This window comes from Flavobacterium sp. J372 (assembly GCF_024699965.1).
In the GTDB taxonomy this organism is placed as follows: Bacteria; Bacteroidota; Bacteroidia; order Flavobacteriales; family Flavobacteriaceae; genus Flavobacterium.
Map to the genome: position 1 here is coordinate 576,712 of NZ_JAJOMZ010000004.1, position 56,168 is coordinate 632,879.

At 39.9% G+C, this 56,168-nt stretch carries 63 protein-coding genes and 5 pseudogenes (2 of these 68 only partly in view); 39 read left to right on the forward strand and 29 right to left on the reverse strand.

Annotation, left to right across the window (positions count from 1 at the left end; all coding sequences use genetic code 11):
- The 4 genes from LRS05_RS02995 to rfbD all read left to right on the forward strand — a co-directional run.
- Positions 1-166: the end of a hypothetical protein gene (locus tag LRS05_RS02995; RefSeq protein ID WP_257866961.1), read on the forward strand. It extends 788 nt beyond the left edge of the window; 166 of the gene's 954 nt are visible here — the last part of the coding sequence; its start codon lies off the left edge, out of view; the stop codon is at positions 164-166.
- 98 nt (positions 167-264) lie between these two features.
- The gene (gene rfbA / locus LRS05_RS03000) at positions 265-1,131 is read left to right on the forward strand and encodes a glucose-1-phosphate thymidylyltransferase RfbA (RefSeq protein ID WP_257866962.1); all 867 of its coding nucleotides are present in this window, start codon (positions 265-267) and stop codon (positions 1,129-1,131) included.
- Positions 1,131-1,682, forward strand: a complete 552-nt coding sequence (rfbC, locus tag LRS05_RS03005) for a dTDP-4-dehydrorhamnose 3,5-epimerase (RefSeq protein ID WP_257866963.1) — start codon at positions 1,131-1,133, stop codon at positions 1,680-1,682. The genes rfbA and rfbC overlap by 1 nt, the downstream gene beginning before the upstream one ends.
- Positions 1,683-1,842: 160 nt before the next feature.
- Positions 1,843-2,511 carry a dTDP-4-dehydrorhamnose reductase gene (gene rfbD, locus LRS05_RS03010; protein WP_308224960.1) on the forward strand — a complete coding sequence of 223 codons (669 nt, stop codon included), beginning with the start codon at positions 1,843-1,845 and terminating at the stop codon, positions 2,509-2,511.
- Here the strand turns inward: rfbD and LRS05_RS03015 are convergent.
- From LRS05_RS03015 to LRS05_RS03025, 3 genes are all read right to left on the reverse strand, one after another.
- Entirely contained in the window at positions 2,508-2,768 is a 261-nt protein-coding gene (locus LRS05_RS03015) for a glycosyltransferase (protein WP_257866964.1), read from the reverse strand. The two genes, rfbD and LRS05_RS03015, sit on opposite strands and share 4 nt — an antisense overlap.
- Before the next feature lie 38 nt (positions 2,769-2,806).
- Positions 2,807-3,172 carry a glycosyltransferase gene (locus LRS05_RS03020; protein WP_257866965.1) on the reverse strand — a complete coding sequence of 122 codons (366 nt, stop codon included), beginning with the start codon at positions 3,170-3,172 and terminating at the stop codon, positions 2,807-2,809.
- Positions 3,173-3,303: 131 nt separating this feature from the next.
- Entirely contained in the window at positions 3,304-3,735 is a 432-nt protein-coding gene (locus LRS05_RS03025) for a hypothetical protein (RefSeq protein WP_257866966.1), read from the reverse strand.
- A gap of 339 nt (positions 3,736-4,074) precedes the next feature.
- On the opposite strand from LRS05_RS03025, the gene LRS05_RS03030 reads away from it, so the two are divergent.
- A complete protein-coding gene (locus LRS05_RS03030; RefSeq protein WP_257869222.1) occupies positions 4,075-4,851 on the forward strand; it encodes a glycosyltransferase family 1 protein in 777 nt (258 codons plus the stop codon).
- Between the two features lie 207 nt (positions 4,852-5,058).
- On the opposite strand, the gene LRS05_RS03035 is transcribed toward LRS05_RS03030, so the two are convergent.
- The 7 genes and pseudogenes from LRS05_RS03035 to gmd all read right to left on the reverse strand — a co-directional run bounded on the left by LRS05_RS03035 (position 5,059) and on the right by gmd (position 12,390).
- The gene (locus LRS05_RS03035) at positions 5,059-6,045 is read right to left on the reverse strand and encodes an O-antigen ligase family protein (protein ID WP_257866967.1); all 987 of its coding nucleotides are present in this window, start codon (positions 6,043-6,045) and stop codon (positions 5,059-5,061) included.
- A 306-nt stretch (positions 6,046-6,351) separates the two neighbouring features.
- Complete coding sequence (locus tag LRS05_RS03040) at positions 6,352-6,633, reverse strand: hypothetical protein (RefSeq protein WP_257866968.1); 282 nt, start codon at positions 6,631-6,633, stop codon at positions 6,352-6,354.
- An 839-nt stretch (positions 6,634-7,472) separates the two neighbouring features.
- Positions 7,473-8,018, reverse strand: a complete 546-nt coding sequence (locus tag LRS05_RS03045; protein WP_257866969.1) for a hypothetical protein — start codon at positions 8,016-8,018, stop codon at positions 7,473-7,475.
- A 10-nt stretch (positions 8,019-8,028) separates the two neighbouring features.
- Positions 8,029-8,769, reverse strand: a complete 741-nt coding sequence (locus LRS05_RS03050) for an FkbM family methyltransferase (protein ID WP_257866970.1) — start codon at positions 8,767-8,769, stop codon at positions 8,029-8,031.
- A gap of 867 nt (positions 8,770-9,636) precedes the next feature.
- Positions 9,637-10,278, reverse strand: a complete 642-nt coding sequence (locus LRS05_RS03055; protein ID WP_257866971.1) for a hypothetical protein — start codon at positions 10,276-10,278, stop codon at positions 9,637-9,639.
- A 3-nt stretch (positions 10,279-10,281) separates the two neighbouring features.
- A complete protein-coding gene (locus tag LRS05_RS03060) occupies positions 10,282-11,325 on the reverse strand; it encodes a GDP-L-fucose synthase (protein ID WP_257866972.1) in 1,044 nt (347 codons plus the stop codon).
- Positions 11,325-12,390, reverse strand: a pseudogene (gene gmd / locus LRS05_RS03065) (GDP-mannose 4,6-dehydratase). Before gmd ends, LRS05_RS03060 begins: the two are co-directional and overlap by 1 nt.
- 136 nt (positions 12,391-12,526) lie before the next feature.
- On the opposite strand from gmd, the pseudogene LRS05_RS03070 reads away from it, so the two are divergent.
- The 3 genes and pseudogenes from LRS05_RS03070 (at position 12,527) to purD (ending at position 16,155) form a co-directional block, all read left to right on the forward strand.
- A pseudogene (locus tag LRS05_RS03070) lies at positions 12,527-13,511 on the forward strand (UDP-glucuronic acid decarboxylase family protein).
- Positions 13,512-14,858 (forward strand): exopolysaccharide biosynthesis polyprenyl glycosylphosphotransferase, encoded by a 1,347-nt coding sequence (locus LRS05_RS03075; RefSeq protein WP_257866973.1) that lies wholly within the window; start codon positions 13,512-13,514, stop codon positions 14,856-14,858.
- 25 nt (positions 14,859-14,883) lie between these two features.
- Positions 14,884-16,155, forward strand: coding sequence for a phosphoribosylamine--glycine ligase (gene purD / locus LRS05_RS03080; protein WP_257866974.1), 1,272 nt, complete (start codon positions 14,884-14,886; stop codon positions 16,153-16,155).
- On the opposite strand, the gene LRS05_RS03085 is transcribed toward purD, so the two are convergent.
- A complete protein-coding gene (locus LRS05_RS03085; protein WP_257866975.1) occupies positions 16,150-16,380 on the reverse strand; it encodes a uracil phosphoribosyltransferase in 231 nt (76 codons plus the stop codon). The two genes, purD and LRS05_RS03085, sit on opposite strands and share 6 nt — an antisense overlap.
- A 48-nt stretch (positions 16,381-16,428) precedes the next feature.
- Here LRS05_RS03085 and LRS05_RS03090 point away from each other — a divergent pair, with 48 nt between their 5' ends.
- Together LRS05_RS03090 and LRS05_RS03095 are read left to right on the forward strand one after the other, a co-directional pair.
- On the forward strand, positions 16,429-17,010 hold the full coding sequence (locus LRS05_RS03090) for a hypothetical protein (RefSeq protein WP_257866976.1): 582 nt from the start codon (positions 16,429-16,431) through the stop codon (positions 17,008-17,010).
- The gene (locus tag LRS05_RS03095) at positions 16,995-17,357 is read left to right on the forward strand and encodes a DUF6427 family protein (protein ID WP_257866977.1); all 363 of its coding nucleotides are present in this window, start codon (positions 16,995-16,997) and stop codon (positions 17,355-17,357) included. Before LRS05_RS03090 ends, LRS05_RS03095 begins: the two co-directional genes overlap by 16 nt.
- Here the strand turns inward: LRS05_RS03095 and upp are convergent.
- Complete coding sequence (upp, locus tag LRS05_RS03100; protein WP_257866978.1) at positions 17,352-18,005, reverse strand: uracil phosphoribosyltransferase; 654 nt, start codon at positions 18,003-18,005, stop codon at positions 17,352-17,354. The genes LRS05_RS03095 and upp overlap by 6 nt on opposite strands.
- 61 nt (positions 18,006-18,066) lie before the next feature.
- Here upp and LRS05_RS03105 point away from each other — a divergent pair, with 61 nt between their 5' ends.
- Both LRS05_RS03105 and LRS05_RS03110 read left to right on the forward strand, forming a co-directional pair.
- A complete protein-coding gene (locus LRS05_RS03105) occupies positions 18,067-18,672 on the forward strand; it encodes a DUF4254 domain-containing protein (protein WP_257866979.1) in 606 nt (201 codons plus the stop codon).
- 5 nt (positions 18,673-18,677) lie between these two features.
- Positions 18,678-19,716 (forward strand): annotated as a pseudogene (locus tag LRS05_RS03110) (glycosyltransferase family 9 protein).
- A 687-nt stretch (positions 19,717-20,403) separates the two neighbouring features.
- Here LRS05_RS03110 and LRS05_RS03115 read toward each other — a convergent pair.
- From LRS05_RS03115 to LRS05_RS03140, 6 genes and pseudogenes are all read right to left on the reverse strand, one after another.
- Positions 20,404-21,312, reverse strand: a complete 909-nt coding sequence (locus LRS05_RS03115; RefSeq protein ID WP_257866980.1) for an AraC family transcriptional regulator — start codon at positions 21,310-21,312, stop codon at positions 20,404-20,406.
- A gap of 8 nt (positions 21,313-21,320) precedes the next feature.
- Positions 21,321-21,671 (reverse strand): hypothetical protein, encoded by a 351-nt coding sequence (locus LRS05_RS03120; RefSeq protein WP_257866981.1) that lies wholly within the window; start codon positions 21,669-21,671, stop codon positions 21,321-21,323.
- A 1-nt stretch (position 21,672) separates the two neighbouring features.
- Positions 21,673-21,870, reverse strand: coding sequence for a hypothetical protein (locus LRS05_RS03125; protein WP_257866982.1), 198 nt, complete (start codon positions 21,868-21,870; stop codon positions 21,673-21,675).
- Between the two features lie 10 nt (positions 21,871-21,880).
- Positions 21,881-22,294: a DUF2147 domain-containing protein gene (locus LRS05_RS03130; protein ID WP_257866983.1), complete on the reverse strand. Its 414-nt coding sequence runs from the start codon at positions 22,292-22,294 to the stop codon at positions 21,881-21,883.
- A 21-nt stretch (positions 22,295-22,315) separates the two neighbouring features.
- Entirely contained in the window at positions 22,316-23,113 is a 798-nt protein-coding gene (locus tag LRS05_RS03135; RefSeq protein WP_257866984.1) for an SDR family oxidoreductase, read from the reverse strand.
- Between the two features lie 150 nt (positions 23,114-23,263).
- Positions 23,264-24,317 (reverse strand): annotated as a pseudogene (locus tag LRS05_RS03140) (2Fe-2S iron-sulfur cluster-binding protein).
- Positions 24,318-24,429: 112 nt separating this feature from the next.
- On the opposite strand from LRS05_RS03140, the gene LRS05_RS03145 reads away from it, so the two are divergent.
- The 25 genes from LRS05_RS03145 to LRS05_RS03265 all read left to right on the forward strand — a co-directional run bounded on the left by LRS05_RS03145 (position 24,430) and on the right by LRS05_RS03265 (position 45,776).
- Positions 24,430-24,777 (forward strand): PadR family transcriptional regulator, encoded by a 348-nt coding sequence (locus LRS05_RS03145; protein ID WP_257866985.1) that lies wholly within the window; start codon positions 24,430-24,432, stop codon positions 24,775-24,777.
- Positions 24,778-24,780: 3 nt separating this feature from the next.
- Complete coding sequence (locus LRS05_RS03150; protein ID WP_257866986.1) at positions 24,781-25,407, forward strand: hypothetical protein; 627 nt, start codon at positions 24,781-24,783, stop codon at positions 25,405-25,407.
- Positions 25,376-26,086 carry a hypothetical protein gene (locus LRS05_RS03155; protein WP_257866987.1) on the forward strand — a complete coding sequence of 237 codons (711 nt, stop codon included), beginning with the start codon at positions 25,376-25,378 and terminating at the stop codon, positions 26,084-26,086. The genes LRS05_RS03150 and LRS05_RS03155 overlap by 32 nt, the downstream gene beginning before the upstream one ends.
- Positions 26,087-26,118: 32 nt before the next feature.
- The gene (locus tag LRS05_RS03160; protein ID WP_257866988.1) at positions 26,119-26,517 is read left to right on the forward strand and encodes a hypothetical protein; all 399 of its coding nucleotides are present in this window, start codon (positions 26,119-26,121) and stop codon (positions 26,515-26,517) included.
- Between the two features lie 69 nt (positions 26,518-26,586).
- Entirely contained in the window at positions 26,587-28,062 is a 1,476-nt protein-coding gene (locus LRS05_RS03165) for a DUF5687 family protein (RefSeq protein WP_257866989.1), read from the forward strand.
- A 75-nt stretch (positions 28,063-28,137) separates the two neighbouring features.
- Positions 28,138-28,833, forward strand: a complete 696-nt coding sequence (locus LRS05_RS03170; RefSeq protein WP_257866990.1) for an ABC transporter ATP-binding protein — start codon at positions 28,138-28,140, stop codon at positions 28,831-28,833.
- Positions 28,834-28,862: 29 nt separating this feature from the next.
- Positions 28,863-29,102, forward strand: coding sequence for a hypothetical protein (locus LRS05_RS03175; protein WP_257866991.1), 240 nt, complete (start codon positions 28,863-28,865; stop codon positions 29,100-29,102).
- 174 nt (positions 29,103-29,276) lie between these two features.
- Positions 29,277-30,887, forward strand: a complete 1,611-nt coding sequence (locus tag LRS05_RS03180; RefSeq protein ID WP_257866992.1) for a hypothetical protein — start codon at positions 29,277-29,279, stop codon at positions 30,885-30,887.
- Positions 30,844-31,947 (forward strand): tol-pal system YbgF family protein, encoded by a 1,104-nt coding sequence (locus LRS05_RS03185; RefSeq protein WP_257866993.1) that lies wholly within the window; start codon positions 30,844-30,846, stop codon positions 31,945-31,947. Before LRS05_RS03180 ends, LRS05_RS03185 begins: the two co-directional genes overlap by 44 nt.
- A gap of 5 nt (positions 31,948-31,952) precedes the next feature.
- Positions 31,953-32,348: a polymer-forming cytoskeletal protein gene (locus tag LRS05_RS03190; RefSeq protein WP_257866994.1), complete on the forward strand. Its 396-nt coding sequence runs from the start codon at positions 31,953-31,955 to the stop codon at positions 32,346-32,348.
- Entirely contained in the window at positions 32,326-32,553 is a 228-nt protein-coding gene (locus tag LRS05_RS03195) for an AtpZ/AtpI family protein (protein WP_257866995.1), read from the forward strand. Before LRS05_RS03190 ends, LRS05_RS03195 begins: the two co-directional genes overlap by 23 nt.
- Complete coding sequence (locus tag LRS05_RS03200; RefSeq protein WP_257866996.1) at positions 32,553-32,945, forward strand: hypothetical protein; 393 nt, start codon at positions 32,553-32,555, stop codon at positions 32,943-32,945. The genes LRS05_RS03195 and LRS05_RS03200 overlap by 1 nt, the downstream gene beginning before the upstream one ends.
- A 111-nt stretch (positions 32,946-33,056) precedes the next feature.
- Positions 33,057-34,229, forward strand: a complete 1,173-nt coding sequence (gene atpB / locus LRS05_RS03205) for a F0F1 ATP synthase subunit A (protein WP_257866997.1) — start codon at positions 33,057-33,059, stop codon at positions 34,227-34,229.
- Between the two features lie 30 nt (positions 34,230-34,259).
- Entirely contained in the window at positions 34,260-34,451 is a 192-nt protein-coding gene (gene atpE, locus LRS05_RS03210) for an ATP synthase F0 subunit C (RefSeq protein WP_008255642.1), read from the forward strand.
- A gap of 81 nt (positions 34,452-34,532) precedes the next feature.
- Entirely contained in the window at positions 34,533-35,033 is a 501-nt protein-coding gene (locus tag LRS05_RS03215; RefSeq protein ID WP_257866998.1) for a F0F1 ATP synthase subunit B, read from the forward strand.
- A gap of 7 nt (positions 35,034-35,040) precedes the next feature.
- Positions 35,041-35,574, forward strand: coding sequence for an ATP synthase F1 subunit delta (gene atpH / locus LRS05_RS03220; protein ID WP_257866999.1), 534 nt, complete (start codon positions 35,041-35,043; stop codon positions 35,572-35,574).
- A gap of 36 nt (positions 35,575-35,610) precedes the next feature.
- Positions 35,611-37,185, forward strand: a complete 1,575-nt coding sequence (atpA, locus tag LRS05_RS03225; RefSeq protein ID WP_257867000.1) for a F0F1 ATP synthase subunit alpha — start codon at positions 35,611-35,613, stop codon at positions 37,183-37,185.
- A gap of 74 nt (positions 37,186-37,259) precedes the next feature.
- Positions 37,260-38,123: an ATP synthase F1 subunit gamma gene (atpG, locus tag LRS05_RS03230; protein ID WP_257867001.1), complete on the forward strand. Its 864-nt coding sequence runs from the start codon at positions 37,260-37,262 to the stop codon at positions 38,121-38,123.
- A 102-nt stretch (positions 38,124-38,225) separates the two neighbouring features.
- Positions 38,226-39,290 (forward strand): GTP pyrophosphokinase family protein, encoded by a 1,065-nt coding sequence (locus LRS05_RS03235; RefSeq protein ID WP_257867002.1) that lies wholly within the window; start codon positions 38,226-38,228, stop codon positions 39,288-39,290.
- A gap of 98 nt (positions 39,291-39,388) precedes the next feature.
- Positions 39,389-40,846 (forward strand): lipopolysaccharide biosynthesis protein, encoded by a 1,458-nt coding sequence (locus LRS05_RS03240; RefSeq protein ID WP_257867003.1) that lies wholly within the window; start codon positions 39,389-39,391, stop codon positions 40,844-40,846.
- Positions 40,847-40,905: 59 nt separating this feature from the next.
- A complete protein-coding gene (gene dut, locus LRS05_RS03245; RefSeq protein WP_257867004.1) occupies positions 40,906-41,340 on the forward strand; it encodes a dUTP diphosphatase in 435 nt (144 codons plus the stop codon).
- 36 nt (positions 41,341-41,376) lie between these two features.
- Positions 41,377-42,387, forward strand: coding sequence for a sugar phosphate nucleotidyltransferase (locus tag LRS05_RS03250; RefSeq protein ID WP_257867005.1), 1,011 nt, complete (start codon positions 41,377-41,379; stop codon positions 42,385-42,387).
- A 6-nt stretch (positions 42,388-42,393) separates the two neighbouring features.
- Positions 42,394-43,761, forward strand: a complete 1,368-nt coding sequence (locus tag LRS05_RS03255) for a lipopolysaccharide assembly protein LapB (RefSeq protein ID WP_257867006.1) — start codon at positions 42,394-42,396, stop codon at positions 43,759-43,761.
- Complete coding sequence (locus tag LRS05_RS03260) at positions 43,758-44,528, forward strand: DUF4292 domain-containing protein (RefSeq protein WP_257867007.1); 771 nt, start codon at positions 43,758-43,760, stop codon at positions 44,526-44,528. Before LRS05_RS03255 ends, LRS05_RS03260 begins: the two co-directional genes overlap by 4 nt.
- A 6-nt stretch (positions 44,529-44,534) precedes the next feature.
- On the forward strand, positions 44,535-45,776 hold the full coding sequence (locus LRS05_RS03265) for a murein hydrolase activator EnvC (protein WP_257867008.1): 1,242 nt from the start codon (positions 44,535-44,537) through the stop codon (positions 45,774-45,776).
- Between the two features lie 29 nt (positions 45,777-45,805).
- Here LRS05_RS03265 and LRS05_RS03270 read toward each other — a convergent pair whose 3' ends face one another.
- Entirely contained in the window at positions 45,806-46,318 is a 513-nt protein-coding gene (locus LRS05_RS03270) for an acyl-CoA thioesterase (protein ID WP_257867009.1), read from the reverse strand.
- A gap of 62 nt (positions 46,319-46,380) precedes the next feature.
- Entirely contained in the window at positions 46,381-47,325 is a 945-nt protein-coding gene (locus LRS05_RS03275; RefSeq protein WP_257867010.1) for an SPOR domain-containing protein, read from the reverse strand.
- A 97-nt stretch (positions 47,326-47,422) separates the two neighbouring features.
- Between LRS05_RS03275 and dprA the strand changes: the two are divergent.
- Positions 47,423-48,530 (forward strand): annotated as a pseudogene (gene dprA, locus LRS05_RS03280) (DNA-processing protein DprA).
- A gap of 68 nt (positions 48,531-48,598) precedes the next feature.
- On the opposite strand, the gene trpS reads toward dprA, so the two are convergent.
- A complete protein-coding gene (trpS, locus tag LRS05_RS03285; protein ID WP_257867011.1) occupies positions 48,599-49,570 on the reverse strand; it encodes a tryptophan--tRNA ligase in 972 nt (323 codons plus the stop codon).
- A gap of 65 nt (positions 49,571-49,635) precedes the next feature.
- On the opposite strand from trpS, the gene LRS05_RS03290 reads away from it, so the two are divergent.
- Positions 49,636-50,379 (forward strand): 1-acyl-sn-glycerol-3-phosphate acyltransferase, encoded by a 744-nt coding sequence (locus LRS05_RS03290; RefSeq protein WP_257867012.1) that lies wholly within the window; start codon positions 49,636-49,638, stop codon positions 50,377-50,379.
- A gap of 58 nt (positions 50,380-50,437) precedes the next feature.
- Here LRS05_RS03290 and LRS05_RS03295 read toward each other — a convergent pair whose 3' ends face one another.
- The 8 genes from LRS05_RS03295 to LRS05_RS03330 form a co-directional block, all read right to left on the reverse strand.
- Complete coding sequence (locus LRS05_RS03295) at positions 50,438-52,144, reverse strand: outer membrane beta-barrel protein (protein WP_257867013.1); 1,707 nt, start codon at positions 52,142-52,144, stop codon at positions 50,438-50,440.
- Positions 52,137-52,721: a sigma-70 family RNA polymerase sigma factor gene (locus tag LRS05_RS03300; protein ID WP_308224962.1), complete on the reverse strand. Its 585-nt coding sequence runs from the start codon at positions 52,719-52,721 to the stop codon at positions 52,137-52,139. The genes LRS05_RS03295 and LRS05_RS03300 overlap by 8 nt, the downstream gene beginning before the upstream one ends.
- On the reverse strand, positions 52,688-53,113 hold the full coding sequence (locus LRS05_RS03305) for a hypothetical protein (protein WP_257867014.1): 426 nt from the start codon (positions 53,111-53,113) through the stop codon (positions 52,688-52,690). Before LRS05_RS03305 ends, LRS05_RS03300 begins: the two co-directional genes overlap by 34 nt.
- A 168-nt stretch (positions 53,114-53,281) precedes the next feature.
- Positions 53,282-53,932, reverse strand: coding sequence for an HD domain-containing protein (locus tag LRS05_RS03310; RefSeq protein WP_257867015.1), 651 nt, complete (start codon positions 53,930-53,932; stop codon positions 53,282-53,284).
- Between the two features lie 4 nt (positions 53,933-53,936).
- Positions 53,937-54,476, reverse strand: a complete 540-nt coding sequence (locus tag LRS05_RS03315) for a DUF6688 family protein (protein WP_257867016.1) — start codon at positions 54,474-54,476, stop codon at positions 53,937-53,939.
- Between the two features lie 37 nt (positions 54,477-54,513).
- Positions 54,514-55,020, reverse strand: coding sequence for a DUF6688 family protein (locus LRS05_RS03320; RefSeq protein ID WP_257867017.1), 507 nt, complete (start codon positions 55,018-55,020; stop codon positions 54,514-54,516).
- A gap of 58 nt (positions 55,021-55,078) precedes the next feature.
- On the reverse strand, positions 55,079-56,077 hold the full coding sequence (locus LRS05_RS03325) for an acyl-ACP desaturase (protein ID WP_257867018.1): 999 nt from the start codon (positions 56,075-56,077) through the stop codon (positions 55,079-55,081).
- Positions 56,078-56,086: 9 nt separating this feature from the next.
- Positions 56,087-56,168, reverse strand: the 3' portion of a protein-coding gene (locus LRS05_RS03330; protein WP_257867019.1) for a 1-acyl-sn-glycerol-3-phosphate acyltransferase. Its footprint extends 653 nt past the window's final position; only the last 82 of its 735 coding nucleotides appear in the window; its start codon lies beyond the right edge, outside the window; its stop codon occupies positions 56,087-56,089.

Sequence of the window (56,168 nt, forward strand, 5' to 3'; positions counted from 1 at the left end):
CCGTATTAACTTTACAAAAGTTGTGAGAGAAAACAGTATTATTTTAAATCGTAAAGACATAAGTATAGTTGATTCTTATCTCTTCATAATACTGCCTATATTTTTAATTATAATTTATGCCTTAACTATAGTTACATTAAATATTATAAAGAAAGCGCAAAATTAAATACCAGTATTTAAGTAATAGAATATATAAAGTTATCATAAAATGTCGCTAATTAGAATTACAGCATTTGACATCTACCAATATTTTAAGTTAAACATATGAAAGGTATAATACTTGCAGGAGGTTCAGGTACGAGACTTCATCCGCTGACATTAGCGGTTAGTAAACAATTGATGCCAATATATGACAAGCCAATGATATACTACCCTTTATCCACATTAATTTGGTCGGGTATAAAGGAGATATTAATAATATCAACGCCGCATGACCTGCCACTATTCCGGCATTTGTTAGGTGATGGAAGCAATCTTGGCTGCAGATTTGTGTATGCTGTACAAGATCAGCCAAATGGACTTGCTGAGGCGTTTATTATTGGTAAAGAATTTATTGGCAATGATAAAGTAGCACTTATACTTGGTGATAATATATTTTATGGGACAGGTCTTTCATCACTTTTACAGGCAAATAATAATCCTGACGGAGGAATAATTTATGCATACCATGTTCATGACCCTGAAAGATACGGAGTTGTTGATTTTGATGAACAGGGAAATGTACTTTCTATTGAAGAAAAACCTGAAAGCCCAAAATCGAACTATGCAGTACCGGGTATCTATTTTTATGATAATGATGTAGTGGAAATTGCTGCCAACATAAAGCCGAGCAGAAGGGGTGAACTTGAGATCACAGACGTAAACAAAGAATATCTAAACCGCGGAAAACTTAAAGTTTCTATACTTGACAGGGGCACGGCATGGCTTGATACAGGCACATTTAGCTCCCTTATGCAGGCCACCCAGTTTGTTCAGGTTATAGAAGAGAGACAGGGCCTTAAAATTGGAGCTCCTGAAGAGGCCGCTTACAAAATGGGTTTTATAGATGAAAAGCAATTATTGAGCGTGGCCGAGCCTTTATTAAAAAGTGGATACGGCAAACACTTGGTAAGTCTCATAAATGAAAAATAATGAATGTAATTGCTACAGAACTTGAAGGTTGCCTCATAATCGAGCCGAAAGTGTTTTATGATGAGCGCGGCTATTTTATGGAAACTTTTAACGAAAGTGCTTTTGAAGCTAATACAGGGATAAAAGCACACTTTGTACAAGATAATCAGTCCAAATCTACACGAGGCGTTTTAAGAGGCTTACATTACCAGACAGGAGCATATGCGCAAGCTAAATTAGTTCGCGTGATTGAGGGCGAAGTGCTGGATGTTGTCGTTGACATACGACCAGAATCAAAAACCTATGGCCAGCATATAAGTGTTTTGCTTTCATCTGAAAATAATAAGCAATTTTTCATACCTCGAGGATTTGCACATGGGTTTGTTGTTTTAAGTGATACAGCAACCTTTTTTTATAAATGTGATAACATTTACAATAAGGACTCTGAAGGCGGTATTGCTTATAATGATGATAGTTTGAAAATTGACTGGCAGCTTGAAGACGAGATATTAATTATTTCAGAAAAAGATAAATATCTGCCAGAATTGCAAAATTCACTTAAGATATGGTAATTTTAGTTACAGGCGGATCAGGCCAATTAGGGCAAGCATTACAATATATAGCACCCGAATATCCTGAACTAAAATTTATTTTTGCATCATCTTCAAAAGCCGACATTACTAATAAGCATAATCTGCAAGAATTTTCAGGATTCATCAGCCAGATTTTTGTATTAATGCTGCGGCCTACACAGCGGTTGATAAAGCTGAAAACGAACTTGAAAAAGCCCATAGTGTAAACGTTACTGGGGCAAAAAATATTGCCGAAGTATGTAATGAATATAATGTTGTGTTGGTGCATATTTCTACTGATTTTGTTTTTGATGGAAGTAAAAACATTCCATATACCGAAGATGATGTGCCAAACCCAAAAAGCGTTTATGGTAAAACTAAGCTTGAAGGTGAAAATGAAATAAGGAATATAGCCGAAAAATATTTTATCATCAGGACATCATGGGTTTATTCTCAATTTGGGAATAACTTTATGAAAACAATGATACGTTTGGGTAACGAGCGTAATTCATTATCTGTTGTGAATGACCAAAAAGGCACGCCCACACATGCTGTAGACCTTGCTAATGTATTAATTATAATTATTCTCAGCCGCAATACTAATTATGGTATTTATAATTACAGCAATGAGGGGAGCTGTACGTGGTATGAATTTGCAAAAGAAATTTTTAGAATTAATAAAATTAATGTAACTATACACCCAATAACAACATCGGCATACCCGACACCAGCTTTAAGGCCAAAGTACAGTGTGCTTGATAAAGATAAGATAAAAAAAATTTTTGATTTAAAAATACCTCTCTGGAAAGACAGTTTAGGAAAAAATTAATTTAATAATATATTTATTTTGGATAATATTTCATCAAGTATATTATTTTCAGAAAAATTATCAGTTACAAATTTTCGTGCATTTCTACCCATTTCAAATGCAGAAGTACTGTCATTTTTTAAATCAAGTAGATTTCTATAAATAATATTTTCATCATTAGTTGAAATATATAATCCGCCAGCTGATTTATCAAAAATTTGTTTTATTTCAGAACTCTCATTACCTGTTACAATAGAAGGTTTGGCACTAGCCATCATACCTAATAGCTTTGAAGGCATTACAGTGTCAACAACATCTATTTTTGGAAAAGGAAGTGAGCACTAGGCGAACATAGAAGTGATCCCAGTTCGGAATAATCTACTAATGGATAAAATTTTACAAAAGTAAAATCTGAGCATCTTTGTTTTAATTTATTTGCATATGCACCATCACCGACAATTATAATTTCAATATCAGGATCTTTAATAATTCTACAAAGTCTGATAAAAAAATCCCAATTTTGTTTCTCCCCTATATTTCCGGAGTAAAGAAGGCTAAACTTTGTTTTGTCAATATAATTGTGGTTTACAGGTTGATTAAGATTTAATGTATCAACATTTATCCAATTGGGAAAATAAACGCAATTATGATTTTTGTTTTTGCTATTAATCTTTGCAATCATACTATAGCTTATACTACTAATTATATCTGGCTTATTAAGTAGATAACGCTCTGTACGAAAAAGTAAATCTCTTATGAAACCCGACAACAATCTGTTATTAAACACACCAGACTCAATTGCTAAGTCAAACTCTAAATCCTGTATATGAACCCATAATTTTGCATTAGTTTTTTTGCTAATTTAGCTGCAGGGATAATTGAAGTAGTAAAAGGTACAATGCAAAATACAAGATTAGTATTTTTGATTTTATATGTATTTATGATTGTTCCATATAATATACTTAACATAAGTTTGACCCGACCATAAAAGTTTATTTTAGACGGAATTGATTGTTTATATCTAAAAATTTTTATTCCATCTATTGACTCTACTATATAAGTATCTTTATTCTTATATTCTTCAGATATTTTCCATGCAGGATAGTATGGAAAACCAGTAATAACATTAACTTTGAAACCATTTTCGCTAAGGAATTTTGCAAATTTTGTTGTATAAAGACCGATAGCTGTATCTTCAGGATAGAAATTACCGGTAATTATAGTTATAGTTTTGTCTGAAGGCATAAATTTTTTTTGCAAATGTATTATTTTACCATAATATGAATGTTTATCTTGATAACATTATTTTTAGCCATGTAAGAAATGGCGGTGTCTCAAATTATTGGTTCAACTTAATTAAATATATAAATAATCAGCCAGATGCTAATGTAATATTTTTTGAAAGCCAGGATGCAAAATTAAATTTCCACAGACAGCAATTAGACATTAATAGCAGCAAAATTATTCCGACAGAATCAAGTTTGCTGCATAGAGTTTTGCCCTATTAACAGTTCCATAAAAGATGAACATGCTATCTATCATTCAAGCTATTACAGAAAAATAAAATCAAATTCTGGAAATGAGATTACAACAGTTCATGATTTTACACATAATTTTTTTGCACCCGGGCATAAAAGAATTATGCACAATCTAATTAAATATAATTCAATTAAGAGAGCTAACGGAATTATATGTATATCAAACAGTACATATAAAGATCTTAAACAATTTTGCCCTGCAAAAAAACATCAAAAAGTAGAAGTTATATATAATGGTGTGAGTGAAGCTTATAAGGTGTTAGATAAATCTCACCCACAATTTAAGAAAGCAGAGGATGACTACAATTTAAATGAAAAATATATTTTGTTTGTAGGAGGCAGAATGCCATATAAAAACTTTTACTTGGCTATAGATATAATAAAATCTTTAGCCGATTACAAGCTGTATGTTATTGGAGATGAATTATCTGTGAAAGAAAAGGAGTATATTGGTGATTCACTTAGTAAAGTACATGTTTATAACAATATTAACGATGGCACGCTTAACTTGTTCTATAATTATGCACACGCTTGCCTCTATCCGTCTTATTATGAGGGATTTGGTATACCGGTAGTAGAAGCTATGAAGGCTGGCTGCCCAGTTATTGCTTTAAACAAAACATCAATACCAGAAATTGCGGGTGGAGCTGCGTTGTTATATGATACTCCTAATGTAAATGATTTTATAAATGGTATACATTTACTTGAAAATAAAGAGTTTAGAATCGATATTATTGGCAAAGGTATTGAAAATTCTGAAAAATTTAGTTGGGAGAAGTCAGCAGCCGAAACTTATGATTTTTACAAGTACATTTCCTCCTGATTTATGTGTAAGGACTTATAATAAAAATAAGAAACAAATAAAGAATATATTATAACACCACTCTCACGTTCAAGTAAATTCTCGGTAAGGAAGTTTAGAGAAAAAATATTATTATTGCAAGATATAAGAGATTAGCTTTAATCTGAATAATTATCTTCCAAAGATAAAACAAGAATATTGCCAGTCCTGCCAAACCGGAGCATAATACTATTGATAAATATTGGTTATGGCTATTATATTTATTAGCTTCATCAATGCTTGTATTGATTTGATAACACTCATCAAGTTTTTGTTGGATGAGCCTAAACCATAGCCAAATATCGGGCTTTCTATAACTCCTTGAATAGAACACTTAAAAATATCAGCTCTTATTTGAGTTGATGATTTTGTTTCATGTGTATTAGAGATGCTTAAAAGTTCTCCAAAACGATTGAAATTTTTATATTTAGGCAATAATGTAATGGTGCCTATTATTATACTTGCCAATGCTGATATGAGAATAAAAGACCTAAAAGATTTGTTTTGAAACATCCAGACTATGCATGCCAGAAAAAAGGATATTATAGGTCCTTTTCTCATAAGAATACCCATAAACACCATATTCATTATAATTATTAGAATGATTAAAACCTTTAATCGCGCTTTATCTAATGATTTTAGTTTCTCTAAAGATAAGATTAAAGCAATACCTATATACAGTGAGAAATAAATAGGATGTATTGAAAAAAGACCTAAGCGGATATTGATAAGATTAGAGTAATGGATTATAGTCTCAGATAATGTGAATTCCTGACTCCAGAAATAAATAAATGAACACATTCCAAAAATACTTACAGACAAAATAAATGAACTGTATAATAATCTTTCAAAAATCTTAAAATTTACTCTTGTAAGTTGGAGGATTAACATTATGAGTGGGAAGGCAACTAATGCAGATAGTGTTGAGAGTTTAGAAAATCCTTTAAGTAAGTTATCCGTATACAATAAGCTAAAACAAAAAATAAGGAATGGTAAACTAAGTAAAAATAATCTTTTATAGTTAAGACATTTTAATCTTACAGTTTGTATTGAAAGCATTGCTGTAACCAAAAATAATAATACTGGGTAAGCTTTAAATTTATTTGGAATAATTAAAGTTGCGCCATTCAGGCAAATTACTAGCTTTAAAAGATTAAATAAAAATTTATTCTTCATTTATTCTTTTTTGGAGAAAAAATTTTGGAAGAAAAACAATTGCAACATAAGTAGCAGTAATATATGCTATACCATTTGTAAGGTCTCCCCGTAAAAATACATCATATATATTGCAGTGTAAAATGCAAAAAGCATATTTTAAAGGATCGTATCCATTAAGCATTTTTATCAATCGTATGAGTATAAGCGCCAGTATAATTGCAAACAAAAGGATTCCTAAAAAGCCAAAATTTATATAGCCCTCTGATATATAAGGATTAGAAAGATTATTAAAGTCAAATTTGTATTTGTCAATTAGGTAATTTCCTATTTTAAATCCAGTAGATTCAGGTTTTTCCGGCCATATTTTCCTAGGAACAAAAAATAGTATACTCCCAGTAAGTTGTTTTCCCGGTACGACATCTTTTTGTCGTAATAATCAATTGTAGCCATAAAGTTAGCATACGCATCATAATGAAGTGAATTAAATGCGTCGGATACGTGTAGGTATTCAAAATTAGAAGCGATGGTGCTAGGGCGCTCAATCATTTGTGATAATGAATATCTTGAGTGGGTAATTATAGTAAGCAGCGGGAATAATAATACCATAGAAAGAAACATAAACCTTAATACCTTAAGATTTGTGTCGAGATATCTTCTTAAAAACAAAAATATAAAAGTTATATAAATTGGGCCTAAAGCATTTCTCTTTTCAGTAAGCGGATTTTTTATAAATAAAAATACAAGTAATAATAAAATAACGACAAAAAATACCAGCTTATAATTACTTGTTTTTTTATCTTGAGTATTAAGATAATGTGACCCTAAGATAATTCCTGAGAAAGGAAGAAAAAACAAAAACTTTTGTACAAAAAGATACTCAGTTACACTCGTAACTTCAACTTCTTTATAAAATTCGTTTTGTAACTGAAATTGTATAGTACTGAAATTGATAATGACAATTATGATGGAAAATATAAGTAATAGTATTACATATACAGGAATATTTTTAAATACTGTAACGTTTTCTTTTTTTTTGAACTATTTTTCCTGATGCAAATAAATATGTAATAAAAAAAAAGAATATGAAATACTAATATATATATATTAGTCCTGATGCAGAATTCAGGATCATATGGAAAATTTTGGATAAATCTGGTTGTACCGTTTCTCTCTAAATCATCTATCTGAATCATTGGAGAAACGATAAAAAAAAGAAAATTAAATACTATATAAACACTTAAAAAAGGTGAAAATTTCTTTTCTATAAACAGATGATAAAACGTCATTAACCAAATAACAAAGAAATTGGCAATAAATGTCGCTTTTAACAAAACAGGAGATGACAGAAAAATTAAAAAGAATAAGGCATATGCCTGTATAAATACTAAAAAAATTCTTTTTTGTCGCATATGGAAAAAAGGGGGGAGATTATCCCCCCCTCTAAATTATTCTTTTATTGCAGGACGCAAATCTGCTAGTTCATCTTCAAGATTTGAATTAGATATCATTAATGGATCATGAACACCATTTACGAGCGATAAATTATAAACAAAATTAGCCGCATCATACTTCAAGGCTTCATTTGGAGTCCAATAATTTTGGAATTTTCCATTGTCACCATCAACAATTTTATCTTTATATTTTATCGAGATGTTTTTTATAGACATTACAGACTGGGAGTTATTTTCCCCTAAATCAAATCTAATTTTATATGGTATAACATCTTCAGGAAATGGGATTTCAATTTTTTGCATTTCAGCGTTTCCATAAACGAACATATCTATAACATTCTCGCCAGATAATTCGGCACCTTCTTCGTCAGTATAATAAATCTGAAATTTATCATTTAGAGAAAATTTTGCTTCTAAAATCAAAATATATGCTGATGATTTATTATCATTTAAATCTGTAGTAGGCGATGTTTGCTTATCATCTTTGCAGGATATAAATAAGATAATTGTCAGAAAGTAAATTAGTAATTGCTTGCTCATATAATAAAATTTAAGTTTTAAAGAATATTCCGTCCGCTTCAAGTTGTTTTCCGGTATTTTTATCGTAAAAGCCATTTTCAAGGGCCATTAATATAAAACCTTTACTCTCAAGTAATTTTTTTGTCTCATCAAATGTAAGTGATTTAGTATACGAAGGAAATAGCGCCATCTCTATCTGGATACCTTTTATTTTTTGTAAAGAATCAGCCGCGCCCTCAAGTACCATCTTTTCATATCCCTGGGTGTCAATTTTTAGATAAATATTGTTCTCCGAAATCCCTAGACTTTTAAAAATTGTATCAAGCCTGCGTACTTCAACAATTTCTTTGTTAACAAATGTTGCGCCTGGAGCACTTTCTGTAAGTTGTGGGAGATTCTCCAATAGCGAACTGCTTACAGAGTTCTGTGCAATATTAATATAGGTCTTTCCATCTCTTTCTCCTAACGAAATATTATGTACTTCCCAAAGCGGATCTTTTGAAGAAACTTTCGTCAATTTTAAAAATGCATCTTTTAAAGGTTCAAAAGAGATTATTTTACCACTAAAGCCCATATTTCGCATTTCAGATCCAAACTGGCCAATATTTGCACCCACATCAATTACAACATCAATGTCATGATTTTTTATTAATTGTATCCGTCTATGTAATTCTGGTGTCGGATATTTTATTATTTCAATGCCTGTAACTTTATTGAATAACCTTTTAAGTTTGAGTAACGGACTTTTATATTTGTATAGAAATTTGTGCATTTTTGCGTAATGATCTTATTTTCAACGCTTAACAACCACAGTGTTATAAGCGCGCTACAAAAATAGAATATTAACTGGATTAATGCTTAATTACGGTATAAAAATAATTAAATCATATATATTATTTGATAATAATTATTAAGGCTATTGGGATAATACCAGAATATAAGAAGATTTGGTAAAATTAAATTTTCTGGGGTTTAAGTTTTCTTACAATGCTATAGGCTTGGATAGGGTGTATTATGCTCCAAACCAAAAGGCAGATAATCGACGCTATTAAAACTGAAGAAATACCAGCATTAAGTTTAACAAAAAGATATGACAAAGGAATCTTTAGCACAACACCTACATATAAAATTATAAGATATGACTTTAAGTTGCCAGTGCCATTAAAAAAATATCCATAATAGGTTGTGATTATACGCAAGGCCGTATATATTGCCATGAGAAATAGCAAACTGTGAGAAATATTAAAGTTCACCCCAATCCAGGCATTCATAATTGGAGGTGCAACAAAAACAGCTAGTACTAGCCCTAAAAGTATAATAATGTAAAACAAGTTGAACTTTTTAAATGCTGATAAAAACCATTGTTTGTCCTTCTGTAAATAATGTTTTGTAAATAAAGACCATACAGGTGCCATGGCAGCCATAAGAATCATTAAAGGGAACTGAAAATATTTGGTGACAATTTCATAGGGTACGACCTCTTCAGGACCCAAAAAAGTAAGCAAGTATATAATTGTCAGATGAAAACAGAAACAAGGTACCAACCTGAATAGCCATATATTGTAAGCCCATATGGAAAACATCGCGAAGAAATCCGCTTTCAGTATTACAGTTTGTAAATAGTGAATATGGCTCGGTTTTAAAAAAAATAAATGGTATACGCAGTATTTACTGCCAAGCTTATAATGCCATTTGTTATTGATATGGCATAAAGCTTTTCATAAATATTTATTGAAGGTGTATAAAAGTTTATGGAAATGGCAGATAATAAAAACACAAGCTGATTTACAGCAATTGATTGTTCTGAATATTTACCACGGTGAACACTTACAAAGAGTGCCTTGTATGTATTCATTATAAAATTGAGGCAAAAGAACAGAATATTTACAATAAATAAGCGAATTATGAAGCCAGAGGGAAGCGGAATTTTGAATAATGATTTAAGATCTAGTATTATAACAAGGCAACAAAGGAATATAAATGTTGCTACAGCAATTATTGTGGTACTTAAATATGTAGATTTTATATAGGCGTTTATTTGAGAAATATTGCCATAATGCTGCAATTCCGGAATTTTGGTTTTAAGGGTGCTGGCTAGGCCGAAATCCATTAGCAAAATAAGCTGAAATAGTGTAAATATTAAAACCCACACGCCATAATTAGCATCTCCCAGATAATTGATTAGTATAGGTATTGAAACAAAGAGTGAAAACCCTGAAATGCCTTTGTAAAAGGCGCTCATTAAAAAATGATTTCCGTTAATTTTACTATAAGATAACATGGTTTACGCTTTTAACATCCAATTATATAACGTGCGTATTCCTTGGTCAAGTTCAGTTGTGTATTTCCATCCAAGGACATTTAATTTAGAACAATCGGTAAGTTTACGCATAGTGCCATCAGGCATATCTGTGTTAAATAACAATTTACCATTATAGCCAATAATGTTTTTTACAGTATATGCCAGGTCTTTTATGCTAATATCTTTACCGGTGCCTATGTTTATATGTGTATTGCGAATTTCTTCATGATCTATATAGCAATCGGCGAAGTTTCTGTTTTCCATAATAAATACACACGCATCGGCCATATCCTCACTCCACAAAAATTCACGCATGGGTTTGCCTGAACCCCATAATTCTACTTTCTCGGCTGAAATGTTGAAACGGTTAAGGATTATCTTAGCTTCATCAAATGTATCAGTCTTAAGGTTTGCCACAACTTCATCTTTTCTGCCATCGGCCAACAGTTTAGCGAGATAAATTTTACGTATAATTGCCGGCAATACATGCGAATTTTCAAGGTCAAAATTGTCATTAGGCCCATATAAATTTGTAGGCATAACAGACATGAAATTAGTTCCGTATTGTAGATTATAGCTTTCGCACATTTTTATTCCGGCAATTTTGGCTATAGCATAAGGTTCGTTTGTATATTCCAAAACATCAGTCAATAAATAATCCTCCTTCATAGGTTGAGGGCAATTTTTAGGATATATACAGGTACTGCCTAAGAATAATAATTTTTTAACCTTATTTACATAACTCTGGTGAATCACATTATTTTGTATCATCAGGTTTTCATAAATAAAATCTGCCCTATAAGTATTATTGGCAACAATGCCGCCAACCTTGGCCGCTGCAAGAAAAACGTATTCTGGCTTTTCTTCATTAAAAAAAGCAGAAACTGCAGCGGTGTCTTTAAGGTCAAGATCAGCGTGGGTTCTAACAACAATATTTTTATACCCTTTTTTTTCAAGATTATTTAAAATGGCGCTTCCTACAAGACCTCGGTGTCCTGCAACATATATTTTTGCCGTTTTTTCCATTATATTTTGATTGGCTTGAGGACATATTCAAGATCATGCTGAACCATTATTTTCACAAGATCTCTAAATGAAGTTTTTTCTGGGATTCCATTTTAGTTTTGTGCGTGCTTTCGTAGGGTCTCCCAATAAAGTCTCTACCTCTGCTGGCCTGTAATATTGCGGATCAACTTCCACTAATATTTTATTTGTTTTTTTACAAATTCCTTTCTCATTTTCATCACTCCCCTCCCAGTATAAGTCTATCCCGATCTCCCTAAATGCATATTCACAAAAGTCTCGCACAGAATATTGTTCTCCCGTGGCAATTACATAATCTTCAGCTGTATCTTGTTGCAGCATCAGCCACATACATTCAACATAATCTTTGGCATAACCCCAATCACGAAGTGAGTTGAGGTTGCCCAAATATAGTTTTTCCTGTATACCGTGTGATATTCTTGCAACAGCAAGCGTAATTTTACGTGTTACAAATGTTTCGCCACGTCTTTCACTTTCATGATTAAAAAGTATTCCGTTAGCGGTATACATTCCGTATGCTTCCCTATAATTTTTAGTTATCCAATAGGCATATATTTTTGCAACACCATAAGGTGATCGGGGGTAAAAAGGAGTTAGTTCATTTTGTGGTATTTCCTGAACTTTACCATAGAGCTCTGATGTAGATGCCTGATAGATTCTTGTTGTTTTTTCCAGACCGCAAATGCGTACTGCCTCCAAAAGCCGTAAAGTACCAATTCCATCTGTTTCTGCAGTATATTCAGGTAGCTCAAAAGATACTTTAACGTGCGATTGTGCTGCAAGATTATAAATTTCATCGGGCTTTATTTGCTGTATGAGTCGTATAAGATTCGTAGAATCGGTCATATCTCCGTAATGAAGCAGTATCTTCCTATTATTATGGATATCTTTTAATAACGAATCAATATATAGATGCTCAATACGTTCAGTATTAAATGTTGAACTGCGCCTTATGATGCCATGAACCTCATATCCCTTCTCTATAAGGAGTTCTGCAAGATAAGATCCATCCTGGCCATTAATACCTGTTATTAATGCTTTTTTCATTACTATATTTCCTTTATGTTGCAAATATACTTTTTAAAGGAGAATATGCGTAAATTTGTTGCAGTATAAATGATGCTTTGATGTAATAACACTAAATAAGGCATATTTTTATATCTTGCGAGGGCAAATCAACATAATGAAGAAGATATTAGTAACCGGAGCCGCCGGCTTTTTAGGCTCACATCTGTGTGACAGGTTTATAAAAGAAGGTTACCACGTTATAGGGATGGATAACCTTATCACAGGTGACCTTCGCAATATTGAACACTTGTTCAAATTAGAGCATTTTGAGTTTTATCACCATGATGTTACAAAATTTGTAAATATTCCCGGCCAGCTTGACTATATATTGCATTTTGCCTCGCCTGCCTCTCCAATAGATTACCTTAAGATACCTATACAAACGCTAAAAGTGGGTTCGCTAGGCACCCATAATCTTTTAGGGCTTGCGCGCGTAAAAAAAGCAACTATCCTTATCGCATCTACATCTGAAGTTTATGGAGACCCGTTAGTTCATCCGCAAACTGAAGATTATTATGGTAACGTGAATGCTATTGGGTCCGAGGGGTGTGTATGATGAAGCCAAGCGCTTTCAGGAATCAATCACAATGGCTTACCACACCTTCCATAATGTTGATATCAGGATTGTCAGGATTTTTAATACCTATGGCCCACGCATGAGGCTTAATGACGGCCGTGTTATACCTGCATTTATTGGCCAGGCACTTCGTGGTGAAGACCTCACTATTTTTGGAGATGGTATGCAAACGCGATCTTTCTGCTATGTTGATGACCAGGTTGAAGGCATTTACCGCCTGTTGCACAGTGGGCACACGTTACCGGTAAACATAGGAAATCCGGATGAGATAACTATAAAAGATTTTGCTGAAGAGATAATAAAACTTACCGGCACAAAACAAAAAATTGTTTACAGGCCGCTACCTGAAAATGATCCGCTGCAGCGCCAGCCCGATATCTCTAAAGCAAAAGCCTTGTTAGGCTGGGAGCCTAAAGTGGGCCGTGCCGAAGGAATGAAGATTACATATGATTATTTTAAGTCCCTGTCATCTGAAGAGTTACTGAAAGAAGACCATAAGGATTTTACTAAATATATTGTTTAATTGAAAAAGAGAACAGGAAGGTATTCAGGCTATATAAGGCCCTTTTCTTATATACTTGACCTTATAATAATAAATGCACTGGCAAATCACATGCTCTGGGATAACTTCCAGACATGGTCTTACCATTTGTTTATTACCCTGTCATGGGCCATAATTGGTTACAATACCGGCTTTTATGAGGTTTACCGCTACACAAAAGTAATACAGATTTACGGTAAGGTTGTCAAGCAATATTTCCTCTTTATAATTGTGAATTTTGCCTATATAGGCTATTTCCTTAAGTTTTCAAGCCCTTCTCAGGTTATAAGCTTCATAAGCCTTTCAACACTGCTTATTGCTGCAGCCAAGATATTTGTTTATTATGGGCTTCGTAAGTTCAGGGTGCTCTTCGGCGGTAATTTCCGGCGAGTGGTACTTGTAGGGCGTGGCAAAAGTGTTGCGCAACTTGCAGAATTCTTCAATGAAAATCCTGACTATGGGTATAAACTTGAAAAGGTTTTCCCAATGAAGTCAAACAAAGACATTGAAGAATGCTTTTCTTTTGTGATGGAGCAAAAGATAGATGAGATTTACTGCTCAATGGCAAGCCTAAACACAAAAGATGTGAACAAGTTTGTTGACTTTACCGATAATAACCTGAAAATACTCAAGTTTTTACCTGACAATAAAGAAGTTATAGCAAGTAACTATAAATATGACTATTATGGTTACATCCCTATTATATCGCTTCGAAATATCCCGCTGGATAGTTACCTTAACAAATTTATAAAGCGTGGGTTTGATATAGTTTTTTCGCTTATCATTATACTGGGTATACTATCATGGCTAACACCAGTTCTTGCGCTGCTTATAAAAGCAGAGTCACGAGGCCCAGTTTTCTTTAAACAGAAAAGAAACGGTCTTAACTATGATGAATTTTATTGCTATAAATTCCGCTCAATGCGGCTTAATGAAATAGCCGATATACACCAGGTAAGCAAGAACGACCCCAGGATTACCCGAACAGGCAAATTTATAAGGAAAACAAGTATTGATGAGCTTCCGCAGTTTTTTAATGTGCTGTTAGGAGATATGTCGGTAGTAGGGCCACGTCCCCACATGGTAAGCCATACAGAAATGTATGCCCGCCGGATAGACAAGTTTATGGTGCGCCACTTTATAAAGCCAGGCATTACAGGGTTGGCACAAACGAAAGGGTTTCGCGGTGAGGTAGAATCTGATAACGACATTATTTACAGGGTGAAATATGACATTTTTTACCTCGAAAACTGGTCATTGCTGCTTGATATAAAAATTATACTGCTTACCGTTGTTAACGCGTTGCGTGGCGAAGAGAAAGCATATTAAGTCATAAAACAACAACACAACTACAATGAAAATATTACTCCTTGGCTCAGGGGGAAGGGAACATGCCCTTGCCTGGAAAATGCTCCAAAGCAAAGAATGTAAAGAACTGTATGTCGCACCCGGTAATGCGGGCACAGCTTCAATTGCTGTCAACGTAAACATTTCCGCAACAGATTTTGCTGCAGTTAAAGCATTTGTGCTTGATAAAGGTATAACTATGGTAGTTGTGGGCCCGGAAGACCCTTTGGTAAAAGGTATTTACGACTTTTTTAAAGATGATGCAGAACTGGCAGCTATTCCGGTGATAGGCCCTTCAAAAGAAGGTGCACAGCTTGAAGGCAGCAAAGAATTCGCAAAAATTTTCCTTACCGAAAACAACATCCCCACCGCAGCTTACGGCAGTTTTACTGCTGATACATTGCAGAAGGGCCTTGACTTCCTCACCACGCTGAAACCGCCGTATGTACTAAAGGCGGACGGGCTTGCAGCAGGCAAAGGAGTGCTTATACTCAACAGCCTGGAAGAAGCGCAGCAGGAACTGAAGAACATGCTGGTAGATGCCAAATTCGGGCAGGCAAGCAGCAAAGTAGTAATTGAGGAGTTTCTTGACGGCATAGAGCTGAGCTGTTTTGTGCTGACTGACGGACAATCTTACAGAATACTCCCGACAGCTAAAGATTACAAACGTATTGGCGAAGGTGACACCGGCCTTAATACAGGCGGGATGGGTGCTATATCACCAGTGCCGTTTGCAGATGAGGCCTTTATGGCGAAAATTGAAGACCGTGTGGTAAAACCTACCATTGAAGGGCTGAAACGACGTAAAATCGACTATAAAGGATTTATATTCATAGGGCTGATAAAAGTGGGCGACGAGCCGTTTGTGATTGAATACAACGTGCGCATGGGCGACCCTGAGACCGAAGTAGTAATTCCGCGCATTACGTCAGATCTGGTGAAGCTCTTTATGGCAGTCGCAAAGCAAAACCTGAAAAGCAAAACCATTTTGGTTGATGAACGTTCTGCTGCTACAATAATGGCCGTATCCGGCGGCTACCCTGAAGATTATGAGAAAGGGAAAGTTATTTCAGGCTTAGATAATGTTGAGGATTCCATTGTTTTCCATGCAGGTACAGGCTTAAATGAAAGTGAAGTAATAACCTCCGGCGGCCGTGTGCTGGCTGTTACTTCATTTGGAAATGACTTCCGCGAGGCCATAAAAAAATCTTATCAAAACCTTGATAAACTCAGCTTTGATAAGATGTATTACAGGAAGGATATCGGCTTCGACTTATGATAAGAACGAGTGTGCCGTAGTATCCTGGTCGTCGTCATTATTGGCTTTAAATACCTGTAGCTGCTTAATCCAGTACCACGTAGCTGCACAGCAAATTATGATGAATATCCATGTTATAATGTTGGCAATCCACCAGTTATCAAGTTCCATAGCTCTTAGTATATCAAGAGGCCAGAACAATATCTTTACAAACAGGTACTCAATGCCTTCAAAAAATGCTTTCATTTTTAAACAAGTATTATATTTACAGACACAAAAGTATAAAATTATCGCATGTTAGCAAGTGTTTTTAGTAAATCAAGGCCGGTAAATTATGTAATCATAGCCGTAGCCTTGCTTGTATGCTATTTTTTATACATTTTTAAAGATGATTACTGGGCAGGGTACTTTTACCTGATAGTCCAAAAAATAGGGCTTTTACTGCTGTTGGCGGGTTCACTTTTCCTCGCCAATTTCATTACCCGGCGCAATGCGCTCAGTAAGGCAAATACCTATGCCATGTTCCTGTTTATGCTGTTTTTGGTGCTCTTCCCAACAATATTGGTAAATACCAACATTATCATATCTAACTTTTTACTGCTGCTGGCATTGCGCAGGCTCATATCGCTGCAGTCCCTTATTACCCCAAAGGAAAAGATCTTCGACGCATCCTTCTGGATATTCATGGCAGCGCTGTTCCATTTTTGGGCCATATTGTTTATCGTGTTGGTTTTCATCTCAATAATCTTCCACGTGTCTCGCGATTACCGCAACTGGGTTATTCCGTTCATTGCATTTTTGCAGTGGCGGTTATCTATTTTATGGTGGCTATATCTCCGGGTATGCACTTGCTCAAAACCATGCAGGAGCAGATAGCTGTAAGTTTTGACTTTACTTATTTTGAGAACATTTACCAAAACATCGGGCTTGCGGTATTTAGCGCCATTGCTGTGCTTTTTGCGTTTATGGAAGTGGTTTCATTATCTAACAAGCCGCTTAATATGCAGTCGTCATACAAAAAAATCGTGTTTGCATTTTTTATAGGGGTAGCGGTATATGTGTTGAGCGCAGGCAAGAATAACAGCTTCCTTGCCTTTACTTTTGCACCGCTGGCAGTTATGGGCGCTAACTATCTTGAGAGCCAGGAAAATAAGTGGTTTACAGAGGTTTTTCTCGGTGTGCTAACGCTTATTGTGCTGTTTCTCTTCACCTCACAATTATAATTTACTGCCGTAAGCCAAGTCACCCGCATCGCCCAGCCCTGGGACTATGTACTGCTTTTCATTCAGTTTTTCGTCAAGGGCAGCAATCCACAGATGGCAATTGTCCGGCAAATTTTCTTGCAGGTAAGCCACGCCTTCGGGTGCCGCGATCACTACCGCAATATGTATTTCTTTAGGGGTTTCTGTAGCCATAAGTTTGTTGAAAACTGCCACAAGGCTTTGGCCTGTAGCCAACATGGGGTCAATAAGGATCAGCGTTTTTGCATTAAACGTTGGCGCGGCTTTATACTCCACCTGAATCTCGAAATATTCATCGTTGTTCGGGTGATGGCGGTAGGCAGAGACAAACCCATTCTCGGCATCATCAAAAAAGTTCATGAAACCTGTGTGCAGCGCCAGCCCCGCGCGGAGTATGGAACACAGCACCACACCGTCTTTAATGGCTGTAGTCTCTTTTGTGCCAAGCGGTGTAGTTATGTTTACAGGCTTGTACTCCAGCGACTTGCTTAGCTCATAAGCCATAATTTCGCCAATGCGTTCAATGTTTTTCCGGAAACGCATGCTGTCGCCCTGCACGTTCACATCGCGAATCTGGGCAAGGAAATGGTTGAGGATGCTATTGGTATCTGAAATGTAATGGATGTGCATTGGCAAAGTATTTTGGAAGGATAAAAGTATTAAAACTATATTTGTAAATAAAATCAAACCTATGTTTTCAAGTATTGCGTTCCCTGTTTTTGAGCAAAGCATCAATGATTACCACAAGTATGACTCTGTAGACCAGCCTATTGCCAATCCGTATCCGAAAGATAAGATTGAGCACCTGCTGTATGCAAAAAATTGGGTAGATACCGTGCAATGGCATTATGAAGACATCATACGCGACCCGAACATTGACCCGATCGAGGCTTTAGTGCTAAAGCGTAAAATCGACGCATCAAACCAGGTGCGTACCGATATGGTGGAATATATTGACAGCTATTTTCTCCAGAAATATAAGGATGTACAGCCAAAACCTGACGCAAAGATTAACAGCGAAAGCCCGGCTTGGGCGCTGGACAGGCTTTCAATTTTGGCATTGAAAATCCACCATATGGCTGAGGAAGCGAATCGTGAAGAAGCATCACCGGAACACCGTGCTAAATGCCGGGAAAAACTTAATGTTTTGCTTGAGCAGAAGAAAGATCTTTCAACTGCGATTGACGACTTACTGGCTGATATTGAAGCAGGAGACAAGTTTATGAAGGTGTACAAGCAGATGAAAATGTACAACGACGAAGAGCTGAACCCGGTATTGTACCAGAACAAAAAATAACGGCGATGGCCGGCAAGCACATTTTAGTGATAAGGCTCTCGGCAATGGGCGACGTCGCAATGACGGGTCCCGGTGCTGAGAGCCTTACTTTTACAGCATCCCGGCGTACAAGTGACGGTGCTTTCGCGCGAATTTTACAGGCCGTTTTTTGATGGTATCCCGAATCTTAATTTCGTGGCAGCCGACGTAAAAGGCAGGCACAAAGGCTTTTGGGGGCTGTTCCGGCTGTTTCGTGAACTCAGGAAGCTGAAAATCAATGCAGTGGCAGACCTCCATAATGTGCTGCGGTCAAAAATCATTACCGCATTGTTTAAACTTTCGGGTGTAAAAACCGCAGCAACCGACAAAGCCCGAACTGAGAAAAAGGCTCTGACCCGTACTGAAAATAAAGTGTTTAAACCGCTGAAACCTGTAGTTCAGCGCCATGCCGAGACTTTTGAAAGGCTGGGATTTCCGGTAAAGCTGGACAATCCCCAATTTCCGGAAAAGCCGGAGGTAACACCTGAAATACAAAAACTTACCGGTTCAAAATCCGGTAAATGGATCGGCGTCGCGCCGTTCGCGCAGCATCAGGGAAAAGTATATCCTGCCGATTTGATGAAGGACGTTATTAACGAACTGGCAAGGCATAAGGAGTACAAAATATTTCTTTTTGGTGGAGGAGAGGAAGAAACAATCCAACTCGAAAATTTTGCTAAAGGCTTGCAAAACGTGGTGGTTACGCCGGGCAGATTAAGTTTCAAAGGTGAGTTGAACCTCATTGCAAATCTCGATTTGATGCTGAGCATGGATAGCGGGAATGCCCATATCGCTGCGATGTATGGGGTAAAGACGGTAACAATATGGGGCGCAACGCATCCCTATGCAGGGTTTACACCGTTCCATCAACCTGAAAATCATCTGATTACTGCTGACAGAAATCAATATCCCTTACTGCCGACATCAATTTACGGAAACAAGATTATCCTTGGATATGAAGATGCGATGCGAACGATTACCCCCAAGCAAGTTGTAGATAAAATTTATGATATTATTAACGCGTAGTTTCTTTCGTAAAAATCATTTCTTTATCCTAAACTTGTGAATAGTCGTAGCACATCTTTTAACAACCTCTTAACATTACAATAAATTCTCACCAAAATAATTTTTTTCAGAGAAAAGTGCAATATTAAACTTTTGTTTGTATCTTTGCATTAGAATTTTATATATAATTATCCCACCAATCCGAGTTACATAACGTACGACTATGACCAATGCTTTAATATAAATAATTCACATCAATATTGAAGCTCGTATCAAGATCAGCAAGTACATTCAGATCGATCAACATAAGTCTTATTACCGTTAGAATTTATATAGTAACAACCTCCTTCCGGGCCCTTTATGTAAGGTTTTGCCATTGTGAGTTCCACAGCTGCTTGAATTTGATGAAGAATCATCATCTGATGAAGAGCATCCATAGATTGATATTGTCAACAAAAAGGTAATTAGCAGTATTTGTTTCATGGTGACATAAGTTTTTGTAAAGCAAATCTATGGCATTGAGCATTAAGCGATATAGGTAAAAATACGGTTTTTTAAAAAATGTTAAAAATGGTTGTTTGTGCCTAAATAATATTGCGTTTTTAATGTACTGGTTAAATATGACCAATCCTGCCGGAGGTTATACCACTTGTAAAATCATACAAAAAAGGGCAGTCTCTCGACCACCCAGTATTTTTAAATATTCAGTTAATTAAAACTTGCCCTGAATTCCGTCGGGCTTTGGCTGGTCTTAGCCTTAAACAGTTTGCTGAAGGATTGCGAATGTTCAAACCCCAGCATAAAAGCGATTTCGCTTACAGATAATTCAGTTGTTGACAATTGTTCTTTAGCTTTCCCAATCAATTTTTCATGGATGATTTGCTGCGTAGTCTGCCCTGTGTGCTGCTTCAGCAGGCTGCCAAGGTATTTGGGAGAGATGTTCAGCTTGTTTGCAATGTAGGTAACTGTAGGCAGTCCGTCGGCCATCAGGCTTTCGTTGCTGAAATAGTCTGCCAGTAACTCTTCAAGCTTTCCTAAAACTTTGCTGTTTGATATTTTCCTGGTGATGAACTGCCGCTCATAAAACCGCTGGGCATAGGCAAACAGCACTTCCAGGTGGGCTATCATCACTTCCTGGCTAAATTTGTCAATGTTTGTATTGTTTTCCTGCCTGATGTTTTCAATAATGCCATTGATGATATTTTCTTCCTTATCTGAAAGAAAAAGCGCTTCATTGGCCGCATACCCGAAATATTCGTACTGCTTAATTTTTTTGGCGAGCGGTGTATTCCACAAAAAGTCAGGGTGAATGAAAAGCATCCAGCCTTCAAGCCTATCAGGCACACCACCCTCTTCGCCGCGCAGTATTTGGCCCGGTGCCATAAAAGCCATCAATCCTTCGTCAAAATCATATTTCTGCTGGCCATAAATCAGTTTGTCACAGCCGCGCTTCATTGAAATTACATAAAAGTCAAAGATAACAGCATTAATATCGGGGTGATTCTGCAGCCCTTTCAGGTCGATAATACCGATAAGCGGGTGCTGCGGCTTAGGCAGGTCCATCAGCCGGTGCACTTCAGCAATAGATTTTATACGGTATGGTGTTGTGTTTGCCATAGTGCAAGTTACTTAAAATTAAACGGATATTTGAGCCAGATGAGTATAAGTGGTACGGCAAGGAACGGAATTTCGATAAGGGCAGTGCGTACATCACCCGCCCGTAATGACAGCGCCATGATAAGCAAAATGGTAATTGCGCTGATGATGTTGCCAATAAAGAACGTTCTCGGGAAATGCAGCAGCAGCCCTGTAATGATGGAGAGCCCGCCCACAAAAGGCGCCATGCTGCGGGTAATGCCCAGGTTGGCCATAATCTTTGCCTGTTCGGGTGTTGGCGGCTGGAAGGCATCCCAACCGTGCTTCAGGCTCAAAGCCACCGAAGCCAGAAGCAATATTGACGAAATTACAATCTTCATATTAACCGAGTATATAGGTTTCCATTAAATACCCTGCTACAATTGCCGGGGGCAGACCCAGGGCAGCACTTAAAAGGGCTCTTTTTGCCTTGGTTGGAGAATTTTTCCTGTGCTTTAAATACAGGAACAAGCCTACGGGCGGCATAGCGTTTGAAGCGATGAGCCAAAATCTTGATAGATTATCATTTGTATTTTTCATATTAATAGTTTTATTGTTTTACACGCTTCCATTTAAATGTTTTACCCATGATGGGAATACCCTTGTAACCGCGGGTTTCAAGGCTGTTAAGGCTGGTGAGTTTACCTTTTATGCTGTAAGTATTGCCGTCTTGCACACTATAGAGACTACCGTCAATATATTCGCCGTCCTTATACACAAGGTTTGTAATGTGTACCAGACCCTGCCGCGGCCTGTTCCGGAACTTTTTGTCGGGATTTTCAGTATCTTTTTTAGATGTTTTGCCGTCGGCTTCAAACATATCTTTAGCCCATAGCAGCCTGCCGGAAAAAGTGTCGCCTGATTTGAAAATTTCTATCTTGTAGTCATCACATTGCCAGGTGCCGACAATCATGTCTGCAGGAATTTTTTGTCCGAATGCCGTAAAAGAGAGTATTAATATCACGGCTGCTAAAAATGGTTTTTTTCATTGTTGAGGTTTTAATGATTGATATTGAGTTGCCTTAAAATTTTTAAATTCCCTGTGCCCGAATTTTATCAGCATACCCGGCAGCAACCTGCTCACAAGTTTTATTATGCTTACAGCAAATGGTTTCAGCTCCGGCTTATTGTTGCGCAATGCTTTCAGCGCGGTGGCTACCATTTTGTCGGCATCCATCATCATTCGCGGATTGGGTTTAACTGCCCAGTCATTTTGAAGGTTGGTATTCACCCCGGGCGGAATCATCTCAAATACCCTGATGTTGGTATCCTGAAGCTGTAAGCGCAATGCTTGGGTATATGCATGAACCCCGGCTTTACTGGCACTATATATAGGTGCAACACTATATGGCATATAAGCAATGGCTGATGATACGTTTACAATGCCGGCCTCGTTTTGCTTAGCAAGGTGTGGTAGGAATTTGTGTACCATTTGTATTGTACCGGTAAGGTTAGTGCTTATCTCCCTGGTAACATCTTCTATGTCCGATAATGCATCCTGCAAGTCTATAAGCCGCATAAGCCCTGCATTGTTGATGATGAGGTTGAGCTGTGGGAACTGCTGTGTTACCATTGCATAAAGCTGCTCAATATCATCGGGGTTGCTTACATCGCTCTGGAATGTTGCGATTTGTGGGTAAAGCTTCTTGGCTTGGTTAAGGGCACTAAGGTTACGCCCTGTCACAATAATTGTGGCTCCTGTGGCTGTAAGCTGTTTTACAAGCTCAAGGCCCAGGCCGCTGGTTCCGCCTGTAATAAGTACGGTGCTGTTTTGTAGATTCATTTCTCTGATTTTTGATACAGCAAAGTTGCGCCGCAATCAAAAAAGAGATGTAGCCGAAAGTCAGGATGTTGTAGCTGAAATTCGCTAAATAAAAAAGGGTGCCAATCCGGCACCCTTTCAATTTAAATTGTTCAATCTTTCAATTAAAGATTAAACATCATCATAATCCACATAAATATCCGGTGACGTTGGGTGTGCCTGGCAGGTAAGGATGAGGCCCTCGGCAATTTCGCCATCGGTAAGTATCGCATTCTTTTTCATCTCGGCGCTGCCTTTGGTAATGCGGGCCATACAGCTGCTGCAGATTCCGCCCTGGCACGAGTAAGGCGCATCAACTCCCTGTTTCAATGCGGCGTCAAGTATAGTCATGTTCTGCGACATGATAAAGGTGGTCTCCTCATCGTCAACCATCACCGTAATGTTTGTTTGCCCGTCAAGATTTTGTGCAATCGGCTTTTCGGCAATAGGGGTAGAGAACAGCTCGAACTTGATGTTCTTCTCCGGCACATTGCTTTCGCGAAGCACATCATTCACGGTAAGTATCATATCTTCAGGGTCCGCACAGGTAGAATTTTTCAAATTCCTTTTCCTTGTGTTTGTTCTTTATCACAAAATTCACTGTAGAGCGCTCAATACGCCCGAAGATGCTCTCACCGTCACGTGCCTGGCTGTACACAAAATGTACAAACAGGCGGCCTACATACTTCAGTTGGAGGTCGTGCAGCTGCTGGTGGAAAATGGTTTCCTGCGGGTCTTTATTGCCGTACACCAGCACAAAAGTACTCTCGGGCTCACTCTCAAGCACCGACTGCAGTATCGACATTACCGGCGTAATACCACTCCCTGCTGCAAAGGCTCCGTAATTGCGTTGGCGGTCGGGTTTCGGCTCAAAAGTGAAGTTGCCCTCGGGTGTGCCAACTTCCATGGTGTGGCCGGCTGCCAGCTTTTCGTTGGCAAAAACGGAGAACCCGCCATTTTTTACGGCCTTAATAGCCACGCGCAGTTCGCCGCTGTTGGGCGAAGAGCATATAGAATATGCCTTGCGAACCTCCTGGCCTTCAAAAGTTGTCTTTATGTTGATGTATTGCCCGGCCTTGAATTTGTAGTCTTCTTTAAGGGCATCAGGTATTTCAAAGGCTATAGATACCGCGTGGGGTGTCTCGCGCCTTACGTCTTTTATGGTAAGCGTATTAAATGTCGACATTCAAAAATATTTCAGCAAAAATAAGCATTACTTAAGAGTGCATTAAATGGTTTTCACAAAAATTTATACTTAAGATTGTTATGCATAGGAAAATTATGTATAGATTTGTGTTATGAAAAATTCGCAACTATATAAAGGCAGCCTTAATACCATCATCATGAAACTGCTGGAAGAAAACGGCAGGATGTATGGCTATGAGATTACGCAGAATGTAAAGGCGGCAACCAAAGGAGAGCTTGCCATAACCGAAGGCGCTTTATACCCGGCGCTGCATAAGCTTGAAAGTGAAGGCCTTCTTACCGTTGAAGTAGAGAAAGTAGACAACCGACTGCGTAAATACTACAAGCTTACAGAAGACGGGCATAAGGAAACTGCTAACCGGCTGAGTGAGCTGGAAGAGTTTATAAAGACCATGCAGGGGCTTGTAAAATCAAAAGTAAAACCTGACTTACAATTTTAAGTTATGAAACTGACTGCGAACAACATTAAGTTTATTGACAGGTATCTTGAAAATTCAGGAGTGAAGTATATTGACGTCCGTATGGAAATGACTGACCACATTGCTACTGCGCTTGAAGAAATGGACGGCGATTTTTATGATAATTTTAAGAGTTATATGATAGCTAACAAAAGTCTTTTTCTTACTACTAATAGGAAATTTATCAGGGCTGCAATCGGCACGGCTTTGCGAACCATTGGTCAGCAAATGGTTGGGCCTTGGTTTTTATTGCCTTTTTCACTCATGCTTTGTGTACTCTATTTTATAGGCCCCACTACTGCGGAAGATGTTGAGTGGGCGCAAATGGCTTATATGTTGTGTTTTTTATTGTTCATAGTGTATTATGTTGCGGTAAAGGATGTAAAGAAAAATTTGTTTTCGGCCGCAGACAAAATCTTGTTTTCAGGGTGGCTATTAATTTATATAAGCTTCCATATAGTGATACGTTTGAAAATTAAAGACAATTATAAGATGGTCGTTTATGCCTTCTTCATATCGCTCACTTTTGCTATAGTTACTGCTTTTTATAAGATGATTTCAAAGTACAAAAAACAATATTATGCAGAAGCAACCCCGCAAAATATCGGCTGATGAAATGGAGGCTCTGTTTACCTTCACACGGCAGCACTATGTAGAGTTTTATGACTTGCAGGCAGAGCTGGCCGACCACCTGGCCAATGCCATAGAAGCGCAGTGGGAAGCCGACCCTAACGTATCATTCAGCATAGCACTTGACAGGGAGTTTAAGAAGTTCGGCATCTTCGGATTTACAGATATTGTAGAGAGGAGAAAAGCCCACCTTTCAAAACGTTACCGCCGGATTGCCTGGGGATATTTTAAGGAGTTTTTCACGCTGCCGAAGGTAATGCTTACATTAGCGCTTATAGGGCTATACTGGCTGCTGCTGGTAAAGCTCTCTTACGGCGGTACAATAGCAATGGTTTCGGTAATAATACTGTCGGCAGTTTCACTATACTATGCCATCCGCCAAAACCGTTTCCATGCCCGGAAAGCTAAGATTGAAGGCAAAAGGTGGCTTTTTGAGGAAATGATCTTCAATGCAGGAATGATAACGTTTATTATAACACCACAACTCCTGCTAAGATCATGGGACCTATTCGGAACTGCATTTTCAAACCAGTGGACTGCCCTTGCCTTTGCATCAGCTTTTGTATCATTTACAATCCTGCAATATGTAATGCTCATCCGCATACCAAAGCAGGCACAGGAGCATTTAGAGAAGATATATCCGGAGTATAGGGTAACCTGACATTAGTTATATTTGCTTTCAATCACTGCAACATGATAAGTAAAGCATTTTACCGCAGGCCACTTTTCTACGCTTCATTTATAGTAATTGCAATCGGGGTTTCAGGCCTTTACTCAAATCTTCAGCAAAAAGCCGCTTATGCAAGAAGCACAATTGTATATGCAGGTGTATTGGAGAGACCCAATGATTGTGAAAATCTGACTAAATGGGACAGCTATGCTAAAGTGCGATATCAGGAGAAAGTTTATGTAATGAAAATTACCCGGTCAAATTGCGAAAGCCTAATACAGGACAAGGTAGTTGTGAGATTTGACCATGAAAGCAACAGCCTCTTTTTTCCTGACGAAAAGTTTGTCGGTCAAATAGCCTCTAGTGCAGCAATAGCTTTAATTGGTCTTATCATCGCATTTATAGGATGGAAGAGAATGTAATTACTCGCAAAATTTTGTAACTTTCACCCACAGCCATATACTTATATATATAAACCAAACCAACACACAATGTTCATACGATTTTTAAAGCTGGAGTGGAAGGCTTTTTTACGCTCTTCTTCATTTGGCACCAACATGGTACTTAAAGTATTCATGATTCTCGGCGCGCTATATTTCATTGCCGTGTTTCTTGCACTGGGCTTCGGCGCTTTCTATCTTATCAAAGAGAGCCTTAACCAGGATCCGCTTGTGGTAGTAAATAATTTCCTGATTTATTACCTTATAGTCGATTTGGTAGTTAGGCTTTTCCTGCAGAAGATACCTGTCATAAATATACGCCCGCTGCTTACGCTGCCCATAAAACGCAGCACCATCGTGAACTTTGCCATCGGCAAAAGCATGGCATCATTCTTCAATTACCTGCATGCTTTCTTCTTTATACCGTTTACCATAATATTGATACATGAAGGGTATGACCCGCTTGCTGCCATCTTGTGGCATATAGGCGTGATGGTGCTTATTTACTGCAACAATTTCCTCAATACGCTGCTTAATAACAAAGACTGGCTTTTCGCTGTCTTTCTTGCATTTCTTTTCGGTTTCGGGGCGCTGCAGTATTACAATCTGTTTGACATCACTAAGGTTACTGCTCCCTTCTTCCAGAATCTTTACAGCACTTACCATATGGTGGCCGTACCGGTTATCGCACTGATAGCTTTATGGGTAATCACATTCCGTTACTTTAAGCACAACCTGTACCTTGATACCGGCCTTAAAGGCAAAAGCGAAATTGCCGAGACAAAAGAGTACGCATTTCTTAACCGTTTCGGCACAATGGGTACTTTCCTTAAAAATGACATCAAGCTGATATTGCGCAACAAGCGCTCTAAAACAACGCTGCTCATGAGCTTCCTGTTTTTGTTCTACGGGCTGCTTTTCTTTACCGGAGGCATAGAGGCGTATGACAACCCAGCCATGAAAATGTTTGCCGGCATATTTGTATCGGGCGGGTTCATGTTTGTATTTGGCCAGTTTGTGCCAAGCTGGGACAGTGCCTACTATCCGCTCATGATGAGCCAGAATATACAATACCGCGAGTACATAGCCTCAAAATGGTGGCTTGTAGTGGTGGGCACTGTTGCATCAGCCATACTATCTGCATTTTACTTGTACTTTGGCATAGACACTTACCTAATAATATTGTCGGGAGCTGTTTTCAATATTGGTGTAAACTCACACCTTGTGCTGTTGGGTGGGGCGTTCATAAAAACACCCATAGACCTCGCTTCGAGCAAGCAGGCTTTCGGAGATAAAAAAGCATTCAATATAAAGACCATGCTTATATCGCTGCCTAAAATGCTGCTGCCTATGGGTCTCTATGCTTTAGGGTACTACGGCTTTAAAAGCGCAGAAGTTGGCTACCTGCTGGTTGCGGGCGCGGGAGTGCTGGGTTTTGCTTTCCGTAACGCCGTCTTCAGAAAAATAGAGAAGATATACAAATCAGAGAAGTACTCAACCATAGCGGCCTATAAACAAAAAAGCTAATTGGGGAAATTCCAAATCAAAATTCCAAATTACAATAAAAAATTAAATTCAAATTACAACAATCACAACCATACCATGATACAAGTACAAGACCTACGCAAAACATATAACGGCACAACGGTGCTGCACATTGGCAACCTCGAAATTAAAAAAGGTGAAAGCTTTGGCCTGGTGGGCAATAACGGGGCGGGTAAGACCACGTTCTTCAGCCTGTTGCTTGACCTGATTGAACCATCGGCGGGACACATTACCTCAAATGGAGTGAAGATCAATGAAAGCGAAGCATGGAAACCTTTCACCTCTGCTTTTCTTGATGAGACATTCCTTATAGGTTATCTCACTCCGGAAGAGTATTTTTACTTCATCGGCGAACTTCGCGGCCAGAGCAAGGCTGATGTTGATGCGCTGTTGGCAAAACATGCAGACTTTTTCAATAACGAAATATTAAACAGCAAAAAGTACATTCGCGACTTTTCAAAAGGGAACCAGAAAAAGGTGGGCATCATCGCTACGCTTATCGGCAACCCTGAAGTTATCATCCTTGATGAGCCATTCGCTAACCTTGACCCGACAACACAGTTCCGCCTAAAGAAAATCCTTCGCGAGCTGGCTGATGATAAGGATGTTACCATACTGGTATCAAGCCATGACCTGCTGCACACGACTGAGGTGAGTGACCGTATTGTGGCCCTGCAAAAAGGGCAGGTAGTGAAAGACCTGCAAACATCTCCTGAAACGCTTAAGGAATTAGAAGAGTTTTTTGCTGTGTAGTGTCTTCATTCTACGCTAATCAGATATTAATGGATTACCAAAAAATATTGCATGTTTCGGAAGATAGACTAAGATCAAAATTTCCCGAGATTGTTGATGGCATAAAGGATTGTATCATAAGCGGTTCTACCGGCGGTGAAATAATTTTTAATGTTGGAGGATATCTTAGTGATTTAAAGTTTAATAATCCTGAAGCATATGTAACAATCGAAAAGGAAATTAGTTCTTATCTAAAGATGTGTAAGGAAAACGGAATCTTTTTTAAATAAATGATATGCCACTAACTCCATAATACCCATATCCGCGCTAGTCCTTTCGAATAGTTTATATTGAAATATTAAAATCCCCTAAATCTTACCCACTTTTCAAAAAGAAACGTATTTTTACCCTCTGCTATACTAAAAAAAGCTTTTAGCAGTTAAGAGATACAAATTGCTTTTACATTGAAAACCAGCGGATTTAAATATATAATTGTCGCCGGGGCTGCTGCCTTTGCGATAGCGTGTTCTACAAAGAAAGACTCGTTTGTAAACCGTAACTGGCATGCTGTTAATACAGAATACAACGTGTTGTACAACGGCGAACTGGCACTTGATGCGGGCCTTGTGGAGCTTAAGAAAACCTACAACGACAATTACTGGGAGATACTGCCAACAGAGCGCATGCAGCTTACCGAAGAGCAGATGGGCCCTACTGATGCCAAGAACCCTAACTTTGAGCGCAGCGAGACTAAAGCTACCAAGGCCATCCAGAAACACTCTATGAACATCGGCAACATGGAGCGCAACCCGCAGATGGACGAGGCGCACCTGCTGCTAGGCAAAACGCGTTATTATGACAACCGTTTTATACCCGCGCTTGAGGCTTTTAACTACATATTGTACAAGCACCCGCACAGTGATAAAATTTACGAAGCCAAGGTTTGGCGCGAGAAAACCAATCTTCGGCTGGAGAATGAGGGCATTGCTATAAAAAACCTGAAAATCCTCATTAAAGAAAAAGAGCTTGAAGACCAGGTAAATGCTGATGCAAATGCCACACTGGCTCAGGCATATATCGCTACCGAGTCGCTTGACAGCGCTGTGGCTCCGCTTAAAAAAGCGATAGACCTCACAAAAGAAAATGAAGAGCGTGCCCGTTACCGTTTCATTCTGGGGCAGGTATATGATAAGCTCAATCACAAAGACAGTGCCTATGCATCGTACCAAAGCGTGATTGATATGAACCGCAAGTCGCCGCGCAGGTATGTTATACAGGCACATGCAGCACAGGCAGGTCAGTTTGACTATACAAAAGGCGACACCCTTGCCTTTATGAAAAAATACCGAGACCTCCTGAAAGACCGTGAGAACAGGCCTTACCTTGATGTGATAAACCATCAGGTAGGGTTATTTTATGATAAGCAGGAAGATGATGCACGTGCCATACAATACTATAATACATCACTCAGGTCGAAGTCGGCAGACAAATACCTTAATGCCAGCAACCACCGTAACATTGCCGAGATTTATTTCAAGCAGGCAAGCTACGTGCTGGCCGGGATGTACTATGACAGCACAATGGTTTTCCTGAACAACCGCACCCGTGAATACAGGCAGATAAAAAAGAAGCGCGATAACCTGGCCGATGTTATAAAATATGAAGCCATCGCCAATACTAACGACAGTATATTGCGCCTGGTTGCCTACAGCGATACAGAGCGCCGTACCTTCTTCGAAAATTATATCGCCAGGCTAAAGGAGGAAGAGGCTAAGGCTAAAGAGCGTGCCGAGCGTCAGGCATCTCAACAGGCTGCAGCCAAAATGGGTGGCGGTATTGAGGCCCCGGACCCGGCATTTCTTGGTGACCAAAAAGCCAGGTCGTTAGATCGCAGTCTGGGAGACCAATCGGGGATGAAACCCAGAACACCTGCACAAGCCCCATCACCCGCAACAACAACGCCTATAACAGGTTCGGCAGGCAACAGCAAGTTTTATTTTTATAACCCATCTACCGTGTCATTCGGGATCATTGAGTTCCAGAAGCGCTGGGGTAAGCGCCCCCCTTACAGATAACTGGCGTTGGGCAGCCGAGCAGCGTAACCGTGGCAGCCAGGCCCAGGATGATACTGGTGATGATACAGCAGCTGCCGGGGAACGTTCAAAAGGTGAAGAAGATAAAGTTGATGCACGGTACATGCCGGAGTTTTATATAAGCCAGCTGCCTACATCACAAAATGTGATAGACAGCCTGGCCAAAGACCGAAATTTTGCTTACTATCAGCTTGGTACTATCTATCATGAAAAGTTCAGCGAGCACCAGCGTGCTGCAGATAAGCTTGAGAAGCTGCTGACCAATAATCCTGAAGAACGACTGATATTGCCGTCATACTACAATCTCTATAAGATTTACCAGATTATAGACCCGACAAAGGCTGAGGTATATAAAAACAAAGTGTTGACACAATACCCGGACAGCCGTTATGCTGAGATTATCCGCAACCCGGGCAGTGATGCTATTGCACAAGGCACACCAGAGCAGGTATACAGGGCGCTGTTTAAAAAATATGAAAAAGGCGAGCTGCGAGAGATTGTAGCGCAGACCGATACTTACATAGAGAACTACACAGGTGAAGACATTGTATCTAAATTCGAGATGCTAAAGGCCAATATCTCCGGGAGGATGAAAGGTATAGAAGAGTATAAACAGGGTCTGAATTTTGTAGCGCTTAATTACCCTAATAGCCAGGAAGGTAAAGAAGCTGAGGCGTTGTTGAAGACCAACGTTCCGGCAATGGAGAAGGTAACTTTCGGAGCGCCATCAACTACATGGAAAATTATCTTTAAAGTAAAGCCACAGGATGCTAAAAACAAAGTGCTGACAGATAAGCTTCAGAAATTCATTAAAGAAGGGCTGAATAACAGCATTGTTCTTTCACAGGATATATATAGCATGGAAGAAGATTTTATCGTGCTACATGGCTTTAACAGCAAGCTTGCAGCTGTTGATGCGGTAACCATCCTTAAAGACTACAAAGGCTATAAGGTTGCTGAAACACCAATAATTATTTCAACGGAAGACTATAAAGTAGTACAAATCAAGAAAAACCTGCCGCAGTTTCAGGCCATAAAATAAAAGTTATGTTTGAGAAGCCGCAAAAATCATATACCGACCTTTTAGGTAAGACCAACCGTATTGTAGAAGGCACTACTATAAAAGGAGACATCATTTCACAGGCCGATTTCCGCCTTGACGGTGAGCTTATAGGCAACTTCACGACAAAAGGTAAAATAGTTATAGGCCCTGCGGGCAATGTAATTGGCGACATTAAATGCAAGAATGCTGATATTGAGGGGCGCTTCAACGGTAAAATTGAGGTTGCTGAAATTCTTAATGTAAAATCTAAGGCCCATATACACGGCGAGGTGGTAACAGGAAGGTTGTCTGTAGAGCCGGGAGCGGAGTTCAGCGCATCATGCATTATGCGCACGCCTGTAAAACCCATAAAAGGCAATGAGCAGCAACAAGCCGGATAAGAATCCGAACAAATGGCTGGTGCTCATAAGCCTGCCAATACAAATGGGTATAGTGATATTCCTGTTTTCTTGGCTGGGCGGCTGGCTTGATGAAAAATACCCCAATAACAGCAAGATGTATGTAAAGATATTTACCTTGTTGGGTGTTTTCATCGCCTTGTATTATGTGATAAAGCAAGTGCAAAAACTTGATAAAAAATCCTGATGTTAAAAGAATATAGGCCATTATTGGCAACACTACTTGCAGCGCTTGTTTTTTATATTATTAACAAAGCGCTTTTTTTAATACCTGAACTTTCTTTGTACTACGAGACTTACCATTATTCTCTTGAAGTATTGTTTGCGTTTTTTACATGCTGTTCATTGCTTATCGTGTTCCTGCTCACCAGGATACATAAATTGATGCCCGATAATACCGGTTATGCCTTTCTGGCTGCAACAACCATAAAAATGGGATTCTGTTTTTTTATGCTTAGGCCAATACTTTCAGCCACTGAAAATGTGAAGTTTGAAAAGGCCAATTTCTTTGCGTTATTTATTCTTTTTTTAGCAACGGAAACTATTGTAACTATAAGATTATTAAATAAAAAACAATAATCAGCCAGTTTAGTGACAATAATTAAAAAAATAATTTTCGCGGCATTGAAATATCAATATTTCATGTACCTTTGCACCAAATTTCAGAACCTTAAAAATTAAGATTGAGGCATGGTGATTTCAAATAGACCGCTTAAATTTATAATGGCAGCTCTTGTTGCCGGCCTTTCTTTTGCAAGTTACGCCAACCCAACCCAGGATACTGTACATCACGATGTTGAAGTGGCTGATGTTGAGAATGTTTCGGTTCATGTTGATGAGCACGGTGCCGCCCTCGACGTAAAGACAAAAAACAAGCAGCACATTCTGCACCACGTTAAGGATTCTCACGATTTTACATTTTTCTCTGATGAGGCTGAGGGCAAACACTATGGTTTCCCGCTTCCGGTTATCCTTTGGGACAATGGTTTGAAAGTTTTCTCTTCAGCTAAATTCCACCATGGTGAGGAAGTTGCTGAGGTTGACGGCAACTACTATGTGCTTAACCACCACGATGGCAAAATATACAAGACAGATGCCAGCGGTAAGTTGAACTATGAAGGCGAAGGCCACGAGCATCCAACCAATGCAAAACCACTTGACTTCTCTATAACTAAGAGTGTGTTAATGATAATGGTAACCGCTTTGCTGATGTTCATCATCTTTAGCGGCCTTGCAAAAACATATCCTAAAAACGGAGGTATCGCTACAGGTTTCGGCCGTTTCTTTGAGCCGCTTGTAATCTATATCCGCGACGAGATTGCTATCCCGAACATCGGCGAGAAGCACTATAAAAAATACATGAGCTACCTGCTTACCATATTCTTCTTTATATGGTTCCTTAACATCTTCGGGCTTACGCCGCTTGGTGTAAACGTAACAGGTAACTTTACGGTAACGGCAGCGCTTGCCATACTTACCTACCTTATTACAACATTTACAGCTAACAAAAATTACTGGGCCCACATTTTCTGGATGCCGGGTGTGCCGTGGCCAATGAGGATAATCCTTGCGCCTATTGAATTGCTTGGTACAATTATTAAGCCGTTCTCATTGATGATACGTCTTTACGCCAACATCTTTGCAGGCCACATTGTATTGATGAGCATCATCGCCCTTATGTTCGTATTTAAAAACTGGATAGGCAGCACGCTTTCTTTCGGGCTTGCGTTTGTACTGTCAATCCTTGAGATATTGGTGGCGTTGTTACAGGCCTATATCTTTACCATGCTTTCAGCCCTTTATTTCGGCGCGGCAAATGAAGAACACCATCATGAAGAGCACCACGAAGGAGCTCATCACTAAAATTAGAATTTTAATTTAATTATATATATTATGCAAATTCCAACAATTGTAGGTGCAGGCCTTATCGTAATCGGTGCCGGTCTTGGTATTGGTAAAATCGGTGGTTCTGCAATGGATGCTATCGCTCGTCAGCCTGAAGCTTCTGGTAAAATCCAGACAGCTATGCTTATTGCAGCAGCACTTATTGAAGGTATCGGTTTCGCGGCTCTTTTCGCTGCTTAATCAAAAAAACAAAACAACAGCTGTAACGGTTGGTTGCCGCTGTTGTTTAATTACAACAATAATTATTTTAATTAAGATATAATGGAGAAGTTAATCAACGATTTCGCTTTCGGCCTGTTTTTCTGGCAGGTAATCATTTTTGTATTGCTTATCATCCTGCTTAAGAAGTTTGCATGGAAACCAATCCTTGACTCAGTTAACACACGTGAGCAGGGCATTAAAGATGCATTGGCGTCGGCTGAGGCTGCACGTAGAGAGATGCACAACCTTCAGGCTGATAACCAAAGAATACTTCAGGAAGCCAGGATGGAAAGGGATACTATGATTAAAGAAGCCCGCGAGATAAAAGAGAAGATGATTGCTGATGCAAAAGCTGAAGCACAGGCTGAAGGCGCGAAAATGATTGAACAGGCTAAAGCCTCAATCAACGCTGAGAAGAATGCGGCAATGGCTGAGCTTAAAGCACAGGTATCAGGCCTTTCTCTTGAAATCGCTGAAAAAATACTTAAGAATGAGCTTTCTAACAGGGAGGCGCAAACCAGCCTTGTAGAGAAAATGCTTGGCGAAGTAAAATTAAACTAATAACGCTATGACAGGTTCAAGAGCAGCAGTACGCTACGCAAAGGCAATCCTGGATATGGCACAGGGGCAGGGCATAGCCGCACAGGTTAATGATGATATGGCGCTTATTGCAGAAACTATCAGCAACAACAGCGAATTGTCTTCATTTGTAAACAGCCCTACAATAAAAGCTGAAACCAAAGAAGCTGCACTAAGCGAAATATTTGCTTCAGCCAGCAATGTTACCAAAGGGCTTTTCCGTCTTTTGCTTGAAAACAAAAGGTTTGATATTCTTAGCCATATCGCTGTTGAATATAAAAACCAGTTTGATGCAATGAATGGTGTTGAGGCTGCTACGGTAACAACAGCTTTCCCTATCACTCCTGAACTTGAAGCGAAGGTGCTTGATAAGATAAAGGAGTTTTCAGACAAGAAGATTACGCTTAAAAATATAGTTGACCCTGAAATAATAGGCGGGTTCATATTAAGGGTGGGCGACAAGCAGTTCAATGCCTCTGTAGCCAAGAGCCTTACAACGTTAAAAAGAGAATTGAGTAATTAGTATTTATCGCACATTAGTGTCTAAATTATAATCAAGATGGCAGAAATTAAGCCTGCTGAAATTTCAGCAATATTAAAGAAACAACTTTCCGGTTTTGAATCGGGCGCTACTTTAGAAGAAGTAGGTACAGTACTGAACGTAGGTGACGGTATTGCCCGTGCTTACGGATTGTCTAACGCGCAATACGGCGAACTTGTTGAGTTTGATAACGGCCTTGAAGGTATCGTTCTTAACCTTGAAGAAGACAACGTTGGTATTGTATTGCTGGGTTCTACGGCAGGTATTAAAGAAGGCTCTACTGTAAAAAGGACACAGCGTATCGCGTCACTTCGCGTAGGTGAGCAGATGGTAGGCCGTGTGGTAGATACTCTTGGTAACCCTATTGACGGCAAAGGCCCAATTGGTGGTGACCTTTATGAGATGCCGCTTGAGCGTAAAGCTCCGGGCGTTATCTTCCGCCAGCCGGTAACCGAGCCGCTCCAAACAGGTATCAAGGCTGTTGACGCGATGATCCCGGTAGGCCGTGGCCAGCGTGAGCTTGTTATTGGTGACCGCCAGACAGGTAAGTCAACTGTTTGTATTGACACCATACTTAATCAGAAAGAATTTTACGATGCAGGCCAGCCTGTATTCTGTATATATGTTGCAGTAGGCCAGAAGGCTTCAACTGTGGCAGGTATCGCCAAGACCCTTGAAGAAAAAGGTGCTCTTGCTTATACCATCATCGTAGCGGCAAACGCATCAGACCCTGCACCGATGCAGGTATACGCTCCGTTTGCAGGTGCTGCAATCGGTGAGTATTTCCGTGACACGGGCCGTCCTGCACTTATCGTGTATGATGACCTTTCTAAGCAGGCAGTTGCCTACCGTGAGGTGTCACTACTACTTCGCCGCCCACCGGGACGTGAAGCTTACCCTGGTGACGTATTCTACCTTCACTCAAGGCTTCTTGAACGTGCAGCGAAAGTTATTGCTGATGACGAGATTGCAAAAAACATGAATGACCTTCCTGAATCACTTAGGCCAATCGTTAAAGGTGGCGGATCGCTAACGGCGCTTCCAATCATCGAGACACAGGCGGGTGACGTTTCTGCATATATCCCGACAAACGTAATTTCGATTACTGACGGACAGATATTCCTTGAATCAGACCTATTTAACTCGGGTGTACGTCCGGCTATCAACGTGGGTATCTCGGTATCGCGTGTAGGTGGTAACGCTCAGATCAAGTCGATGAAGAAAGTTGCCGGTACGCTTAAGCTTGACCAGGCGCAATTCCGTGAGCTTGAAGCGTTTGCTAAGTTTGGTTCAGACCTTGATGCTGTTACGCTAAACGTAATTGAAAAAGGCCGCCGTAACGTAGAGATACTTAAGCAGGCAATTAACGACCCTTACACTGTAGAAGACCAGGTTGCAATCATCTACGCAGGTTCTAAAAACCTGTTGAGGAATGTGCCGGTTAACAAGGTGAAGGAGTTTGAAAAAGACTATATAGATTACCTAAACGCTAAGCACAAAGACACGCTTAACGCCCTCAAGGCAGGTAAATTTACAGACGAGATTACTGACGTGCTTGAGAAAGCAGCAGGTGAAATCGCAGCGAAATATTAATGAAATAATGTAGCAATTGGCCAGTGTAACAATTGGTACATTGGCTAATTGATAAATTTTCACATTACAGAAAAATGGCAAACTTAAAGGAAATACGTAACAGGATTACCTCGGTTTCATCAACCATGCAGATTACCAGTGCCATGAAAATGGTTTCTGCTGCCAAGTTGAAAAAAGCCCAGGACGCCATTACAGCCATGAGGCCGTATGCTGAAAAGCTTACAGAGCTACTACAGAACCTGAGCGCTACACTTGATGGTGATACAGGAGGCAAATTTGCCGAGCAACGCGAAGTAAACCGTGTGCTTATTGTTGCCATCACCTCAAACAGGGGTTTGGCAGGCGCTTTTAACTCTAACGTTATTAAGCAGGTAAGAGTGCTTCAGGAGCAATATGCGGGTAAGCAGGTAGATGTTTTGACTATTGGTAAGAAAGGTAATGACGGTTTGAGGAAATCAGCCAACATTATTGACAACAACAACGGCATTTTTGATGCGCTTACTTTTGAAAATGTTGCTGCTGTTGCTGAAAGTCTGATGCAGAGGTTTGCTGACGGTGAGTATGACAGGATCGAGATTGTGTATAACCACTTTAAGAATGCTGCTACACAAATTGTAAAGACCGAACAGTTTTTACCGCTTGAGCCGATAGCAGCAACAGAGGTTAAGACAACTGTTACTGACTATATTTTTGAGCCTTCAAAAGAAGAGATAGTACTTAGCCTTATACCGCTTTCGCTGAAGACACAGCTGTACAAGGCAGTACGTGATTCATTCGCATCAGAGCATGGCGCGCGTATGACGGCAATGCACAAAGCCACAGACAACGCTACTGAGCTTAGAAACCAGCTTAAGCTTACTTACAACAAAGCCCGACAGGCTGCCATTACAGGCGAAATTCTTGAAATTGTTGGTGGTGCAGAAGCATTGAACAACTAAGCTATTTGCTTATATTTTATAAAAAAGGCTGTCCTGAGAGGGCGGCCTTTTTTGTTATTTAATTTTTATTAAATTTATCCTGAACATTTCATATTTACACCTATGTTATCTCAAGCTGAATTAAAATTAGAGGTTGATAAACACGTTATTTTCACAAACCTATTGCATCAACTTCTTACATCGCTTTTAAATTCTTCTGGAATTAAATATCATGTAATTGAATGTAGAACCAAAACTCTTGATAGTTTATCCGAAAAAACTGAGCGAAAAGAAATTCAAAACTTATCTGATATTACAGATATTTCTGGGCTGAGAATTATATTATATTATCAAGACGATGTTGATAAAGTAGTTGATATGATAAAAAGCAACTTCGTTATTGATGATAAAAATTCTATAAATAAAGCGGATTTGTATAGTTCAAATGAATTTGGCTATTTATCTCTACATTATATTGTATCAATAAATAAAAAGCGGAATATTTTACCTGAATGGGCATTATATAAGAGTCTTAAAAGTGAAATACAAATCAGAACTGTTCTTCAACATTCATGGGCATCGATTTCTCACGAATTGTCATACAAAAAGCAATATGATATTCCAAAAGAACTTCAAAGGAAATTATTCAGATTAGCCGGACTTTTTGAATTAGCGGATGAACAATTTTTGAAAATTAGAGATGAGCATGAAAGTCTTAAAACTCATATTGAAAATGTTGGACAAGCAGATAAAATTGAGAATGAAAAGATTAATTTATTAACTATTTCTTACGTGTTTCAGCCAGGAAAAAAATTAGGAATTTTTAAGGACATTGAATATATAGCACTAACGTCTGGATTTTCAGATAGTACTGAATCGGACATTGATGTAAAAGATGAACAATATTCTGAAATAATTACTCTTAGTAAGATATTGGGATTAAGTACGATTGGAGAGCTTGAGAACAAACTCCAAATAGTCAAACCAAAACTCGAGAATTTTTTCACAGAGTTGATAAATCAAAAATCAGGACGTAATTGGTATGGCGATATTACCTTCTTTGTATCATTGGCACTATTATATTTACTAAATAGTGAACAACTTGAATTATACAAAAAACAGGCTAATCATTGGAGTAAGATGCTTTTTGAAAGAGTTGCAAAGACAGTAGAAAAGCTAAAAGGATAAATTAATTTTAATTTTCTAAATGGGTAGAGCGTAACTTATCGTCATATAACTCTATTAATAATTATCCCTACTTTTGCTACTACTAACTTCATAACCATTTGAGCCAGTTTAAAAACCTCTTTAAGCAGACAGCTATATACGGGCTTGCAACGGTATTGCCGCGTATGCTAAGCTTTTTGCTGGTTCGGCTTTATACTGATTTGCTTCCGGAAGAGGAATACGGCGAGGTATCAATTATCTTTTCATGGATAGTGTTTTTTAATGTTATCCTGGCGTATGGCATGGAAACATCATTCTTCAGGTTTTACAATAAAGATGATTCGGCTAAGGTTACTTCCACGACTACAGTTTCACTTTTTTGGTCTTCTGTTTTATTTCTGGGTGGCGCATTATTGTTCCGTAACTTTTTAGCAGATGCCGCCAACGTAGATGTAGAGTATATCACTTACACCATTTGGATATTAGTACTCGATGCCCTGGTTATCATACCTTTTTCAAAACTCCGTGCCGACGGCAGACCGATGTACTATGCTATCATCAAGATTGGCAACGTAGCCGTAAACCTCGGGCTGAATGTATTCTTCCTGCTTTACCTTCCAAAGCTTGCAGAGGCTTATCCGGGCAGTTTCCTCGCAACCATTTATGTTCGCAATTTCGAAATTGGGTATATCTTTCTTTCAAACCTTATTGCAAGCCTGCTCACGCTCATCATCATGCTGCCGCATTACTTCCGCATCTCCTGGCATATTGATATGAAACTTTGGAAGACTATTATGCGTTACGGACTCCCCATTATGGTAGCCGGCATCGCTTTTGCCATCAATGAAACTTTCGACAGAATTTTACTGGAATGGCTCCTGCCTGCAGATATCGCCAAAGCCGAGGTGGGGGTGTATTCAGCCTGCTACAAACTTGCACTATTTATGGCGCTATATGCCACGGCGTTCAGGCTGGGTATAGAACCATTTTTCTTTAGCCACGCAGGCAATGAGTCGGCTCCCCAAACTTATGCTCTTATCACCAAATATTTTGTAATTTTCGGGTCGGCTATACTCTTAGGAGTTGTAGTCTTTGCCGATATATTAAAACTTATCTTTGTCAATAATTCCGCTTATTGGGACGGTATGAAAGTGGTCCCGCTCATCATCATTGCCAACTTCTTTCTCGGGATATATCACAACCTTTCGGTATGGTACAAGCTGTCCGACAAGACTAAAATCGGCGCATACATTTCAATCATTGGTGCAATCGTAACGCTTGTACTCAATTTCGCTCTAATCCCATACTGGAGTTACATGGGTTCAGCCATTGCAACCATTTCAGCTTATGGGAGCATGATGCTCATTAGTTATTTCCTTGGCAATAAATACTACCATATTCCTTATGATGTAAAAACGATTGGTGGCTATCTGGCGCTGTCTATTGGTTTCAGCCTTATATATTTCTATCTCTTCCGTGAAAATTACTATGTTGGGGGAGCGATGCTGCTGCTTTTCATGCTGTTTTTGTATAAAAATGAAAAAGACACCTTGATGCGCATTGCTCGCAGGAAATAACATTGCAGGTTTGGTAGTTAGCGATAGTATATTGATATTTACAGTACAAACAAAATAGCATGATAATTAAGATAATCAATAAGTCAAATCATCCGTTACCTAACTATGAAACCATAGCCTCTGCCGGGATGGATCTTCGCGCAAATCTTACCGAGCCGGTTACGCTCACTCCGCTTGGCCGCGCCATAATTGGCACAGGCCTTTTTATAGAATTGCCCATAGGATATGAAGCGCAGGTAAGGCCACGCAGCGGACTGGCAGCTAAAAAAGGAGTAACGGTGCTAAACAGCCCGGGGACAGTAGATGCCGATTACCGTGGCGAGATTGGCGTTATCCTTGTCAACCTTTCCAATGAACCTTTTACCGTTGAAAACGGCGAACGCATTGCACAGCTTGTGATCGCTAAGCACGAACGCGCTGAATGGCTTGAAGCGGAGTTACTAACCGAGACATCTCGTGGTGCTGGAGGCTTTGGCAGCACCGGAGTAAAATAAATTGAAGACCAAAATAAAACCAACCCCTAAAATAACATGAAAATAATTGTACCTATGGCCGGAAGGGGCTCACGCCTTCGCCCACATACGCTAACAGTTCCTAAACCGCTTATACCTATTGCAGGCAAACCTATAGTTCACCGCCTTGTTGAGGATATAGCAGGAGTTATCAATCAGGATATAGAGGAAATAGCTTTTATAATACATAAAGATTTTGGCAACCAGGTGCCTAAAGACCTTATTGCAATTGCTGAAAAGCTAGGGGCTAAGGGAAGCATTTACTATCAGGACGAGCCGCTGGGTACAGGTCACGCCATTATGAGTGCAAAAGAATCTATGAGCGGGCCTGTGGTTGTAGCATACGCCGATACACTATTCCGTGCTGATTTTGCGTTAGATACTACAGCCGACAGCGTTATCTGGGTAAAACAGGTTGATGATCCGAGCGCATTTGGTGTGGTGCAGCTTAATGATAAAAATGAAATTGTTGACTTTGTAGAGAAGCCGGCAGAATTTGTGAGCGACCTTGCAATTATCGGGATTTATTATTTCAAGAGCGGTGAAACGCTTCGCAGTGAGCTGCAATACCTTCTTGATAACGATATTACCAAAGGCGGAGAGTACCAGCTTACGGATGCTTTGGAAAACATGAAACAAAAAGGCATGAAGTTTGTACCTGGTAAGGTTGATGAGTGGATGGATTGCGGCAATAAAAATGTTACGGTAGATACCAACAACAGGATGCTTGCCTTCCTTCATGCTGACGGTGAGAATATGGTTGCTGAAAGTGTTGTAAACAACAACAGCACAATCATACCGCCATGCTGCATTGCCGAAGGCGTTGTGCTTACCAATGCAACGGTAGGCCCTAATGTTTCGCTTGGCAAAGGCACAAAAGTGGAGAACAGCACTATTAAGAACAGTTTGGTGCAGACGAATTCAATAATAAGAAATGCAAACCTTGACAATGCCATGATAGGCAACAATGCTATATTCGACGGTAAATTTACCAGTATAAGCATTGGCGACTATTCGGTTTTGGAATAATAGTAAATGAAGATACAGTCTCTTTTATATACAATGCTCTTAACAGGCTTTCTCTGCAGTCCGGCGCTTTTGCATGCCCAGCAGCAGATGGAGCCTGACTCCTTATCATTGGCTAAAAATGAGTTTGAGGATAATTTTTATGAAGCATTGAAACAAAAGGGAATCGAGAATTATGACAAAGCAGTGCAGGCTTTGCAGAAATGCCTAGGCAAAGACCCAAATAGCGCAGTTGTACATGCCGAGCTTGGAAAAAATTATCTGGAGCTGAAGAATTATCCGGATGCTGAGCGTTCCTATTTAAAGGCAACACAACTGGAGCCGACAAACCGATGGTATTGGGCGGGGCTGTATGATGTGTATTATGATACACAGGAATTCAATAAAGCAATACCCATTGTACAAAAGCTTATCAGCTGGCGCAAGGAAATTTACCAGGAAGACCTCGTGTCGCTGTATATGTACACTAAGCAATATGATAAGGCGCTTGCCCTTATCAATGAGATGGAGCAGACGGTAGGTATGAGCGAAAAACGTGAAATGTACAAGCTGCAGATTCTCGCTGACTCTAAAGCCGCTAACCCGGGGAAAGATGCGCTTGAGGCTGCCATAAAAAAGAATCCTAAAGAAGAGTCTAATTACCTAGAGCTGATTTACCTCTATTCCAACAGCAACCAGGAAGCAAAGGCTGAAGAAGTCGCCAAAAGGCTTGAGAAGGAAATCCCGACATCAGACTGGGCGCAGGTAAGCTTGTTTAAATTTCACCTGAATAACAAAAAAGGCGATAAAGCCACAGAATCGATGTTTAAGATTCTTGGCAGCAAAAAAATTGACCGGAAGATAAAGCACCGCGTGCTGAATGAGTACCTGATATTTACATCAGCCAACCCTCAATATGAGAGCCAGCTTGAAAGGGCAATCGGCTACTTTGAAAATGATAAAGAAGTTAATGTCCCTAAAGAAGTAGGCAAGTTTTTTTACAACAAAAAAGATTTTACCCGATCGGCCAAATATTTCAGTAAAAGCCTTGCCGCAAAACCTGATGATATTGAAGCTTCTGAACTTTTGCTTTACAGCTATGCCGATGGTGGGATGAATGGCCCTTTGCTTGATAAGGCGGCAGAACTAATTGATTCATACCCAACACATGCACGGCTCTATTATTTTGCAGGACTTGGTGCCAATAGGCAAAAGCAATATGCAAAGGCTAAAACATGGCTGCAGAGCGGAGTTGATTATGTAGTGGAAGATACAGAGCTTGAAGCTAATTTTTACCGGCAGTTAGGTGAAGCCTATGGCGGGCTGGGAGACACAAAAAACAGAGATGCAAATTTTGCAAAGGCTGACAAGCTCATAAAATCGAAAAGCAATAAATGAAAAAGATAGCAGTTTTGGCGTTGGCCGTAATAACACTGGCTTCCTGTAAAACAAAACAGGCAGTTGTAGCTGAACAGGCTGCAGATGCCAAAGTAGGTGTAAGCAGTGTTGCTATGGGTCATTATGCCAATAAAAAAGACTTTAAAACTGCGTATATACGTGCAGGAGCCAAGTATAAAGATTCTAAGCAGTCGCACAGTATGAGCGCTGAAATAAAAATTCTTAAAGATGAGAAGATTCTTATAAGCGTACGGTTTTTGGGTATTACCATGGCAAAGGCGCTAATCACGCCCGAGCGTGTCAGCTACTATGAAAAGATCAATAATAAATATTTTGAAGGAAATTATGCCCTGCTGAGCCAGTGGCTGGGTACAGAGCTTGACTATACAAAAGTCCAGAATATCTTGCTGGGCGTTGCCATGGATGACCTTACTAAAGATAAGTATCAGGAATCACTTGAAAACGGACTCCATAAACTGGTATCAAAAAAAGGAAATGTTTCTAAACAGTTTTTGTTTGAAAGCGCGAACTATCTGATAAAACAACAGTCTGTGGCCCAAGGCGGGCAACAGCCCCGCAGCCTTACAATTAACTATCCTGCACACAGGGAATGGCCAAAAGCTAAACTTCCTGATGAGATAAAGATTGAAGCAGAACAAAAAGACAGGGTAAATATTGATATCGATTATGATAATATTACCTTTGATGAAAATCTGTCATTCCCGTACAGTGTACCTGAAGGCTATGACCAGATATTTTTAGATTAGTTGAATATGCCTAAAAAACTTTTAACCTTCTTTTTTGTGCTCGCTACGCTTTGTGCTTGGGGGCAGGATGAGCAGCAGCGTAAACTTGAGCAGCGTAAAGCCCAGATTCAAAAAGAAATCAGGGAATTTCAAAGCCTTTTAAACCAGGAAAAAAAGAAGGAAAAGAATGTTTTAGGCGAGATATATGAGAAAAACGCTAAGATTAAACTTAGCGAAAAGCTAATAAATACCACGGCAAAGCAAACCAGGCTGCTTAGTGATGACATTTACCTGAACCAGCTGGAGATAAATAAGCTGAACCGTGAGCTTAAAATCCTGAAAGAGGATTATGCTAATATGCTTGTAAAGGCCTACAAGAACCGTAATGAGCAAAGCCGCATTATGTTTATCCTTTCCTCTGAATCATTCCTGCAGGCGTATAAGCGTACACAATATATGAAGCAGTATGCCAGTTTCCGCAAGATACAGGGTGATGAAATCCGCGCAAAGGTGAAACGCCTTGATTCTCTTGACAGGGTAATGAATGGGCAGAAAAAGGTAAAGCAGCAGCTTTTGACAGAAAGCGAGAAAGAGAAGCAGGCTCTTGAAAAGGAAAAGGAGGAGCAGGAAAAACTGGTACAACAAATACAAAAAGACAAAAAGAAGTATGCTGCCGACATCAGGAAGATGCAGCAGGAAGCAAGAGATATTGACCGTAAAATTGACAGGCTAATACGTGAGGCCATTGCAGCTGCAAATAAAAAAACCGCTGCAGCCGGTACTGCCGCTAAAAAGGAAACTGCTGAGGCAAGTACATCGGTAAATAAAATTGTACTTACCAAAGAAGGCGCCTTGGTAGCATCAAACTTTAAGGCAAATAGAGGCAGGCTGCCTTGGCCTGTAGAAAAAGGGTATATCTCAACACACTTCGGTAAACACAGGCACCCTGTTTATAAAGATATTGAACAGGACAGTAAAGGTATTGAAATCACTACCGAAGCCGGTGCGCCGGTGAGGGCCGTTTTTAGCGGTGAAGTTATGAGTATACAGCTCATTGCGGGCCAGCGTGTGGTATATATTCAGCATGGTGATTACCTTTCGCTATATATGAATCTGGCATCAATCAACGTAAAAACTGGCGATAAAGTAAGTACAAAAGAAAATATCGGTACTGTGGCCATGAGCCCTGCAACAGGAAAAGCAGTACTTAAGTTCTTCATTTTCCAGAACACAACCAATCTCAATCCTGAAAGTTGGATTGCGCAATAACAAAAAATGGAAGCAATTGCTTCCATTTTTTATTGTACAAATAATGCTTTTAGTTCTGTGGCGTCATCCGGGCTCATTTTACCGGCAAGCACAAGGCTAAGCTGTTTACGGCGGAGGGCAGCATCATAGCGTTGCTGTTCCAGCTCTGTTTGCGGCTCTACAGGCGGCACTTCTACAGGGCGCCCGGTTTCATCAACGGCTACAAACGTGTAAATAGCTTCATTGGCTTTAGCACGCGTACCTGATTCCCTGTCTTCCGTCCATACATCAATAAATATCTCAAGAGAAGTTTTAAAGGTGCGCGAAACTTTGGCTTCAACAGTAACAACGCTTCCGAGCGGAATTGCCCTATTGAAAGCTACGTGGTTAACAGATGCTGTTACTACAATCCTGCGGCTGTGGCGGCGGGCTGCTATGCTGGCAGCACGGTCCATACGTGCAAGAAGCTCACCCCCAAAAAGGTTATTAAGCGGATTGGTTTCGCCCGGCAGTACCAGGTCGGTCATTATGCATATAGAGTCAGATGGATGTTTTGCCTGCATTTGTTTTTTTAGCAAAGATAATGCAGCCCATAAAAAAATCCCTGTTGTGCAGGGATTTCATTTTATAATTCTTTGATGAGCAGCCAGGCTTCTTTGTCATTTGTACGGCGTATCTCCATCATATTCTTATAAGCTTTACTATGTGTTGCAAAACTTCCGTACAATACAGGATATAGCCCAAATTTATTTTTTTCAAGCATTTTAGCATCATAGCCCTTTGCCTTTAGCTGACCAACCGCACGTTGCGCATTTGCCTCACTACGGAAAGCGCCGGCCACAACATGGTATGGCAATATCTTAGGTGCATCTTCTTTTACAGAAATGGCAACAGCAGGGAGCGGGTTATCTATAAAGAAAGTAGCTTCCTGTATGCGCTGCTGTACCTTTTCCTGTACAGCCTGCTCTACCAGTAACGTTTGTTGTGCAGCCTGATTATCACGATACACTTTAAATCCGGCAGTACCGGCAAATAGCGCTGTAACAAATACGGCCGCGTATTTAAGGTAAGAGTAATTCTTTCTTCTTTCAGGAGTGAAAGCTATTGGTGTACTCTCCTCAAGTTTCTCAACAACCTGCTTAAGTTCTTCACGTTTAATGGCAGGAGAAACAACCATGCCAAGACCAAAGGAGTCAGTAAGGTAATTTACCGGTGTATCAGGTATGAACACGATATTTTTTTCTGAATTAAAAGAGATATCGCCAAGATCTTTCAATTTCAATCCTTTGCCGGTTTCAAGAGTAAAAAACCATTCTTCTACTTCACGGGAAATGTTTTCAACCGCTTGGTCATAAGAAATTTTTTCCTGTAGAGCGATATGGTTAGCCAAAAGCCCGTCATTATTCTTTAAATTCGCGTTGAATGAAATCAGCTTTTTGGGCGGATAAAAAGTATGAGTACCAGCATCTGCGTGTGCGGGGCGTATTTCTGTTAAGAATGCACCAAAGCCGGGTACGCTAACGCATTGGTACCTATACAGTAATGCCGATATGTGTTTTTCAAGCTTCATATTTACAAATTTACTTATTCAATAGGCTCTGCAAAATTTTATTCACAATATTTATTAACAAAAACATTACGCTGCTACAGGCGATTAATATATATTAATGACTGGAAATGAACTGTTTAAAACACTTTCTCTTTTAAAAGTTGAAGGTGTGGGCGATATAATGGCAAAGAAGCTCATTAACCATTGTGGCAGTGCCGAGGCTGTTTTGTCGGCAACGCGTAAACAACTTTTAGCCATTGACGGCGTAGGGGGAAGTGGCATTTAAAAATCTTCAGGATAAAGAAGTTTTTAAAGCCGCTGAAGCGGAGATGGAGTTTATTGAGAGGGAGGGAATAACACCACTTTTTTATAAAGAAGAAGATTATCCGGAAAAGCTGAAGCATTGTATTGATGCACCGGTATTGCTGTTCTCATCAGGTAATATCAACCTGCAGGACAGGAAAATTATCAGCATTGTCGGTACACGCCAGATTACATCTTACGGAACTGATTTCTGCAGGAAGCTGATTGAAGACCTTGCCCCATTAAACCCTATTATTATAAGCGGATTTGCTTATGGAGTGGATATAACAGCACATCAGGCTGCTATGGATAACAATCTCCAAACTATAGGTGTACTTGCACACGGCCTGAACCAAATCTATCCTAAGGTCCATAAAAAGTATATGGTGAAGGTAGAAGAAAACGGAGGATTCATGACGGAGTTCTGGAGCACGAGTGATCCTGACCGTGAGAACTTCCTGAAGCGCAACCGTATCATAGCAGGCATGAGTGAGGCTACTATAGTTATTGAAAGCGCCGACCGAGGAGGGTCACTGGCAACGGCGAATCTCGCCAATGACTACAATCGGGAAGTATTTGCGGTGCCAGGCCGTGTTACAGATAAATATAGCCAGGGATGCAACAACCTGATTAAAAGCCAGCGTGCCAACCTGCTTACATCGGCAGCTGACCTGATTTACATGCTGAACTGGGATATTGAAGACAAGAAAAAGCAAAAGCCGGTGCAAAAGCAACTCTTTATTTCGCTTGAAGCTGATGAGCAGGTGGTTTATGATTACCTTCAAAAAAACGGTAAAGCGCTGATGGATGTTATTGCCATGGACTGTAACCTGCCGGTCTTCAAAATATCGTCGTTATTGCTAAACATGGAACTGAAAGGCGTAATACGCCCACTGCCGGGGAAATTGTTTGAAGCGATATAGAGTGTGCAGTCGCAGTCACAGTCTTCTGTCCTGTAAACTGAAAGTTGAGACTGCGACTGAAACTGCGACTAAAGATACCCCAACTTCTCGCGTACCCTGCTCAACACTCCGTGGGCAACTTCAGATGCTTTTTCCGCACCGATTTTAAGGGCAGCGTCAAGTTCGTTCAGATTGGCCATATAATAAGCATATTTCTCACGAACGTCGGCAAATTTCTCAAGAATCAGTTCATAAAGCGCCTGCTTGGCGTGGCCATACCCATAATTGCCTGCCAGGTAATTGTTGCGCATTTGCTCTGTTTGTTCAGGTGTTGCAAGCAGTTTATAAATCGCAAACACATTGTCAGTATCCGGATTCTTTGGGTCTTCCAGCGGTGTACTGTCTGTTTGTATAGCCATCACCTGCTTTCGTAATGCTTTATCTTCTGTAAAGATATTAATGGTATTATTACGAGATTTACTCATCTTTTCCCCGTCGATACCGGGAACAATTTTTGTCTCTTCACTGGTTATCGGCTCAGGTAGAACAAAAGTCTCGCCCATCTGGTGATTAAAACGTGAGGCTACATCGCGGGTAATCTCTATATGCTGCAGCTGGTCTTTACCTACAGGTACAAACTCTGCATCATACAGCAGTATGTCGGCTGCCATAAGCATCGGGTAGGTAAACAATCCGGCATTCACATCCTCAAGCCTGTCGGCCTTATCTTTAAAAGAGTGTGCAAGCGTTAATCTCTGGAACGGAAAAAAGCAGCTCAAGTACCAAGAGAGTTCAGCTGTTTGCGGCACATCGCTCTGGCGGTAAAAAATAACACGGTTAATGTCGAGTCCGCAGGCCAGCCAGGTTGCAGCCACGCTGTACGTATTTTCACGCAGGGTTTTGCCGTCTTTAATCTGCGTTGCAGAATGCAGGTCGGCTATAAATAAGAATGATGTATTATCAGGTTTATTTGCCATTTCTATGGCCGGTAGTATAGCCCCAAGCAGGTTACCTAAGTGAGGTGTGCCGGTGCTTTGTATGCCTGTAAGAATTTTTGCCATCAGGTAATAATATTTCCTGCAAAGGTAAACGTTTTGGTAAAAAATGAATTACTACATTTGATGAAATGAAATTGCTTAAAATCATCTTTTGGGTAGTGTGGCGCATCTGGTTTTACATTCTTATGGGTGTACCAATCATTATTATGTCGCCGTTGCTTATCCTTTCTATCCTTTCAGAAAAAACCTATCCGCAATTTTTCATACTGGCGCGCTTTTGGGCAAATATAATCCTGTTCGGGATGGGCTTTTATTATCGTATAGAACGTGAACAAGAGATGCAAAAGGGCAAAAGCTACATGCTGGTGGCTAATCATGCCTCTATGACCGACATTATGCTGATGCTGGCTATCTCTAAAAATCCGTTTGTTTTTGTAGGGAAAAAGGAATTGGTTAAGATCCCGATATTCGGTTTTTTCTACAAGCGCACATGCATACTGGTAGACCGCAGCAGCAGCAAAAGCAGGTTCGAAGTTTTTAAGCGGGCACAGGAGCGCTTAAATCAGGGGCTAAGCATCTGCATATTTCCTGAAGGCGGAGTGCCCGATGATGAAAGCATTATTTTAGATGCTTTTAAAGACGGTGCCTTCAGGCTGGCAATAGAGCACCAGATTGAAATAGTGCCGATGACATTTGCCGATAATAAAAAACGTTTCTCTTTCAGGTTTTTGAGTGGCAGTCCCGGTATTATGAGGGCAACAGTCCATAAATTCATACCTACTGCAGGGCTTACGCTAGATGATAAGCAGGAGTTAAGGGATAAAGTTCGCAGCATTATTTATCACCAGCTTCTCAGATATCATAAAAAATAAAAGCGCCCGAACTACGGACGCTTTTACCTCACCTAACATTAAGCTTAACCAACAAAGCTTAAAAACTAAAACTTATTCCTGAATATAAACCGATAAAATACGGCTTGAAGTTTCCGGAATCACTACTGAATGTGTTTACCTGATATTTGAACATAGGCTCAAAATTGGCCTCAAACGCTTTCCAGAAACGGTAGCGGAAACCAACGCCTATATTGGTGCTGAAGTGTACATTATTAAGATTTTGGGCTTCGCCCATATCTGATGTAAGCCCCTGGGTTGAAACTACGCTTACGTTATTATCGTTAAGAAACAGTGTACTCACGCCGCCTATGACATCAATGCCGAAGCGCTTATTAAGTATTTTATATGACATTTCAAGAGGCACCTCTATATAGCCCATTTGCTGAACCATTGAACCATTAAATCTCTGGCCTTCAATACCTTCATCGGCAAAGCCATTAATAGTAGTAGCGCCTTGGTTTTCAACCACAATGTTTGCTCTGCCGCGGCCTGCTACATTAGGGGTGTGCTGGCTAAGTGCAGCATAAAACTGTATATCGTTGGTTGAGTAACTAAGGTTTACAGTATTGATGCCTGAACGGATTGAGATCTTATCATTTAGAGCATAGTTAACACCCAGCCCGTAGCTAAGATTGTTATCATAGGTCTTGCTGTTATTGGCCAGTTGTGAATCTATAGGCGAGCCATTGCCCATAGAATTATAAAATACCGGAGCCATTTGCGGCTTTATATTCCACCGTGGGCTATTTTCCGCTACCGCTTTTTCCTGTTCTTTTTCTTTGCCCAGCTGTTTTTCTTTAAGCAATTTCTCAAGGGCATTTTCCTGTGGCTGTACAGTACTGTCATTGGCAACGGGCGCATTGGCGATAGCTTCACCTGCTTTTAAATCTGGTGAACTGTTTTTGTTATCAGTGCCGGAAGAGCTATTCGTTATAGCCATATTGCTGTTTTTATTTTGCGGTGTTTGTGCAACAGCCCGGTTACTATTTTCAGGTGTAATAGCTATATTACCCGGTAACTCTTCAAATTGCGGCGCATTAGCGTTTCTTGTACGATTATTGTTTTGGCGTTGCGCCACAGCTTCATCGCCATTATCCTGCAATGATTGTTGTTTTACACTGCCATTACGCTTATTATTGCGTTTAGTGCTTTTATAAGCTACACCTTCTTCAGCACGGATTGGATTACTGAAACGTGATTTATTTTTTATACGGCTGCCCCTCTGTGAATTTTCTCTCTCTTTCGCGAGACCATCGCGGCCGGATGCCACAGCATTGCCAGATGATGAAATGTCTCCCGTTTTCTGCAGGTTACCGGTAGCCGTACTTCTGTCTTTAGATGTATCCTCCTTTGAAAAATCTCCTGATGCTACAGCAGATTCATTATTTGCAGCATTAAATGCTTTTGATGTATCAGCAACCACCTCATTTGGCTGTACAGGATCATTGGTTGGGTATATCCTGTTTGTACCATCCGGGTTTGTACTGTCGGCATCTTCTACAACAATGCCATTGCTGCTGCCAGAATCTGTGCCGCCGCTAAAAAACGGCAAGCTTACCATCAGTCCTATAACAAGCAGTGCGGCCACACCGCCTACACGGTACCAAAGCGGAATAACCCGGCGCTTCTTTTTCTTTTTCAGCAGTTCAGCTTCAATGTTGCCCCATGCCGTTTCCGGTGGTGCAACCTCAAAATCCCTGAACTTTTCCCGGAAAAGCCTGTCTATATCTTTCTTCTCATTCATTAGCCTTAAGTTTTAGTCCCTGGGCTTCAATTTTTTCTTTCAGTATCATCCTTGCACGTGCGAGGTTAGATTTTGACGTCCCTACGTTTATATTCAGCATTTCAGAAATCTCCTTGTGCGAAAAGCCGTCAACGGCATACATGTTAAATACCATCCGGTACCTGTCAGGCAGGGCCTGTATCGCTTCAGTAAGAAAATCCATCGAAACAGATTCAACGTCAATCTCAATCTCGGCCTCTTCAAGCGTATTTTCAGAAACTATCTCAAAAATAGTATCACTCCTGTACTTCTGCAGTACATTATTGATCATTACCCGCTTTGCCCATCCTTCAAACGAGCCCTTAAACTGGAAGAGCTCTATCTTGCTAAAGATCAGTAAAAAACCATCCTGTAGGTTGTCCTGTGCATCTTCATAACTGCGTGAATACTTAAGGCAAACACCAAACAGCTTAGGCGCCAGTAGGCGGTAAAGCTGCTCCTGTGCCCTTATATCGCTTTTCTGGCAGTTGAGTATGATTTGATTCGTCCAAACAATTTCATTTTTCAGTACGTTACAGGCACTTCTTGCTCTAAGTATATCTGGTTTCCCACTGCATCTTCGCCCTTGTAAAACTTAAACAGGTATGTGTCAAACGAATAGTTTTCAGGACATTTTAAAATGAACGACTGGCTATCAGGCTGTGTACTTACAATGGGTGCACAATTTGCATTCTCAATGTAAAGCGCCTGTACCGCAACAGTCCTTATGTGTTCATTAGCTTCATAATAAAAACCGTCAAAGTAATAGCAATCACTTGGCCTCCTGAAGTTTACCTTAATTTCATACTCATGGCCCGGCGACATACTTTCAGGCAACTCAACACTTTCCACAGGAAGAAACTCAACGTGAAATTGCTTATTGTTGTCGTCATCCAGTGCACAGGCAGCCGTCAGCACAATTAAACATAGTAGAAATAAAATCTTTTTCATAATAATCTTTCCCGCAAATTGTTTATTAGTAGATGCATAAACCATAAAAAGGTTGCGTACAAAATTAAAAAAAATCACACTTTAAGATATGATACAACAATCACAATAAACTTCCTTACATTTTGTAACCTGTAGATGACACTAGTTGCTACCAACCGTAACTGAAAATTACCTGTCACCCTCCCACTCAGCATAAAATTGGGCAAGGAAATCTTCCATATATTTGTGCCTGCCTTCTGCGAGTTTTTTGCCGGTTTTTGTATTCATGCGGTCCTTCAGCAGCAGCAGCTTTTCATAGAAATGATTTAAGGTAGGGCTGTGGCTGTTTTTGTATTCTTCCTTGCTCATTTTTAAGTTTGGGGAAATAGCCGGGTCATATAGCGCCCTGTTCTTAAACCCGCCATAGTTGAATGCCCGGGCTATTCCAATAGCGCCAAGGGCATCGAGCCTGTCAGCATCCTGAACAATGTCAAGTTCGATTGAGCTGAACTTCTTCTCGAAATTTCCGCCTTTGAAAGATATGTTTTCAATAATTGCAATCACATGTGCAATTGTTGCTTCATCTACGCCCTGCCTTTCCAGAAAATCCCGTGCTACTTTCGGGCCAACTGTTTCATCGCCATTTTGGAACTTGCTGTCTGCCACATCATGCAGCAGCGCACCCAGCTGAACAATTTCTATATTGCATTCTTCGCCTTCCGCAATGAGCACAGCATTTTTGTAAACCCGCTCTATATGAAACCAGTCATGCCCGCCTTCAGCGCCGTGAAGCTGTTGTTTTACAAAGTGGATTGTGTTATCTAAAAGTTGAGAAGACATCTTTTTATTTTAAATATTGTTTAGTGATTTTACTTTCCGGTTTGTTACAGAACATGTAGAGCGTGATTAGAAATACCCATTCTAATGGTTTCATCAAAATATAGGTAATATCTGAGCGTATTGAGGTGTTTATCTTCTTCGATAAATTATATCCGTACCTGTCATAGTTTTTCCGTATCATTTTGTGACATGCGGGGCTAATATCACCTACTAGTTCTTCAAATGCGTTGGCAATCTGGAGCTGGCGGTTTACAATAATTTTTTGCCCGGCACGTGTTCCTACAGCTAGAGGTTTTACAAGTTTAGGATTTCCCTTTGCTGCTACAGTGCATAGATAATGACCGTTATGGTTAAGTATGGGCGGATGCATTTGCTGTGACAAACGCCATAGCGAAGTATCTGTAAAAACTTTTATAGCGGAGTCGGGCTCCTGGCCAAAGATAATAAGTACCAGTGTAGATATCGCTACATAAGGTATTATCAGGATAAAAGCCATAACCGGAAGCTTACCGGCTTGTATGGTAAAATTATGCAGCAGCTGCAATACCTTGTTTGAATAGCGAAAGTGTGCGTATTGTATACTATGAATTCTGAAGGGTCCGTATGAGAATTACGATACCAATAAATATTGCAATGACCGGCATCCATATGAAAAATACTGTGCCGTCATTATCATACTGTTGTATCGATTGGCGATTGTGCTGAGTAATTTGCAGCAGTAATGCTACTTGATGAATAATTCCTGCTATAATCGCCGACAGTAATGCTGCAAGTGTAAGCGGCGGCAATCGGTTTTCTTTTACCCATATTACAGCTGTTGCAAGATTGAACGAAATAAAATAATAGCAAAAAGTGAGGCTATGCTGAAACGATATTGGAGTATAACAATTCATGTCAACGGAATCGATAGCTACACTAAATTCATTGTCATGAACTTCCATACCGACAATAAAGACTAGGATCGAAATAAAATACAATACTCCTATAATTGCATCTGCTTTGGGAACATCTTTGTGAATCCTTCTTAGCAATGAATAAAGAAATAGCGCAGGGAGGCTGGTGATAATAAAGAAAATGAAAATTAGCATCAGGGGGTCTTAAATGCACTAAATTAAATAAAAAACTGCCATGAGAGGCAGTCTGTAATTATTTAATTAAAGCAGGCTGTACCCACTTAAAAATATGAGGTTCTTCAGGAATCACTATACGTTCTGATATTCGCTGCATCCTTGCCGGCAGCTTCATAAGGAAGTCACGCGCCTTTTCTGCCTCGGCTGTAAGGCTTCCAATTTTGTCAATCTGCCATTTTTCTATCAGCTTCTGCAGGATATCAATATAATCCTGTGCGGTATAAACGCCAAGGCGCTGAGCTGAGTCAGAGAATTGCTCAAATGCTTCACCTATTTTCTGGCCAGATTCGCGCAGGAAGTGTGCCGGCATAACGATTTTATGCTTCATCATGTCCTGGAAGGCAATCATCATTTCGCTCGGGTCAACTTCAAAAATGCGGCGGATAAATTCGGAGTAGGCTGTATGGTGGCGCATCTCATCTCCTGCAATCAGTTTACACATTTTAGATAGCTTTTTATCACCATATTGTTTTGCAATCTGTGCCACACGGTTGTGTGATGTGTATGTTGCCAGCTCCTGAAAACTGGTGTATACAAAGTTTTTATAGGGGTCGCGCCCGGTACCAATATCAAGCCCGTCGTTTATCAGATGCTGGGTAGTGATTTCTACTTCACGCATGTTTACACGCCCCGAGAGGTAGAGGTATTTATTGAGTGTATCGCCGTGGCGGTTTTCTTCGCCTGTCCAGTTACGCACCCATTTGGCCCAGCCGTTGCCGCCGCCTTCTTCCATCTGGTCAACGCCTTCTACATCCATAAGCCATGACTCATAGGTAGGCAGGGCTTCTTCGGTAATGGTATCGCCTACAAGCACTACCCAAAAATCATACGGCAGGTCTTTAGCTATTTCACGAAGTTCTTTTACATCTTCAAAAAAAGCTTCGTTTTGTGAGTCGGGCAACAGGTCTGTAGGCTGCCATATTTTTTCGACAGGAATAAGATAATCATCAACAAACGTGTTGATGTCCTTTTCGAGGAGTTTCATTACTTCCAGCCTGATGTTGTGTATAGACATAAAAATTATTTAATTGTGAATTCCCTGCACTACCGCAGTTTCCGTTTTTGCCATTACCTCTTCAAAAGGCATGCCTTTAATTGCAAATGGC

What these genes read in the sequence shown, in the direction of transcription:
- LRS05_RS03020 (WP_257866965.1), bottom strand. Translation starts at nt 3,172, where the DNA reads ATGATTGCAAAGATTAATAGCAAAAACAAAAATCATAATTGCGTTTAT.
- atpG (WP_257867001.1), top strand. Translation starts at nt 37,260, where the DNA reads ATGGCAAACTTAAAGGAAATACGTAACAGGATTACCTCGGTTTCATCA.
- atpA (WP_257867000.1), top strand. Translation starts at nt 35,611, where the DNA reads ATGGCAGAAATTAAGCCTGCTGAAATTTCAGCAATATTAAAGAAACAA.
- rfbA (WP_257866962.1), top strand. Translation starts at nt 265, where the DNA reads ATGAAAGGTATAATACTTGCAGGAGGTTCAGGTACGAGACTTCATCCG.
- LRS05_RS03120 (WP_257866981.1), bottom strand. Translation starts at nt 21,671, where the DNA reads ATGAAGATTGTAATTTCGTCAATATTGCTTCTGGCTTCGGTGGCTTTG.
- LRS05_RS03290 (WP_257867012.1), top strand. Translation starts at nt 49,636, where the DNA reads ATGAAATTGCTTAAAATCATCTTTTGGGTAGTGTGGCGCATCTGGTTT.
- LRS05_RS03155 (WP_257866987.1), top strand. Translation starts at nt 25,376, where the DNA reads ATGCAGAAGCAACCCCGCAAAATATCGGCTGATGAAATGGAGGCTCTG.
- LRS05_RS03035 (WP_257866967.1), bottom strand. Translation starts at nt 6,045, where the DNA reads ATGAAGAATAAATTTTTATTTAATCTTTTAAAGCTAGTAATTTGCCTG.
- LRS05_RS03255 (WP_257867006.1), top strand. Translation starts at nt 42,394, where the DNA reads ATGAAGATACAGTCTCTTTTATATACAATGCTCTTAACAGGCTTTCTC.
- LRS05_RS03310 (WP_257867015.1), bottom strand. Translation starts at nt 53,932, where the DNA reads ATGTCTTCTCAACTTTTAGATAACACAATCCACTTTGTAAAACAACAG.
- LRS05_RS03305 (WP_257867014.1), bottom strand. Translation starts at nt 53,113, where the DNA reads ATGAAAAAGATTTTATTTCTACTATGTTTAATTGTGCTGACGGCTGCC.
- atpB (WP_257866997.1), top strand. Translation starts at nt 33,057, where the DNA reads ATGGTGATTTCAAATAGACCGCTTAAATTTATAATGGCAGCTCTTGTT.
- LRS05_RS03085 (WP_257866975.1), bottom strand. Translation starts at nt 16,380, where the DNA reads ATGAAAGCATTTTTTGAAGGCATTGAGTACCTGTTTGTAAAGATATTG.
- trpS (WP_257867011.1), bottom strand. Translation starts at nt 49,570, where the DNA reads ATGGCAAAAATTCTTACAGGCATACAAAGCACCGGCACACCTCACTTA.
- LRS05_RS03050 (WP_257866970.1), bottom strand. Translation starts at nt 8,769, where the DNA reads ATGCACAAATTTCTATACAAATATAAAAGTCCGTTACTCAAACTTAAA.
- upp (WP_257866978.1), bottom strand. Translation starts at nt 18,005, where the DNA reads ATGCACATCCATTACATTTCAGATACCAATAGCATCCTCAACCATTTC.
- LRS05_RS03265 (WP_257867008.1), top strand. Translation starts at nt 44,535, where the DNA reads ATGCCTAAAAAACTTTTAACCTTCTTTTTTGTGCTCGCTACGCTTTGT.
- LRS05_RS03170 (WP_257866990.1), top strand. Translation starts at nt 28,138, where the DNA reads ATGATACAAGTACAAGACCTACGCAAAACATATAACGGCACAACGGTG.
- LRS05_RS03135 (WP_257866984.1), bottom strand. Translation starts at nt 23,113, where the DNA reads ATGAATCTACAAAACAGCACCGTACTTATTACAGGCGGAACCAGCGGC.
- LRS05_RS03115 (WP_257866980.1), bottom strand. Translation starts at nt 21,312, where the DNA reads ATGGCAAACACAACACCATACCGTATAAAATCTATTGCTGAAGTGCAC.
- atpE (WP_008255642.1), top strand. Translation starts at nt 34,260, where the DNA reads ATGCAAATTCCAACAATTGTAGGTGCAGGCCTTATCGTAATCGGTGCC.
- LRS05_RS03160 (WP_257866988.1), top strand. Translation starts at nt 26,119, where the DNA reads ATGATAAGTAAAGCATTTTACCGCAGGCCACTTTTCTACGCTTCATTT.
- LRS05_RS03250 (WP_257867005.1), top strand. Translation starts at nt 41,377, where the DNA reads ATGAAAATAATTGTACCTATGGCCGGAAGGGGCTCACGCCTTCGCCCA.
- LRS05_RS03195 (WP_257866995.1), top strand. Translation starts at nt 32,326, where the DNA reads ATGAGCAGCAACAAGCCGGATAAGAATCCGAACAAATGGCTGGTGCTC.
- LRS05_RS03040 (WP_257866968.1), bottom strand. Translation starts at nt 6,633, where the DNA reads ATGGTATTATTATTCCCGCTGCTTACTATAATTACCCACTCAAGATAT.
- LRS05_RS03045 (WP_257866969.1), bottom strand. Translation starts at nt 8,018, where the DNA reads ATGAGCAAGCAATTACTAATTTACTTTCTGACAATTATCTTATTTATA.
- LRS05_RS03060 (WP_257866972.1), bottom strand. Translation starts at nt 11,325, where the DNA reads ATGGAAAAAACGGCAAAAATATATGTTGCAGGACACCGAGGTCTTGTA.
- LRS05_RS03150 (WP_257866986.1), top strand. Translation starts at nt 24,781, where the DNA reads ATGAAACTGACTGCGAACAACATTAAGTTTATTGACAGGTATCTTGAA.
- purD (WP_257866974.1), top strand. Translation starts at nt 14,884, where the DNA reads ATGAAAATATTACTCCTTGGCTCAGGGGGAAGGGAACATGCCCTTGCC.
- LRS05_RS03025 (WP_257866966.1), bottom strand. Translation starts at nt 3,735, where the DNA reads ATGCCTTCAGACAAAACTATAACTATAATTACCGGTAATTTCTATCCT.
- LRS05_RS03055 (WP_257866971.1), bottom strand. Translation starts at nt 10,278, where the DNA reads ATGTTATCTTATAGTAAAATTAACGGAAATCATTTTTTAATGAGCGCC.
- LRS05_RS03215 (WP_257866998.1), top strand. Translation starts at nt 34,533, where the DNA reads ATGGAGAAGTTAATCAACGATTTCGCTTTCGGCCTGTTTTTCTGGCAG.
- LRS05_RS03145 (WP_257866985.1), top strand. Translation starts at nt 24,430, where the DNA reads ATGAAAAATTCGCAACTATATAAAGGCAGCCTTAATACCATCATCATG.
- LRS05_RS03125 (WP_257866982.1), bottom strand. Translation starts at nt 21,870, where the DNA reads ATGAAAAATACAAATGATAATCTATCAAGATTTTGGCTCATCGCTTCA.
- LRS05_RS03235 (WP_257867002.1), top strand. Translation starts at nt 38,226, where the DNA reads ATGTTATCTCAAGCTGAATTAAAATTAGAGGTTGATAAACACGTTATT.
- LRS05_RS03095 (WP_257866977.1), top strand. Translation starts at nt 16,995, where the DNA reads ATGCAGGAGCAGATAGCTGTAAGTTTTGACTTTACTTATTTTGAGAAC.
- LRS05_RS03295 (WP_257867013.1), bottom strand. Translation starts at nt 52,144, where the DNA reads ATGAATGAGAAGAAAGATATAGACAGGCTTTTCCGGGAAAAGTTCAGG.
- LRS05_RS03175 (WP_257866991.1), top strand. Translation starts at nt 28,863, where the DNA reads ATGGATTACCAAAAAATATTGCATGTTTCGGAAGATAGACTAAGATCA.
- rfbC (WP_257866963.1), top strand. Translation starts at nt 1,131, where the DNA reads ATGAATGTAATTGCTACAGAACTTGAAGGTTGCCTCATAATCGAGCCG.
- LRS05_RS03320 (WP_257867017.1), bottom strand. Translation starts at nt 55,020, where the DNA reads ATGCTAATTTTCATTTTCTTTATTATCACCAGCCTCCCTGCGCTATTT.
- LRS05_RS03090 (WP_257866976.1), top strand. Translation starts at nt 16,429, where the DNA reads ATGTTAGCAAGTGTTTTTAGTAAATCAAGGCCGGTAAATTATGTAATC.
- atpH (WP_257866999.1), top strand. Translation starts at nt 35,041, where the DNA reads ATGACAGGTTCAAGAGCAGCAGTACGCTACGCAAAGGCAATCCTGGAT.
- LRS05_RS03325 (WP_257867018.1), bottom strand. Translation starts at nt 56,077, where the DNA reads ATGTCTATACACAACATCAGGCTGGAAGTAATGAAACTCCTCGAAAAG.
- LRS05_RS03190 (WP_257866994.1), top strand. Translation starts at nt 31,953, where the DNA reads ATGTTTGAGAAGCCGCAAAAATCATATACCGACCTTTTAGGTAAGACC.
- LRS05_RS03270 (WP_257867009.1), bottom strand. Translation starts at nt 46,318, where the DNA reads ATGCAGGCAAAACATCCATCTGACTCTATATGCATAATGACCGACCTG.
- LRS05_RS03260 (WP_257867007.1), top strand. Translation starts at nt 43,758, where the DNA reads ATGAAAAAGATAGCAGTTTTGGCGTTGGCCGTAATAACACTGGCTTCC.
- LRS05_RS03015 (WP_257866964.1), bottom strand. Translation starts at nt 2,768, where the DNA reads ATGATGGCTAGTGCCAAACCTTCTATTGTAACAGGTAATGAGAGTTCT.
- dut (WP_257867004.1), top strand. Translation starts at nt 40,906, where the DNA reads ATGATAATTAAGATAATCAATAAGTCAAATCATCCGTTACCTAACTAT.
- LRS05_RS03165 (WP_257866989.1), top strand. Translation starts at nt 26,587, where the DNA reads ATGTTCATACGATTTTTAAAGCTGGAGTGGAAGGCTTTTTTACGCTCT.
- LRS05_RS03105 (WP_257866979.1), top strand. Translation starts at nt 18,067, where the DNA reads ATGTTTTCAAGTATTGCGTTCCCTGTTTTTGAGCAAAGCATCAATGAT.
- LRS05_RS03275 (WP_257867010.1), bottom strand. Translation starts at nt 47,325, where the DNA reads ATGAAGCTTGAAAAACACATATCGGCATTACTGTATAGGTACCAATGC.
- LRS05_RS03200 (WP_257866996.1), top strand. Translation starts at nt 32,553, where the DNA reads ATGTTAAAAGAATATAGGCCATTATTGGCAACACTACTTGCAGCGCTT.